Source organism: Nocardioides ginsengisoli (assembly GCF_039537225.1).
GTDB lineage: Bacteria > Actinomycetota > Actinomycetes > Propionibacteriales > Nocardioidaceae > Nocardioides > Nocardioides ginsengisoli.
In genome coordinates, this window is the sequence record NZ_BAABAC010000033.1 from 1 (window position 1) to 40,967 (window position 40,967).

37 protein-coding genes are annotated in these 40,967 nt (G+C 72.7%); 5 read left to right on the forward strand and 32 right to left on the reverse strand.

The features are described 5' to 3' along the window. The 3 genes from AB4880_RS17460 to AB4880_RS17470 all read right to left on the reverse strand — a co-directional run. Nucleotides 1–618: alcohol dehydrogenase catalytic domain-containing protein (locus AB4880_RS17460; RefSeq protein ID WP_367920500.1), on the reverse strand; the 618-nt coding region annotated here is incomplete at its 3' end. 43 nt (nucleotides 619–661) lie between these two features. Next, a complete protein-coding gene (locus tag AB4880_RS17465) occupies nucleotides 662–1,606 on the reverse strand; it encodes a PDR/VanB family oxidoreductase (protein ID WP_367920501.1) in 945 nt (314 codons plus the stop codon). Next, complete coding sequence (locus tag AB4880_RS17470; protein ID WP_367920502.1) at nucleotides 1,603–3,279, reverse strand: HAL/PAL/TAL family ammonia-lyase; 1,677 nt, start codon at nucleotides 3,277–3,279, stop codon at nucleotides 1,603–1,605. Before AB4880_RS17470 ends, AB4880_RS17465 begins: the two co-directional genes overlap by 4 nt. 101 nt (nucleotides 3,280–3,380) lie before the next feature. On the opposite strand from AB4880_RS17470, the gene AB4880_RS17475 reads away from it, so the two are divergent. Continuing rightward, entirely contained in the window at nucleotides 3,381–4,559 is a 1,179-nt protein-coding gene (locus AB4880_RS17475) for a cytochrome P450 (protein WP_367920503.1), read from the forward strand. Then, complete coding sequence (locus AB4880_RS17480; RefSeq protein WP_367920504.1) at nucleotides 4,556–5,941, forward strand: FAD-binding oxidoreductase; 1,386 nt, start codon at nucleotides 4,556–4,558, stop codon at nucleotides 5,939–5,941. The genes AB4880_RS17475 and AB4880_RS17480 overlap by 4 nt, the downstream gene beginning before the upstream one ends. A 242-nt stretch (nucleotides 5,942–6,183) precedes the next feature. On the opposite strand, the gene AB4880_RS17485 is transcribed toward AB4880_RS17480, so the two are convergent. The 22 genes from AB4880_RS17485 to AB4880_RS17590 all read right to left on the reverse strand — a co-directional run bounded on the left by AB4880_RS17485 (nucleotide 6,184) and on the right by AB4880_RS17590 (nucleotide 30,518). Continuing rightward, a complete protein-coding gene (locus AB4880_RS17485) occupies nucleotides 6,184–7,143 on the reverse strand; it encodes a type IV toxin-antitoxin system AbiEi family antitoxin domain-containing protein (RefSeq protein WP_367920505.1) in 960 nt (319 codons plus the stop codon). 291 nt (nucleotides 7,144–7,434) lie between these two features. After that, nucleotides 7,435–8,529: an aminotransferase class I/II-fold pyridoxal phosphate-dependent enzyme gene (locus tag AB4880_RS17490; RefSeq protein WP_367920506.1), complete on the reverse strand. Its 1,095-nt coding sequence runs from the start codon at nucleotides 8,527–8,529 to the stop codon at nucleotides 7,435–7,437. Then, complete coding sequence (locus AB4880_RS17495) at nucleotides 8,526–9,311, reverse strand: amino acid ABC transporter ATP-binding protein (RefSeq protein WP_367920507.1); 786 nt, start codon at nucleotides 9,309–9,311, stop codon at nucleotides 8,526–8,528. Before AB4880_RS17495 ends, AB4880_RS17490 begins: the two co-directional genes overlap by 4 nt. Continuing rightward, on the reverse strand, nucleotides 9,308–10,216 hold the full coding sequence (locus tag AB4880_RS17500) for an amino acid ABC transporter permease (protein ID WP_379228226.1): 909 nt from the start codon (nucleotides 10,214–10,216) through the stop codon (nucleotides 9,308–9,310). The genes AB4880_RS17495 and AB4880_RS17500 overlap by 4 nt, the downstream gene beginning before the upstream one ends. Nucleotides 10,217–10,218: 2 nt before the next feature. Further along, a complete protein-coding gene (locus AB4880_RS17505) occupies nucleotides 10,219–11,109 on the reverse strand; it encodes an ABC transporter substrate-binding protein (protein ID WP_367920509.1) in 891 nt (296 codons plus the stop codon). Nucleotides 11,110–11,216: 107 nt separating this feature from the next. Beyond that, nucleotides 11,217–11,948, reverse strand: coding sequence for an IclR family transcriptional regulator (locus tag AB4880_RS17510; protein ID WP_367920510.1), 732 nt, complete (start codon nucleotides 11,946–11,948; stop codon nucleotides 11,217–11,219). Nucleotides 11,949–11,958: 10 nt separating this feature from the next. Next, complete coding sequence (locus AB4880_RS17515) at nucleotides 11,959–13,077, reverse strand: YihY/virulence factor BrkB family protein (protein WP_367920511.1); 1,119 nt, start codon at nucleotides 13,075–13,077, stop codon at nucleotides 11,959–11,961. 30 nt (nucleotides 13,078–13,107) lie between these two features. Beyond that, a complete protein-coding gene (locus tag AB4880_RS17520) occupies nucleotides 13,108–14,028 on the reverse strand; it encodes an AEC family transporter (RefSeq protein ID WP_367920512.1) in 921 nt (306 codons plus the stop codon). A gap of 53 nt (nucleotides 14,029–14,081) precedes the next feature. Further along, entirely contained in the window at nucleotides 14,082–15,092 is a 1,011-nt protein-coding gene (locus AB4880_RS17525; protein ID WP_367920513.1) for an NAD-dependent epimerase/dehydratase family protein, read from the reverse strand. Beyond that, complete coding sequence (locus AB4880_RS17530; RefSeq protein ID WP_367920514.1) at nucleotides 15,089–15,571, reverse strand: hypothetical protein; 483 nt, start codon at nucleotides 15,569–15,571, stop codon at nucleotides 15,089–15,091. Before AB4880_RS17530 ends, AB4880_RS17525 begins: the two co-directional genes overlap by 4 nt. A 78-nt stretch (nucleotides 15,572–15,649) precedes the next feature. After that, a complete protein-coding gene (locus AB4880_RS17535; protein ID WP_367920515.1) occupies nucleotides 15,650–16,030 on the reverse strand; it encodes a PLD nuclease N-terminal domain-containing protein in 381 nt (126 codons plus the stop codon). Between the two features lie 92 nt (nucleotides 16,031–16,122). Next, entirely contained in the window at nucleotides 16,123–17,292 is a 1,170-nt protein-coding gene (locus AB4880_RS17540) for an acyl-CoA dehydrogenase family protein (RefSeq protein ID WP_367920516.1), read from the reverse strand. Next, entirely contained in the window at nucleotides 17,289–19,286 is a 1,998-nt protein-coding gene (locus AB4880_RS17545) for an acetyl/propionyl/methylcrotonyl-CoA carboxylase subunit alpha (RefSeq protein WP_367920517.1), read from the reverse strand. Before AB4880_RS17545 ends, AB4880_RS17540 begins: the two co-directional genes overlap by 4 nt. Before the next feature lie 160 nt (nucleotides 19,287–19,446). Then, entirely contained in the window at nucleotides 19,447–20,997 is a 1,551-nt protein-coding gene (locus AB4880_RS17550; protein WP_367920559.1) for an acyl-CoA carboxylase subunit beta, read from the reverse strand. 128 nt (nucleotides 20,998–21,125) lie between these two features. Next, nucleotides 21,126–21,596: an SRPBCC family protein gene (locus AB4880_RS17555; protein WP_367920518.1), complete on the reverse strand. Its 471-nt coding sequence runs from the start codon at nucleotides 21,594–21,596 to the stop codon at nucleotides 21,126–21,128. A 13-nt stretch (nucleotides 21,597–21,609) separates the two neighbouring features. Further along, nucleotides 21,610–22,746 (reverse strand): acyl-CoA dehydrogenase family protein, encoded by a 1,137-nt coding sequence (locus AB4880_RS17560; RefSeq protein ID WP_367920519.1) that lies wholly within the window; start codon nucleotides 22,744–22,746, stop codon nucleotides 21,610–21,612. A 3-nt stretch (nucleotides 22,747–22,749) separates the two neighbouring features. Continuing rightward, the gene (locus AB4880_RS17565) at nucleotides 22,750–24,465 is read right to left on the reverse strand and encodes an acyclic terpene utilization AtuA family protein (RefSeq protein ID WP_367920520.1); all 1,716 of its coding nucleotides are present in this window, start codon (nucleotides 24,463–24,465) and stop codon (nucleotides 22,750–22,752) included. Beyond that, entirely contained in the window at nucleotides 24,462–25,259 is a 798-nt protein-coding gene (locus tag AB4880_RS17570; RefSeq protein ID WP_367920521.1) for a TIGR03084 family metal-binding protein, read from the reverse strand. The genes AB4880_RS17565 and AB4880_RS17570 overlap by 4 nt, the downstream gene beginning before the upstream one ends. Next, nucleotides 25,256–25,873: a TetR/AcrR family transcriptional regulator gene (locus AB4880_RS17575; protein ID WP_367920522.1), complete on the reverse strand. Its 618-nt coding sequence runs from the start codon at nucleotides 25,871–25,873 to the stop codon at nucleotides 25,256–25,258. The genes AB4880_RS17570 and AB4880_RS17575 overlap by 4 nt, the downstream gene beginning before the upstream one ends. Before the next feature lie 642 nt (nucleotides 25,874–26,515). Then, nucleotides 26,516–29,155, reverse strand: coding sequence for an FtsX-like permease family protein (locus AB4880_RS17580; RefSeq protein WP_367920523.1), 2,640 nt, complete (start codon nucleotides 29,153–29,155; stop codon nucleotides 26,516–26,518). Next, nucleotides 29,152–29,871, reverse strand: coding sequence for an ABC transporter ATP-binding protein (locus AB4880_RS17585; RefSeq protein ID WP_367920524.1), 720 nt, complete (start codon nucleotides 29,869–29,871; stop codon nucleotides 29,152–29,154). The genes AB4880_RS17580 and AB4880_RS17585 overlap by 4 nt, the downstream gene beginning before the upstream one ends. Continuing rightward, a complete protein-coding gene (locus AB4880_RS17590; RefSeq protein WP_367920525.1) occupies nucleotides 29,868–30,518 on the reverse strand; it encodes a PadR family transcriptional regulator in 651 nt (216 codons plus the stop codon). The genes AB4880_RS17585 and AB4880_RS17590 overlap by 4 nt, the downstream gene beginning before the upstream one ends. 115 nt (nucleotides 30,519–30,633) lie before the next feature. On the opposite strand from AB4880_RS17590, the gene AB4880_RS17595 reads away from it, so the two are divergent. Then, a complete protein-coding gene (locus AB4880_RS17595; RefSeq protein WP_367920526.1) occupies nucleotides 30,634–31,404 on the forward strand; it encodes an SDR family oxidoreductase in 771 nt (256 codons plus the stop codon). On the opposite strand, the gene AB4880_RS17600 is transcribed toward AB4880_RS17595, so the two are convergent. From AB4880_RS17600 to rocD, 6 genes are all read right to left on the reverse strand, one after another. Beyond that, nucleotides 31,361–32,455, reverse strand: a complete 1,095-nt coding sequence (locus AB4880_RS17600) for a VanZ family protein (RefSeq protein WP_367920527.1) — start codon at nucleotides 32,453–32,455, stop codon at nucleotides 31,361–31,363. The two genes, AB4880_RS17595 and AB4880_RS17600, sit on opposite strands and share 44 nt — an antisense overlap. 15 nt (nucleotides 32,456–32,470) lie before the next feature. Continuing rightward, on the reverse strand, nucleotides 32,471–33,154 hold the full coding sequence (locus AB4880_RS17605; protein ID WP_367920528.1) for a histidine phosphatase family protein: 684 nt from the start codon (nucleotides 33,152–33,154) through the stop codon (nucleotides 32,471–32,473). 10 nt (nucleotides 33,155–33,164) lie between these two features. Further along, nucleotides 33,165–34,208, reverse strand: coding sequence for a phosphotransferase family protein (locus AB4880_RS17610; protein ID WP_367920529.1), 1,044 nt, complete (start codon nucleotides 34,206–34,208; stop codon nucleotides 33,165–33,167). Continuing rightward, the gene (locus tag AB4880_RS17615; RefSeq protein WP_367920530.1) at nucleotides 34,201–34,974 is read right to left on the reverse strand and encodes an SDR family NAD(P)-dependent oxidoreductase; all 774 of its coding nucleotides are present in this window, start codon (nucleotides 34,972–34,974) and stop codon (nucleotides 34,201–34,203) included. Before AB4880_RS17615 ends, AB4880_RS17610 begins: the two co-directional genes overlap by 8 nt. A gap of 78 nt (nucleotides 34,975–35,052) precedes the next feature. After that, entirely contained in the window at nucleotides 35,053–36,330 is a 1,278-nt protein-coding gene (locus AB4880_RS17620) for a Glu/Leu/Phe/Val family dehydrogenase (RefSeq protein ID WP_367920531.1), read from the reverse strand. Continuing rightward, nucleotides 36,327–37,553 carry an ornithine--oxo-acid transaminase gene (gene rocD / locus AB4880_RS17625; protein ID WP_367920532.1) on the reverse strand — a complete coding sequence of 409 codons (1,227 nt, stop codon included), beginning with the start codon at nucleotides 37,551–37,553 and terminating at the stop codon, nucleotides 36,327–36,329. Before rocD ends, AB4880_RS17620 begins: the two co-directional genes overlap by 4 nt. A gap of 76 nt (nucleotides 37,554–37,629) precedes the next feature. Here rocD and pruA point away from each other — a divergent pair, with 76 nt between their 5' ends. Together pruA and AB4880_RS17635 are read left to right on the forward strand one after the other, a co-directional pair. Further along, nucleotides 37,630–39,303 (forward strand): L-glutamate gamma-semialdehyde dehydrogenase, encoded by a 1,674-nt coding sequence (pruA, locus tag AB4880_RS17630; protein ID WP_367920533.1) that lies wholly within the window; start codon nucleotides 37,630–37,632, stop codon nucleotides 39,301–39,303. Nucleotides 39,304–39,345: 42 nt separating this feature from the next. Beyond that, nucleotides 39,346–40,197, forward strand: a complete 852-nt coding sequence (locus tag AB4880_RS17635) for a MurR/RpiR family transcriptional regulator (RefSeq protein ID WP_367920534.1) — start codon at nucleotides 39,346–39,348, stop codon at nucleotides 40,195–40,197. A gap of 11 nt (nucleotides 40,198–40,208) precedes the next feature. Here the strand turns inward: AB4880_RS17635 and AB4880_RS17640 are convergent. Beyond that, the coding region (locus AB4880_RS17640; protein WP_367920535.1) for a HEAT repeat domain-containing protein at nucleotides 40,209–40,967 on the reverse strand (759 nt) is incomplete at its 5' end.

Genomic DNA, 40,967 nt, shown 5'->3' on the forward strand with positions numbered 1-40,967 from the left:
CGCCAGTGCGGCGCCCGCGATCGCAGCAACCCCGACACCACCGCAGCCGATGACCGCGATCGAGCGACCGCGGGTGATCGCGCCGGTGTTGATCGCGGCACCGATACCGGCCATCACGCCGCAGCCCAGCAGACCCACCGCGGCGGGGCGGGCCTTCGGGTCGACCTTGGTGCACTGCCCGGCCGCGACCAGCGTCTTCTCCGCGAACGCCCCGATACCGAGCGCCGGGGACAGCTCGGTGCCGGCATCCGCACCGTCGGCCAGGGTCATCTTCTGGGTGGCGTTGTGGGTGTTGAAGCAGTACTGCGCCTCACCCCGCTTGCAGGCCCGGCACTCCCCACACACGGCCCGCCAGTTCAGCACCACGAAGTCACCCGGCGCCACACCGGTGACGTCGGGGCCGACGGCCTCCACGATGCCGGAGGCCTCGTGGCCCAGCAGGAACGGGAACTCGTCGTTGATCCCACCCTCGCGGTAGTGCAGGTCGGTGTGGCACACCCCGCACGACAACACCTTCACCACCGCCTCGCCCGGCCCCGGGTCCGGCACGTTGATCGTCACGACCTCCACCGGCGCACCCTTCGCACGCGCGATGACCGCCTTCACCTGCTGGCTCATGTCTCTCCTGCTCCCTCGTCGTTTCAGCCGTCTACAGCCGGGTCTACAGATCCAGAACGATCCGCGCGCCGCGACAACGCGACACGCAGGGCATCATCATCTCGCCACTCGCCCGCTCCTCTTCGCTCAGGACATGGTCGCGGTGGTCGGGCTCGCCCTCGATGACCGCGGTCTCGCAGGTCCCGCACACGCCCTCCTGGCACGAGCTGAGGACCCGGATCCCGGCGGCCGAGAGGGCCTCCAGCACGGTCTGGTCGGCGGCGACCTGCACCTCGGTGCCGTCGGCGATCTCAACCACGAACGCGTGGTCGCCCTCCCGTACGGCGTCGCCGTCGCCGGCGAACCGCTCCACCACCAGACGGGTGCCGGGCCGGCTCGCGGCGTACTCCTCGAGCGCGCCGAGCAACGGCGTCGGGCCGCACGCGTAGACGTCGGCGTCGGCCGCGCCGAGCCGGTCGAGGGTGGCGGCGAGGTCGATCGGGCCGCCGTCGGTGTCGACATGGCGGATCACCCGGTCGCCGTACGCCGCGAGCTCGTCGACGTAGGCCGCCGCCTCCTCGCTACGGGCGAGGTGCAGCATCCGCCAGTCGGCGCCGGCGGCGTCCGCCGCCGCGGCCATCGGAAGCAGCGGCGTGACGCCGATGCCTCCGGAGACCAGCAGCACCGGCCGGTCGCCGAGGACCAGCTCGAAGTTGTTGCGCGGCACCGAGGTCACCAGCTCGTCGCCGACGGCGACGGTGTGGTGCACGTGGCGCGAGCCGCCGCGGCCGTCGACCTCCTCGAGGACGGCGATCCGCCAGGTGTCGGCGCCGGGTGCGGAGCACAGCGAGTACGAGCGGACCAGGTCGTCGGCGAGGACGACGTCGACGTGGGCGCCGGGCGTCCAGCCGGGCAGCGGCGTGCCGTTGACGGGCGCGAGCACCAGCTCGCGGACCCGCTCGGCGACCTGACGGGCCGCGGTCACCCGCACCCGGACGTCGTCCGTCATGACAGCGCCCCCACGGTGTCGACGACGGCGCCGGAGTGGACGAGCTCGACCGCGCGGCGCAGCCACGGGTAGAGGACGCGGTCCTGGGTGAGGTGCGCGACCGGCTGGCCCTGGGTGTCGTCGGCCGAGCGGACGAGGGCGCGCACGGCGCGACTGGACGGCGCCAGGCCCTCCTCGGTCACCTCGTCCTGCAGGATCCGCAGGTCGAGCGCCTGCGCGGCCATGAGCAGCTCGATGGCGACGACGGCCTCGATGTTCGCGACGACCTGGCGGGCGTGGCGGCCCGCGTTGTTGGCCATCGAGACGTGGTCCTCCTGGTTGGCGCAGGTGGGGATCGAGTCGACGGAGTCAGGGTGGGCGAGGGTCTTGCAGTCGGAGACCAGCGCGGCGGCGAGGTACTGCGGCAGCATGTAGCCGCAGTCCATGCCGACCTGCTCGCTGTTGACGAGCATGTCAGGCAGCCCGCGGTTGAGCGTGCCGTCGTCCATCCGGAACAGCCGGCGCTCGGTGATGCTGCCGATCTCGGTGACCGCGATGCTGAGGAAGTCGGCGGCGAAGGCCATGTACTCGGCGTGGAAGTTGCCGCCCGAGACCGCCTTCAGCGAGCGCGGCAGCGCCGGGAAGATGAGCGGGTTGTCGGTCGCGGCGTTCATCTCGTTCTCGACCAGGCCGCGGACGAAGCGCATCGTGTCGATCACCGGGCCCAGCACCTGCGGCACGCAGCGCAGCGAGTAGGCGTCCTGCGGGGGCTGGCGGACCGGGTCGTTGTCACGGTCGCCGTCGGTGAGCGTGGCGCCCGCGAGCAGGCCGCGGATCCGGGCCGCGACCTCGATCTGGCCGGCCTGGCCGCGGGCCTGGTGCAGCTCGGCGATGAAAGCGTCGCCGAAGCCCTTGAGCGCCTCGATCGACATCGCGGCAGTGATGATGTTGGTGTCGAGCAGGGTCTGCGCGTCGTAGAGCGCGAGCGCGACCTGGGCGCACGAGAACGACGTCCCGTTGAGCAGCGCCAGGCCCTCCTTGGCGGCGAGCGCGACCCGCTCGAGGCCGGCGGCGGCCATCGCCTCCGCACCCGGGACGACGACGCCGCCGTCGCCGAGCACCTCGCCGGAGTTGCGCAGGTCCTCCTCCGCGCTCTCGCGGCCGTCGACGCCCTTGGTCATCACCAGCGCGAGGTGCGCGAGCGGGATCAGGTCGCCGGACGCGCCGAGCGAGCCGTACTCGGGGATCGCCGGGTGCACGCCCGCGTTGAGCATGTCGACGACGAGCCGGGCGACCTCGGGGCGGACGCCGGAGTAGCCGGACAGCAGGCTGACCGCGCGGATCAGCATGGTCGCGCGGACCAGCTCCGCGTCGACGTACCGGCCGATGCCGGAGGCGTTGGACAGCACCAGGCGCCGCGACAGCTCGGCCGCGTCGGCCGGGTCGGCGAAGGCCTGGCGACCGGCGAGCGAGCCGAAGCCGGTGTTGATCGAGTAGATCGGGCGCTCCAGGCCGGTCGCCTCGACCCACTCCTGACTCGGCTTCAGCCGCGCCTCGACGGCGGCGTCGAGCTCGACACGGGCGCCGTGCCGGGCGACGTCGACGAGGTCGGTGAGCGTGAGCCGGGCGTCGCCGAGGACGACGACGCGGCTGCCGGCGCCGGCGGCGTTCCCGGCGGTGGAGGTCTGCGTCATGGTCACATCGTCGGGATCCCCGCCGAACCGCGGCAATTCTCATTCTCATGGGGCGGGAACATCCGTTGTTGGCCGATCGCGCCGGTTCCTAACGTCTCGGCATGCACCTGACCGACGACCCGTACGACGACGCGAACCTCACCGATCCGTACCCGCTCTTCCAGCGGATGCGCGAGGCCGGTCCTGCCGTCTGGCTCGACAAGTACGACGTGCCGGCGTTCACGCGGTTCGCCGAGGTGCGCGAGATCCTCGTCGACCACGAGACGTTCATCTCCGGGGCGGGCGTCGGCCCGCGGAACTACCACCACCAGCCGCCGTGGCGGAAGCCCGGCATCCTCGACTCCGACCCGCCGATGCACACGCCGCTGCGCAACGCGATGGCCGACGTCATCAGCCCGCGCAACATGCGGCCCCTGCGGACGGGCTTCCAGGAGTTCGCGACGCCGCTGGTCGACAAGCTGCTCGACCTGCGCGAGTTCGACGCGATCACCGACCTCGCCGAGATCTTCCCGATCCGGGTGTTCGGCGACGCGGTCGGCATCCCGCGCGAGGGGCGCGCCGAGAACCTGCTGGCGCACGGCGCGATGAACTTCGCGCAGTTCGGCCCGGAGGACGCCCGCTACGACGCCTACATGGCGGCCGGCGAGCACACCATCGAGTGGACGATGCAGAACTGCGCCCGCGAGAACCTGACGCCCGGCGGCCTCGGCTCGATGATCTGGGCGCACGCCGACGCGGGGGCGATCGCGCCGGAGGAGGCCGCCGTCCTGGTGCGGGCGCTGCTGTCCGCCGGGCTCGACACCACCGTCATCGCCATCGGCAACACCCTCGGCTGCCTGGCCGCGAACCCGGGTCAGTGGGACCTGGTGCACGCGACGCCGCGGCTGGCGAAGTTCGCGATCGACGAGGCGCTGCGCTTCGAGTCGCCCTTCCAGTCCTTCTTCCGGACCACCTCGCGCGACGTCGAGATCGGCGGCGTGAAGATCCCCGAGGACAGCAAGCTCATCGTCTTCCCCGGCGCGGCCAACCGCGACGTGGACCGCTTCGGCCCGGACGCCGACCAGTACCTCATCGAGCGCGAGGCCGGCGGCCACCTGACCTTCGGCATGGGCATCCACCAGTGCGTGGGCCAGCCGGTGTCGCGGCTGGAGATGGAGGTGCTCTTCGGCGAGCTCTCGCAGCGGGTCCGCTCGATCGAGCTGGTCGGCGAGCCGGTCCCGTTCCTCCACAACACGCTGCGTGGCCTGAAGTCCCTGCCCGTGCGTATCGTCCCCGCGTGAGCACCCCGGACTTCGTCGCCGCCCTGACCGAGGAGCTCGGCGGTCGCTGCCGGGTCATCGCGGACGGCGACCTGCTGGCGTCGTACCGCCAGGACATGGCGACCGTCGTACCGGGCGGGCTGCCGGCGGCGGTGGTGCAGCCGCGCACGACCGCGGACGTCGCCGCGGCGCTGCGCCTCGCCTCGTCGTACGGCGTGGCGGTGGTGCCGCGGGGCGCCGGGACCAGCCTGGCCGGCGGCGCGAGCGCCGTCGACGGTTGCCTGGTGCTCTCGACCGAGGCGCTGACGACGATCCGGACGCTCGACCCGCTCGACCGGGTGGCCGTGGTCGAGGCGGGCGTCGTCAACGCCGACCTCGACCGGGCTGCGGCCGCACACGGGCTGATGTATGCGCCGGACCCGTCGAGCTGGGAGATCTCCACGATCGGCGGCAATGTCGCGACGAACGCCGGCGGCCTGCGCTGCGTGAAGTACGGCGTCACCCGGCAGTCGGTGCTCGGCCTGGAGGTCGTGCTGGCCGACGGGCGGATCATCGAGACCGGGACGCGGACCACGAAGAATGTCGCCGGCTACGACCTCACCGGCCTCCTCGTGGGGTCGGAGGGGACGCTCGGCGTGATCACCGCCGCGACCGTCAAGCTGCACCGGCGGCCGCTGACGCCGCCCGCGACCGTGGTCGCCGCCTTCGCGTCCTTGGAGGAGGCCGGGGCCGCCGTCGCGTCGATCGTCGCCTCGGGGCCGGACGTGTCGCTGCTGGAGCTGCTGGACGGCGTCACGCTGCGCGCGATCGACGACTGGAAGCGGATGGGCCTGGCCGGGATCGAGGCGATGCTCGTCGTCCAGGTCGACGGCCGCTTCCCCGACGACGCGGACCTCGTCGCCTCCCTGTGCGCGGCGGCGGGAGCGGTCGACGAGCCCGCCGTCTCCACCGACCCCGCCGAGTCGGACCAGCTCCTCGCGATCCGCCGCCTCGCCTACCCCGCCGCGGAGCGGATGGGCCAGTGCCTCGTCGAGGACGTCGGCGTCCCCGTCTCCCGCCTGCCGGAGATGATCCGCCGCATCGACCGGGCCGCCGCCACCCACGGCGTCACCGTCCTCACCGTCGCCCACGCCGGCGACGGCAACCTCCACCCGACCTTCATCTTCGACCACGCCGGCGACACCGCCACCGGCATCCCCCCGGAGGTCGCCGCCGCCGCGGACGACGTCTTCGCCGCCGCCCTCGACCTCGACGGGACCATCACGGGCGAGCACGGCGTCGGCGTACTGAAGGCACACTGGCTGGAGCGCCAGGTCGGCCCGGACGCGATGGCGCTGCAGCGCGCGGTGAAGGCGGCGTTCGACCCGTCGGGGATCCTGAACCCGGGGAAGATGCTGCCCTGATCGGGGCCTGAGCATGATCGGCGCGGATTGCGTGAACCTGGTTGATGCAATCCACGCCGATCACCCGCGCGGGGCAATCCCGGCGAGCCGAGCGAGCCAGGGGCGGCCGCGTCAGCGGCGGCGCGAGCGCAGCGAGGCTCCTTGACGGCGGGGGACGGCGGAGGACGGCGGAGGACGGCACGCTACCGCGCGGCCGCCCGACCAGCCCCGTGACACCAGCCCCGCAAGACCAAGCCAGAACCTCACCCAGGACACTCCGGACAGACCAGCGCCACGCCGTCCCAACCCCGCCGCCGGAACAGCTCGCCCAGCTTCGCCGCCGTGACGCAGGGCCGCCCGAGCACCTGCCCGTACCCCAGCCGCACCGTGTCGACGCCGCCGAGCGCGGTGTCGAGGTCCCGCTCGAGGTCGCGGTCGCGCGCGGCGGTCGAGTCGTGGAACAGCCGGCCGTCCAGCTCCACGACCTGCCGCCACCGGGGGCGACTGCCTCCGTGGACGACGTCGCGGAACGTCCTGCGACCGTCGGCTCCGACATCCGCGACCTGCCGCAGCCCGGGCGGCAGCCCGTGCGGCCGCTCGACCCGCGTGAGGTAGCCGTGTTCGAGCACGGAGCAGGTCCCCTCGGCGACGTCGGCGAGCACGGACGTCAGCCACTCCCGCCGCCGCAGCCGGCTCATCTGCTCGACCCGGTCAGCGAGGCGCGCGGCGGTGGTCCGGCGCCCGCCACAGGCGTCGGCGAGGATCCCGATGGCCCGCAGGTCGTCGCCGGCCCGGTCGGCGAGCTCGACGACCGCGTCGTCGTACCGCTGCCGGGGCGGGCCGAGCTGCAGCTGCACCGCCTCGTCGAAGCGACGCGTACTGCGGACGACGACGCCGGTCAGCGGGGCCGGATGCCGCCCGTGCCGTACGACGACCTCGATCGGATCGGCGTCGTCATGGTGGCGTCGCCCCGGCCCCTCGTGCGCCCGTACGGCGGACCACCCGCCGAGGGCCGCCGGCCAGCAGGCCAGGACGGCGGCCCACGCGCGTTGCTGCCACGTCAGCGGACCGGTGTGGCCGACGTAGACGCCCGGATGGACCTGCACCCACACGTGTCGGCGCAGCATCCGCGCCACCTCGACCGGCGACTGGCCGCAGGCGAGCACCTGGCGGCGTGCGATGACGCCGGCCTGCCGGTCGATGAGGTCCGCGATCTCGTTCATGGGGCAGGCCCGTCCCCGACGCACGGGGAGCGCACACATCGGCCGGGCGAGGCTGTGGATACGAGCGTGGATCGGGCGCACCAAGCGACATCGGCGCGGATCCGATGAACCAGGTTCACGCAATCCACGCCGATGACGCCGACCCGGCAGAAGTTTCTGCCGGGTCGGCGCGTCTTGCGAGCCAGTTTCTGCCGGGTCGGCGCGTCTTGCGAGCCAGTTTGTGCCGGGTCGGCAGGTGGGGACCAGGCAGCCGCCCGGTCCCCACCGATCACCACCCGCGGCCGGGGACCCTCACCCCCAGGCCGCGAGCACCTCCGCGAGCACCGCCCGCAGGTCCGGCTCACCCACCGTGATCCGGACGCCCTCACCCGCGAACGGCCGCACCAGCAGCCCGTGTTCGCGGCACAGCTCGGCGAACTCCAGCGACCGCTCGCCGAGCGGCAGCCACACGAAGTTCGCGTACGACGTCGGCCCGGCCAGGCCGCGGGCCGCCAGCAGGGCGACCACCCGCGAGCGCTCCTCGCAGGTCGCGGCGACCCGGTCCCCGAGCACCGACGGGTGCTCCAGGGACGCGCGGGCCGCGGCGACGGCCACCGACGAGACCGGGAACGGCGGCAGCACCGACCGCACGGTCGCGGCGACGGCGGGCGCGGCGACGAGGTAGCCGGCGCGCAGGCCCGCGAGGCCGTGGGCCTTGGAGAAGGTCCGCAGCACGATCACGTTGCCGCGGGCGACCAGCGCCGCCAAGGACGCGGCGTCGGGCCGCGCGCGGTCGTCGTACTCCGTGTAGGCCTCGTCCAGGACGACGAGCACGTCGCGCGGCAGCGCGTCCACGAAGTCGACCAGGTCGGGCCACGCGACGACCGTTCCCGTGGGGTTGTTCGGGTTGCAGACGATCACCATCCGGGTCGAGGGCCCGACGGCCGCCGCCATGGCCGCCAGGTCGTGGACGCCGGACTCCGTCAGCGGCACCTGCACCGACCGGCCGCCGGCGATCTGCACGCTCAGCGGGTACGCCTCGTAGGAGCGCCAGGCCATCACGACCTCGTCACCCGGGCGGACGTAGGCCATCAGCACCCGGTCGAGCAGCGGCAGCGCGCCGTCGGCCACCGCCACCGACGCCTCGGCGACCCCCAGGGAGGTCGCGAGGGCGGAGGCGAGCTCGGCTCCCCCGATCAGCGGATATCGGGAGCCCCCGGCGACCGCGGCGAGCGCGGCCTCGAGTACCGGCCCGACCAGTCCGCCGGGCGCCTCGTTCGAGGACGCCCGGACCCGGACCGGCACCGGCCCCGGCGCGACCGACGAGTACGCCGCCAGCCCCGCCAGCTCCGGCCGGGCCTCCGGCCGGGCCTCGGGCCGCGCCTCGGCAGCAGGCCCAGCGCTCACGCCAGCACCTTCGAGAGGAACGCCTGCGTCCGCGGCTCCCGCGGCCGCTCCAGCACCTCCGACGGGGGCCCGGACTCGACGACCACGCCGCCGTCCATGAAGTAGACGCGGTCGGCCACCTCGCGCGCGAAGCCCAGCTCGTGGGTCACCACGATCATGGTCATCCCGTCTTCGGCCAGCTGCCGCATGACGGCGAGCACGTCGCCGACCAGCTCGGGGTCGAGCGCGGACGTCGGCTCGTCGAAGAGCATCACCTCGGGCTGCATCGCCAGGGCCCGCGCGATCGCGACCCGCTGCTGCTGGCCGCCGGAGAGCTGCGAGGGGTAGTTGTCGACCCGGTCGGCGAGACCGACCCGACCGAGCAGGTCCCGCGCCCGCTTCTCGGCGACGGCGCGCTTCTCCTTGCGGACGACCATCGGGCCCTCCATGACGTTCTCCAGCGCGGTCCGGTGGCCGAAGAGGTTGAACCCCTGGAACACCATCCCGATCCCGGAGCGCCGGACGGCGACCTCCCGCTCGTTGAGCTCCTTGAGCTTGTCGCCGTGGGGCCGGTAGCCGACCCGGTGGCCGCCCACCCACATCTCGCCCCGGTCGAACTTCTCCAGGTGGTTGATGCACCGCAGGAAGGTGCTCTTGCCGGACCCGGACGGTCCGAGCAGGCACACCACCTCGCCCTTGGCGACGGTCATGTCGATGCCCTTGAGCACCTCCACGCTGCCGAACGACTTGTGGACGTCCCAGGCCTGGAACATCGGCTCCTCGGTCTCGGGCTGAGCGCTCATGCGACTGCCTCCCCCTTCTTGCGTGCGGCGCGGCTGCCCTTGCGGCTGACCCGGTGGTTCGAGAAGCCGCGGCCGAAGTGCCGCTCGATGAAGAACTGCCCGACGGAGAGCACCGCCGAGATCGCGAGGTACCAGAGCGCGGCCACGATGAGCAGCGGGATGGTCTGGTAGGTCCGCGAGTAGATGAGGGACGCCGACGTCATCAGCTCGGTGTAGCCGATGACGAGCACCAGCGCCGTGTGCTTGAGCATGCCGATCGTCTCGTTGCCGGTCGGCGGGATGATCACCCGCATCGCCTGCGGCAGGACGACGCGCCGCATCACCTGCGAGCGCCGCATGCCGACCGCGCTCGCGGCCTCGGCCTGGCCCGGCGGCACCGACATGATGCCGCCGCGCACGATCTCGCTCATGTACGCCGCCTCGTTGAGGCCGAGGCCCAGCAGCGCGGCGGAGAGGGGCGAGATGAGGTCGTTGGCGCTCCACGACAGGCTGCCGATGCCGATGTGCGGGTAGAGGGCGCCGAGGAAGTACCAGAACAGCAGCTGCACGAGCAGCGGCGTGCCGCGGAAGAACCACGAGTAGGCCCAGGCGGCCGAGGACAGGATCGGGTTCGGCGAGAGCCGCAGCACCGCTATCACGACGCCGAGGGTGACGCCGATCGTCATCGCCGCGACGGTCAGCATCAGGGTCTTGCCGACGCCCTGGAGGATCGGCTGGGCGAAGAGGTAGTCGCCGACGACGTCCCACTGGAAGCGCTCGTTGCCGACGATCTGGAAGATCGCGCCCGCCACCAGCAGCAGGATCACGCCGGCCATCGCCCAGCGGGCCGGGTGCCGCGTCGGGACGACCACCCGCGCGTCCCGCGCGAAGGCGGGACGCGCGGGCGACTCGGTCACGGGAGTCATGGTCACTTCGTGCCGCCGTTGATCGGGAACTCCTCGACCGCGCCGCTCTCGAGGCCGAACTTCTCCAGCGCCTTCTGGTAGCTGCCGTCCTTCAGCATCGCCTGCAGCGCCTGCTGCACGGCCTTCTCCAGCTCGGTGCTGCCCTTGGCGAAGACGATGCCGAACGGCTGCGCCTCGTACGGCTTGCTCATCACCAGGCCCTTGGCCTGCGAGGCGGCATAGGCGCCGGGCGCGCTGTCCATGAGGATGGCGTCGACGCGGTTGTTCTGCAGGGCGAGGATGACCTGGTTCTGGCCCGGGAAGACGACCGACTCGATCGGGTCCTTGCCCTCGGCCTCGCACTTCTTCGACTGCTCCTCGGCCTGCGGGACCTCGGTCGTGCCCTTGACCACGGCGACCGTGGTGCCGCACATGTCGGCGATCGTGGAGTACTTCTCGGCGTCCGCCTCCTTGGCCATGACACCGGCGCCGGCGGCGAAGTAGTCGACGAAGTCGACCTCCTTCTGGCGCTCGAGGTTGTCGGTCATCGCCGACATCGCCATCTGGTAGCGCCCCGACGCGAGGCCGGGGATGATCGCGTCGAAGGCGATGTTCTCGAACTCGATGTCGATGCCGAGCTGCTTCTCGAGCCCGTCGGCGATCTCGCGGTCGATGCCGAGGACGGTCTTGTTGTCGGTGTCGTAGAACTCGAACGGCGGGTACTCGACGTTGCTCGCGATGGTGATCGACTTCTTGCCCTGCAGGTCCTTGGGCAGGGCGCTGTGCAGCGGCGCCGACGTGTCGAAAGACGGCTTGTCGTTCGCATCGCTGCTCCCCCCGCAGGCGGACAGCAGGCCCGGGAGGACCAGGGCGAGGGCGGCGGCCGAGAGGGTGATGTGGCGGGGTCGCGTCATGATGCGTGCGCTCCTTGAGGTGTCGTGGATCACAGGAGGATCCGGCCCCGGAGGCATCGGCAACAATCGCCGTTCCCACGGTGTGGGAACCGCTCGTTGCGCGGTGGTTACTTCTCGATCTCCGCCGACATCTCGGTCGCCGCGACGCGCAGCAGCCGGGTCGCGCGGCGGATCCAGCCCTCGTTGTCGCAGCGGTCCGTCGGGCCCGCGATGGTCAGCGAGGCGGCGCACTCGCCGTCCTTGAAGACGGGGACGGCGACCGCGATCGCGCCCTCCTTGAACTCGCCGCGCGACACCGCGAGGCGGTCGCGGCGCACCTGGGCGAGGACGGCAGGCAGCTCGTCGGCGGCGATCGTCGCCTTCGAGTAGGAGACCAGGTTGGCGAGCGCCACCTCGAGGATCGGCCGCGGCGCGTAGGCGAGCAGCAGCCGCTGGCCGGCGCCGGCGTAGAGCGGGAGCAGCTCGTTGATCCGGAAGGCGTAGTGGTCGGGCGCGGGCGAGACCGACTGGCGCAGGCAGATCGCGTGCGACCCCGCCCGTACGGCGAGCACCGCGGTCTCGCCGGTCTGATAGGTCAGCGTGCGCAGGAACTCCCCCGAGACCTCCGCGAGGCGGGTGTGGGTGAGGTGCTCGCCGGAGATCTCCATCAGCCGCCAGCCGGGCACGTAGACGCCCTGCGACTCCTCGATCAGGCCGTAGTCGCGCAGCGAGCGGACGTAGCGGTAGGCCGTGCTGGTGGCGAGGCCGAGCTCGTCGGCGACCTCGGCGACGGTCACCTGGCCGTTGCGGGCGATCGCGATGAGGACGTCGAGTCCCCGGGTGAAGGAGTTCTGCGCCATGGCGTCCCGCTCAGATCGTGGGCGGCAGGTTGAACGGCTGCGTCGGCTCCTCGGCCGCCTCCGGTCGCGGCGGCCGGCCCGGGATGAACTGCTTGTGGACCTTCTCGGTCCGCGGGTCGAGCACGATCTCGTGGGAGTCGCCGTTGCGCTCGTCGAAGCGCACCGCGACCGTCTCGAACCCCTTGTGGCGCTGCATCTGGGCGTACATGGAGTACGCGCGGCGGTCGGCGTCGGTGAGGTCGACCGCGTCGGTGAACGGGGTGAGCAGGGCCCGGGGCCACAGCCGGCGGGCCAGGACGACGTTGACCTCGATGCCGATCATCCCCATGATCGCGCCGATGTAGAGCAGGCCCATCAGGCCGAGGACGATGCCGAAGACCTGGGCCATGCTGTTGCGGTCGGCGCTGGCGATGACGTTGGTGACGTAGATGGTGCCGATCCACTGCAGGAACTGCCACAGCACGGCGATGGTGAACCCGCCGGGCGCGGCGCGGATGGAGTGCTGCTTGATCGCCCGGGCCGTCGCCATCCGCAGCAGGACGGTCAGCCCGCCGCCGAGGATCCCGACGGTGAGCAGGCGCACGAGCCAGTGGAACCAGCCGTGCCGCGACAGGTCGCCGACCAGGCGGGTCTCGGTGAGCACGACCGAGCCGATCGAGATCGCGAAGATCGCGGTGCCCGCCACGGCGAGGATGAACAGGCTGTTGACCCGGGTCATCACCGGGTGGGGGCGGCTGTTGCGCGGGACGGCCCAGGCGGCCGACTGGACGTTCTGCAACGCCAGGCCGAGCCCGAGCGCACCGTACAGCGCGGTGAGCGAGCCGACGATGATGCCACCCGTCGAGCCCTTGATCCCGTTGGGGCGGCCGAGGGCGTCGCCGATGATCGGGAACTGCCCGAGCGCCGAGTCGAGCACCTGGTCCTGCAGGCGTGGGTTGCCGTCGAGGATGAAGCCGAGGATCGACGTGCCGAGCAGTAGGAGCGGGAAGATCGACAGGAAGGCATAGAAGGTCAGGATCGCCGCGAGATAGTTGCCCTGGTCGTCGAAGAACTTGTAGATCACCGCCAACGGGAAGCCGACGGCGGATCTCCGCCGCTGCGCCCGGTCGATGTCTCCTACAACTCCCACGGCCAGAACCTACGACATCCGGTACGTCGTTCAGGCGAGCAGGGCCGAGATGACGACCGCCACCGGCGCCGAGGCGAGGGTGGACACGAAGATGGCGTCGCGCGCCAGCAGGATCCCGCGGTCGTAGCGCATGGCGACGACGAAGACGTTCTGCGCGGTCGGCAGCGCCGAGAGCAGGGTGACCGCGAACAGCTCGTGGCCCTCCAGGCCGACGGCGAACCGCCCGACGACGTACGCCGCGACCGGCTGGACCACCATCTTCAGCGAGGTGACCGTGGCCAGCGCCCGCGGCGTGACGCCGCGTCCGGGGAGCGGGCCGAGGCGCAGCGCGACGCCGTACGCGATGAGCATGGCGGGCACCGCCATCCCGCCGACCAGCTCCAGCGGCGCCTGCACCGGCTGCGGGAGCGTGGTGTCGGTCGTGGCGAGCAGCAGACCGGCGACGGAGGCGATGGTCAGCGGGTTGGTGACCGGCCGCGACAGGATCTTCGCGACCGTCGGCCGCTCCGGGCTGGTGACGACGTCGAGGACCGTCAGCGCGAGCGGCTGCAGGACGAGCAGCTGCATCAGGAGCGCCGGTACGACGAGCGCCGCGTCGCCGAGGGCGTAGGCGGCGATCGGGATGCCGAGGTTGCCCGCGTTGACGTACGCCGAGCACAGGCTCGCCACCACCGCCGTACCGCGGTCGAGGTGGCGGGCGCGGGCGATGGCGACCATGGTCCCCGCGCTCACGATCACGCCCGCGGCGGTCGCGACGAGCGGTCCGGAGAGCACCCGGGACGGGTCCGACTTCTCCAGCACGGTCACCAGGAGCGCCGGGCTGGCGAGGTAGAAGGACGCCAGCGAGAGACTGCGCTGGCCGTGGGCGTCGACGATCCCGCGGTCGGCCAGCAGCGCGCCGAGGGCGATGACGACGGCGATCGTCGCGAACCCCTCGAGCACCCCCGTCACGGGTCGATCCCATCACCGCGCCGCGCGGCGTCGCGCGCCGGGGCGGGTGAGGGTCAGGGACGCAGCGGCGGGAGCGACGAGCCGGCCGAGTGCCGGGCGCCGTCGACGAAGGCGGCGAGCGCCTCCTCCGCGGTGTGCTGCGGACGCCAGTCGAGCTCGTCGTGGGCGCGCGCGGCGTCCATCAGCGGCAGCACGAGCAGCGCGTCGGCGAGCGATCCAGGGACCCGCACCACCCGCGCCAGCCAGCCCGTGTTGACCGCCGCGCTGACCAGCCGGCCGGGGACCTCGACGGTCGGCACGCCGAGCAGCTCGCCCAGCTCGCGCCGCCGTACGACGCCGGGGCCGGCGAGGTTGAACGCACCGGTGACCGGCCGCTCGACCGCGGCGACCAGCGCGCGGGCGACGTCCTCGGCATGGACCGCCTGCAGCCGCAGCCCCTGCGGCAGCGGCACGCCCGGAAGGAACCGGCTGTCGAGCATCCACGGACGCAGCAGCGCGCCGCCGAAGATCCGCCGCTGCTCGGTGGCCGCCGAGCGCTGGAAGACGAACGCCGGCCGGATCCGCACCAGCCGGGTCTCGGTCTGCGCCGCCTCGAACGCGTCGAGCACCCGCTCGACGTACGCCTTCTCCCGGCAGTACGCCGCCGAGGACGCGCCGTCGGTCGGCCACGACTCGTCGACCGCGCGGTCGGGGTCGGCCGGGTCGAACGGCGAGTAGGACGCGACGGAGCAGACGCAGACGACCTTCGGGACCCGCAGCCGCCGTACCGCATCGAGGACGCGGCGGGTCCCGACCGCATTGGTCTGCCAGGTCTCCTCGGGCCGGTGGGTCGGCTGGAACTTCCACGCCAGGTGGACGACGGCGTCGGCGCCCTCGAGGACCGCGTCGAGGTCGTCGTGCCCGACGTCCGCGGAGCGCCACCGCACCGACGTCGGCACGTCGACCGCGGGCAGCTCCGGCAGCCGCCGCGCCACCGCGACCACGTCGTGCCGCCCCTCGCTGGTCAGCTCGCGGAGCGTCGCGCTGCCGACGTTCCCGGAGGCGCCGGTGACGACGACCCTCATGTGAGGATCCGCTTCCGCGCGACCGCGAGGTGCAGCCCTTTCAGCCGGACCAGCTGCTCCCCCGCCCGGTCGATCAGGTCGTCGAGCAGCCCCGCGTCGAGGCGGGGGTCGTCGTTCGCCAGCTCGCGCAGCAGCTCCCAGCCGGCGCGCTTGCCGTAGACCGCGTCGCGCAGCGCCTCGAGCTCCAGGACGTCGGTCAGCGGCGAGCGTCTCAGCAGTCGGCCGTTCGGCTTGAGCCGGCCGACCCGCTCCGCCACGCGGCCAGTCAGCGCGCCGACCAGGCTCGGCGTGCCGCCGACCCGCCGGATCAGGGCGCGCAGCGTCTCCCGCTCGGCCGTGATCTCCCTCGACATCTCGCGTACGGCGGTCGCGGTGACCGGGTCGCCGTGCGTCCCGGCCACCCGCCGGAAGAGCTCCATGCCGAGGGTCGAGGCGGTCCAGTGGTGCTGCAGGTAACCCCGCAGTACGTCATCGTCCATCCTCTCGGCGTACCCGGGCGGAGCCCGCGCAGACTGATCAGTCGCGGGTCAGTCGGTCAGTCGCGGGTCAGTCGCGGGTCAGCCGACGTCGCCCTGCTCGTCGCGGCGCTGCTCCTCGCGCCGCTGCTGCTCGTAGCGCCGCCGCTGCTCCTCGGCGCGCTCGCGCACCTTGCGCAGGAAGTCCTCGTCCTTCTCCGGGTCGGCCGCCGCGAACCGGCCGCGGCGCTCGTACTCCGGAAAGCCCGGCGCCGCGCCCTGGTCGCGGGTCATCGGCCGGTCGGGGAGCGGGCGGCCGGCGACGATCCAGACGATCGAGCCGGCGAGCGGGAAGAAGAAGACGATGAGCAGCCACCAGGTCTTGCCCAGGTTGCGGACGCTGTCGTCGCGCGCGGTGATCACGTCGACCAGGCAGTAGATCCAGAGGATGAGGACCAGGACGGGCGGCAGCAGGCGCAGCATCCCGGCATTCTGCCCCGGCTCGCCCGTCGTACCGGACGTTTTGGTCGCTTCTCGGGCGAAAACGCGACCAGAACGTCCGGTACGACCGGACATCAGTAGGACTTGGGGAGCCCCAGCGAGTGCATCGCCACGAAGTTGAGGATCATCTCCCGGCTGACGGGGGCGATCCGGCCGAGGCGGGCGGCGACGAGCATGTTGCCGAGGCCGTACTCCTGGGTGAGGCCGTTGCCGCCGTGGGTGTGGACGGCGACGTCGGTGGCGTTGCAGGCGACCTCGCCGCCGGCGTACTTGGCCATGTTGGCGTACTCGCCCGCGGTGAAGTCGTCGCCCGCGTCGTAGAGCGCGGCGGCCTTCTGCCAGAGCAGGCGGGCCTGCTCGAGCTCGATCTTCACCTTCGCCAGCGGGTGCGCGATGCCCTGGTGGGCGCCGATCGGCTGGTCCTTCCAGACCGAGCGCTCCTTGGCGTAGGCGACCGCCTTGTCGAGCGCGTAGCGGGCGATGCCGCAGGAGAACGCGCCGCCCATGATCCGCTCGGGGTTGAGGCCGGCGAAGAGCTGCCAGAGGCCGCCGTCCTCGTCGCCGACGAGCGCGTCGACCGGCACCCGGACGTCGTCGAGGAAGAGGGTGAACTGCTTCTCCGGCGCCTGCCACGACATCGGGATGGGCTGCTTGGTGAAGCCCGCCGCGTCGGTCGGTACGACGAACAGCGCGGGCTTGAGCTTGCCCGTCTTGGCGTCCTCGGTGCGGGACACGATGAGCACCGACTGCGCCTCGTCGACGCCGGAGATGAAGGTCTTCTGCCCGTTGAGCACCCAGTGGTCGCCGTCGCGCGTGGCGGTCGTGGTGATCTGGTGGGAGTTGGAGCCGGCGTCGGCCTCGGTGATGCCGAACGCCATCAGGTGGGTGCCGTCGGCGATCGACGGCAGCCAGCGCTGCTTCTGCTCCTCGGTGCCGCAGCGGCTGATGATCGAGCCGCAGATCGCCGGCGAGACGACCATCATCAGCAGCGGGGCGCCGGCCGCGGCCGACTCCTCGAGGACGGCCGCGAGGTCGGCCATGCCGCCGCCCCCGCCGCCGTACTGCTCGGCGATGTTGACGCCCAGGAAGCCGTTGCGGCCCATCTCGAGCCACATGTCCGTCATCTTGCCGCCCTCGCGGGCCTGCTTCTCGACGTACTCGCGGCCGTACTTGCTCGCCAGCTTCTTGACCGCCTCGCGCAGGGCGACGCGCTCCTCCGGCTCGGTGAACATGGTCTGGGTCATGCGCTCTCCTCCTCGGAGCCGACAGGCTCAACGACGGCGAGCACGACGCCCGCCTCGACCTGCTGACCGGCGGTCGCCGACAGCTCGGTGACGGTGCCCGCATAGGGCGCCGCGATGGTGTGCTGCATCTTCATGGCCTCCATCACGAGGATGGGCTGACCCTCCTCGACGACGTCGCCCACCGCCGCGCGGACGGCGATCACGCTGCCCGGCATCGGCGCGAGCAGCGAGCCGGCCGCGACCTGGCTGGACGGGTCGACGAAGCGCGGCTTGCGGCGCAGCGCGACGTGGCCCAGCGAGGACTCGACGTCGACCCGGTCGGTGTCGACGGGGTCGGTGAAGACCGTGAACGTCCGCGCGACCCCGTCGACCTCGATCTCGACCGTCGCGGGGCCGGCCTTCGTGACGACGACACACTCGAGGTCGGCGGAGCGGAAGGTGCGGCCGCCGTACCAGCGGACGGGCAGCTCGTCGTCGCCCGACGTCCCGCGCAGGAAGGTCGTCACCTGCGGCTCGGCGATGACATTGCGCCAGCCGGCCGGGATCCGGCTCTGCACCGGGCGGTCGAGGCGGGCCTGCTCGGCGAGCGCGACCGCGGCCGCGAACCCCGAGATCTCGACGGTGCCCTCGCCGCCGGGCGACGCGGCCAGTGCGGCCAGGTCGGCGCCGTCGAGCCAGGTCGTGTGCATCGCGCCGGAGGTGAACACCGGGTCGCGGAGCAGGTTGACCAGCAGGTCGCGGTTGGTGACCAGGCCGTGCAGCTCGGCGTTCGCCAGCGCACCGGCCAGCCGGCGCAGCGCCTGCTCGCGGGTGGGCGCGTGCACGATCACCTTGGCGATCATCGCGTCGTAGAAGGTCCCGACCTCGTCGCCGGAGCCGACGCCCGAGTCGAGCCGGACGCCGTGGGACGCCGGGCCCTCGAAGGCACTCACCACGCCGGGGATCTCGAACCGGGCGATCCGGCCGCTCTGCGGCTGGTAGCCGTGGGCGGGGTCCTCGGCGTAGAGCCGCACCTCGACCGCGTGGCCGCTCGGCGCGCCCACCTCGACGGCCGGCGAGTGACCCTCGGCGACGGCGATCTGCAGCGCGACCAGGTCGACGCCGTAGACCGCCTCGGTGACGGGGTGCTCGACCTGGAGGCGGGTGTTCATCTCCAGGAAGTAGAAGCGGTCCTTGGCCGGGTCGTAGAGGAACTCCACGGTGCCCGCGCCGCGGTAGTCGATCGCGTCGGCCGCCGCCTTGGCCGCCGCGTGCAGCGCCGCGCGGGTGGCGTCGGGCAGCCCGGGGGCGGGCGCCTCCTCGATGACCTTCTGGTGCCTGCGCTGCACCGAGCAGTCGCGCTCACCGAGGACGATCGCGCCGTCGGCGGTGCCGAGCACCTGGACCTCGATGTGGCGCCCGTTCTCGACGTACGGCTCGACGAAGACGGTGCCGTCGCCGAACGCCGACTCGGCCTCCGACTGCGCGGTCTCGATCTCGGCCGCGAGCCGGTCGAGCGCGCGGACGATCCGCATGCCGCGCCCACCGCCGCCGGCACTGGCCTTCACCAGCAGGGGCAGGTCGTCGGCGGTCGCCGTGTCGGCCGTGACGGCGCCGAGGACCGGCACGCCGGCGGCCTCCATCAGCTTCTTGGACTCGATCTTCGAGCCCATCCGCTCGATGGACGACGGGTCGGGGCCGACCCACGTCAGCCCGGCCTCGACGACCTGGCGGGCGAAGTCGGCGTTCTCGGACAGGAAGCCGTAGCCGGGGTGGATCGCGTCGGCGCCGGCCTTCCGGGCGGCCGCGATCACGAGGTCGCCCCGCAGGTAGGTCTCGGCGGGCGTGTTGCCCGGCAGCCGTACGGCGGCGTCGGCGTCGCGCACGAACGGCATCGCGGCGTCGGCGTCGGAGTGGACGGCGACGGTCTCGATGCCGAGGTCGCGGCAGGTGCGGAACACGCGGCGGGCGATCTCGCCGCGGTTGGCCACCAGGATCCTTCGAATCAAAGGCACCAGGTGCCCCCTTTCATCAGCCCGCTGCAAACACGAGCTTGCGAGTGTTTGCCCGACCAACCGCGAGCAGAGCGAGCCTGGTTGGTCGGAATATCAAGTCAGTGCGGCGAAGCCGCTCCTCGCCTTTCCGGTGTGTTCCGCATGTGCGCGGCGAAGCGGCTCACATGCGGAACACACCGAAGTTCATGGCGCCCTCGATCGGCTGGTTGTCGATGACGGACAGGCAGATGCCGAGGACCGTCCGGGTGTCGCGGGGGTCGATGACGCCGTCGTCGTAGACCATCCCGGAGAGGACGTACGGCAGCGACTGCTCCTCGATCTGCGCCTCGACCATCTCCTTGATCGCGACGAAGCCCTCGGCGTCGAAGGGCTGGCCCTTCTTCTCCGCCGACTCGCGGGCGACGATCTCCAGCACGCCGGCCAGCTGCGCCGGACCCATCACCGACGACTTCGCCGAGGGCCAGGTGAACAGGAAGCGCGGGTCGTAGGCACGGCCGTTCATGCCGTAGTTGCCGGCGCCGTAGGACGCGCCCATGATCACCGTCAGGTGCGGGACCTTCGAGTTGGAGACCGCGTTGATCATCATCGCGCCGTGCTTGATGATGCCGCCCTGCTCGTACTCCGCGCCGACCATGTAGCCGGTGGTGTTGTGCAGGAACAGCAGCGGCGTGTCCTTCTGGTTGGCCAGCTGGATGAACTGCGCCGCCTTCTGCGCCTCCTCGCTCATCAGTACCCCGCGCGCGTTGGCGAGGATGCCGATCGGGTGGCCGTGCAGCTGCGCCCAGCCGACGCAGAGGGCCGAGCCGTAGAGCGGCTTGAACTCGTCGAACGCCACCTCGTTGTGGGCGCTGGTGCCGTCGACGATGCGCAGGATCGCCTCGCGCGGGTCGAAGGGCTCCTTGAGGTCGGTGGGGATCAGGTCGAGCAGGTCCTCGGGGTCGAGGTCGGGCTCGGCGTAGTCGACGGTCGGCGGCGTGCCGGCCTTGCGCCAGTTGAGGCGGGCGACGGTACGGCGGGCCAGGCGGATCGCGTCGTACTCGTCGACGGCGAGGAAGTCGGAGGAGCCGGAGATCCGCGAGTGCATCTCGGCGCCGCCGAGCGTCTCGTCGTCGGACTCCTCGCCGGTCGCCATCTTCACCAGCGGCGGGCCGGCCAGGAACACCTTGGCCTGCTCCTTGACCATGATCACGTAGTCGCTCATGCCGGGGACGTAGGCGCCGCCCGCGGTGGAGTTGCCGAAGACGACCGAGATGGTCGGCTGCTTGCGGGCGCTCGACCGGGTGAGGTCGCGGAAGCCGCGGCCGCCGGGGATGAAGATCTCCTTCTGGGTGGGGAGATCCGCGCCGCCGGACTCGGTGAGGTTGATCGTCGGAAGGAAGTTCTTCTCGGCGATCTCGGCCGCCCGGAAGGACTTCTTCAGCGACCACGGGTTGAGGGCGCCGCCCTTGACCGTGGGGTCGTTGGCGACGATCAGGCACTCCACGCCCTCGACGACGCCGATGCCGGTCACCAGCGAGGCGCCGACCGCGAAGTCGCTGCCCCAGCCGGCCAGCGGCATCAGCTCGAGGAAGGCGGAGCCCTCGTCGACGAGCAGATCGATGCGCTCGCGGGCCGTGAGCTTGCCGCGGGCGCGATGCCGCTCGATGTACTTGCCGCCGGCCTCGACCGCCTTGGCCTGCTCGGCGTGCAGGTCGGCGATCTTGGCGCTCATCGCCGTCCGGCGGAGCTGCTCGGGGGTCTGCTCGGGGGTCTGCTCGGGGGTCTGCTCGGGGGTCTGCTCGGGGGTCTGCTCGGGGGTCTGCTCGGGGGTCTGCTCGGGGGTCTCGGCCTCCGTCGTGGTCATGCCTCCACCACCGCCTTCATCCGCTCCAGGGTCGTGCGCATGCCGCGCTCGTTGGTCTTGCCGCGCAGGCGGCCGAGGACCAGCCAGTAGCCGCGGAGGTACCAGGCCGGCGTGAGCCGGAAGTACTCGGTGACCCGGGTGCCGCCGTCCTCGGGGGCCATCCGGTAGCCCCACGTGTTGAGGTGCTTGTCGTCGAGCCCGACGCCGAACTCGAACACCTCGCCGGGCTCGCACGCGGTGACCGTGCACGGCGTCCAGTAGACGGGGCCGACGCCGTTGCGCTTCACGTGGCCGCGGAAGCGGGCGCCGACCTCGGGGCCGGTGGCGCCGTGGGTCCACTCCGCCTCGAAGGTCTCCGGCGAGAACTCGCCGATCCGGGTGACGTCGCTGACCAGGTCCCAGACCTCGGTCACCGGCGCCGCCATGTGGACGCTCACCTCGCCGCCGAGCGGCTTCATCAGGCTCATTCGGGCCTTCTCCTTATGCGTAGCCGAGGAGGCGGGCGGCGAGGTCGGTGAGGACCTCCGTCGCACCGCCACCGATGGGGAGCAGTCGGGCGTCGCGGTAGTGACGCTCGACCTCGGTTCCGTGCATGTAGCCGGCGCCGCCGAACAGCTGGACGGCCAGGTCGGAGACGGCGACCGCGGTGTCGACTGCCGTCTGCTTGGCCAGACAGGCCTCGGCGATGACGGTCTCGCCGGCGACATGGCGGGCCGCGACGTCGAGGGTGTAGGTGCGCGCGACCTCGACCTGGCGGTGCATCTCGACCAGCTGGGCGCGGACGACCTGGTTCTTGTTGAGCGGCTTGCCGAAGGTCTCGCGGTCGCGGGTGTACTGCGCGGCGAGATCGAGGCAGCGCTGCGCGTGGCCGTAGCCCATCAGCGCGAGGAAGATCCGCTCGACGACGAACTGCTGGGCGATGTAAGAGAAGCCCTGGTTCTCCTGGCCGACGAGGTTCTCGACGGGCACCCGGACGTCGACGTACGACAGCTCGGCGGTGTCGGAGCAGTGCCAGCCCATCTTCTTCAGCGAGCGCTGGACGGTGAAGCCCGGCGTTCCCTTGTCGACGACGATGAGCGAGATGCCGGCATGGCCGGCCTCACCGGTGCGGCAGGCGGTGACCACATAGTCGCCGCGGACCGCGGAGGTGATGAACGTCTTGGCGCCGTTGATGACGTAGTGGTCGCCGTCGCGGACGGCCTTGGTGGTGATGCCCGCGACGTCGGACCCGCCGCCGGGCTCCGTGATGCCGAGGCTGCCGATCTTCTCGCCCGCGAGGGTGGGGCGGACGTAGTGGTCGATGAGGTACGGCGAGCCGTTCTCGACCATGTGCGGGACCGCGATGCCGTGCGTGAACAGCGACGCCATCAGCCCGCCGGACGCACCGGCCGCCATCAGCCCCTCCTGCAGCGCGCACGCGTCGAGCAGGTCGCCGCCCTCGCCGCCGACCGCCTCCGGGTAGCCGATGCTGAGCAGGCCCGCCTTCGCGGCGGCCTGGGTGAGGCTGCGCGGCAGCTCGCCGGCGTCCTCCCACTCCTGCAGACCGGGCATGATCTCGCGGCGCGCGAACTCGGTCGCCGACTCCTTGAGCGCCTGGCGCTCCTCGCTCCACCGCATGGGCTACACCAAGTCTTCCTGGATGTGGACGACCCGGCTGCGGACCCACTCGCCGAGGCCCTTGGCCTGCGGGTCGAACCGGGTGGACGCGGCGACGCCGTCGCCGAGCAGGCCGTGGATGACGACATTGACCGCGCCGAGGTTGGGCAGCACGTAGACGTCGATGTCGAGGTCCTTCGCCTCGGGCACCAGCTCGCGGACCTTGCGGTCCTTGAGGATCTTGGCGAGCCACTGCACCCGCGCCTCGTACTTCGGCGAGCCGTCGTTCTTGACCCACAGGCCGAGGTTGGCGTTGCCGCCCTTGTCGCCGGAGCGGGCGTGGACGAAGGTGCCGAGCGGCATCCGGCGGGTGATCGTGTCGGCCGGCGCCGGGTACGGCGACGGGCGCTTGCCCAGCTCGGGATCGCTCTCCGCCGGGTCGACGAACACGGTCGGGTCGGCGATCACCTCGCGGGTGCCGTCGTGGTGGACGACGGTGTGCTCGACGACGCCGCGGTCGACGTACTCGGGGGTGTAGATGCCGAACGGACTGGGCTTCTGTGGCGGCGTGGTCATGGTGAAGCCCGGGTAGCTGGCGAGCGCGAGCTCGACCGCGGGGCCCGTGAACGGCTTGCCGAGCGGGCCGGCGTCCTGGTCCTTGCCGATGCACCGCAGGATCACCGAGGCGCCCTCCTCGGTGTCGGCGTCGACGGTGCGGGCGGAGGTCTGCGTCCAGGTGATGTCGGCGGCGGTGAGCTGCGGCTCGAGCTGGCTGCGCAGCCACTCGGCCTTGGCGTCGATGTCGAGGCCGGTGAGGACGAACTCGACCTGGTTGCGGTAGCCGCCCAGCCTGTTGACCGCGACCTTCAGCCGCTCCGCGGGCGGGGCTCCGGTGACGCCGGTGATTCCGACCCGGTCGGGCCCCTCCTGGTGGAGGCGGATCGAGTCGAGGCGGGTGGTGACGTCAGGGTTGAGGTAGCGCGTCGTCTGGATCTCGTAGAGCAGCTGCGCGGTGACCGTGTCGACGGTGACCGCGCCGCCGGTGCCGTCGTGCTTGGTGATCACGCTGCTGCCGTCGGCGGCGATCTCGGCGATGGGGAAGCCGAGCGGCTGCGTCATCGGCGCGCCGGCGCGGAAGAGGTCGGTGAAGCCGGAGAAGTTGCCGCCCGTGGCCTGGGTGCCGCACTCGATGACGTGGCCGGCCACGACGGCACCTGCGAGCGCGTCGTAGTCGGTCGGATCCCAGCCGTGGTGGGCGATCGCGGGACCCACGACGACGCTCGCATCGGTGACCCGGCCGGTGACGACGACGTCGGCGCCGTTGCGCAGCGCGGAGGCGATGCCGAAGGCGCCGAGGTAGGCGTTGGCGGTGAGCGCGCCGTCGAACAGGTGGGCTCCGCGCAGGTCGTCGCCCTCGACGTACGCGACCTTGGCGCCGGTGCCGAGCGCCTCGATCCTGGCCGCGAGGCCCGCCGGGTTGAGTCCGCCGGCGTTGCTGACGATCGTGACGCCCTTGTCGAGCGCGAGGCCGAGGGTGTCCTCGAGCTGCTTGAGGAAGGTGCGCGCATAGCCGAGGTCGGCGTCGCGGAGCGTGTCCATGCCGAGGATGAGCATGGTCAGCTCGGCGAGGTAGTCGCCGGTGACGACGTCGACGTCACCCCCTTCGAGCTGCTCGCGCAGCGCGGACAGGCGGTCGCCGTAGAAGCCGCTGCAGTTGGCGATCCGGATCGGTTGCGTCATCGGGGATCCCTTCCGCCGCCGGCCGGACCGGCGAAGGCCTGCGCGATGGTCAGCCACTGCTCGGCGTCGTCGCCGACGGCCTTGAGGTCGGTGTCGTCGCGGTGGACGCGCTGGGTGACGAGCTGGCAGAAGTCGTACGCCGAACCCGTCACCCGCTGCCCGGCGTCCTCCGGCCCCCACGTCCAGACCTCGCCGCTGGGCGCGGTGAGCTCGACGCGGAACTCCTCGGCCGGCGCCTCGAGGCCGTTGTTGGCGTAGGAGAAGTTGCGGGTGCGCACGCCGATGTGGGCGACGTGCCGGATCCGGTCGGTGACCTCGGGGCGGACGCCGATCGCGTCGTAGACGTCGAGGGCGTGGGCCCAGGTCTCCATGAACCGCGCGGTCGCCATCGACGTCGGCGACATCGGCGGGCCGAACCACGGCAGCTGGTGGCCCTCCGGGTAGGCCCGCAGCGCGGCCATGAGCCCGGGCCGGGCGGCGTCCCAGCGGGCGAGGAGCGCGTCGGGGGCGTCGGCGCCGATCCGCAGCGCCTCCTTGTCGACGAAGCCGGTCGGGTCCTCGATCGCGGTGAGGACGACGGCGTCCCACGCCTCCTTGCCCTCGTGGGTGAGCGTGCCGGCGGCGAGGACCGCGACCTCGTCGGTCCAGAGCAGGTGGGCGATCGTCGTCGCGACGTCCCAGCCGTCGGCCGGGGTCGGCGTACGCCAGGCGTCGGCGTCGAGCGCGGCGACCGCCGTACGGAGCTGGTCGCCCTCGGCGCTCAGGTCGGCCAGGACGTCGTCGAGGACACTCATGCCTCGTCTCCTTCGGGGGTTCGGAGCGCCGCGTCGAGGGTGCGGGCCCACTCGGTGAGGATCCGGCGGCGCCGACGGGCGTCGTCGCCGAGCGTGTTGGCGAGGCCCAGGCCCCGGACCAGGTCGAGCGTCGCCTGGACCAGCTCGCGGACGCCGGGCTGCGACTCGTCGACCCCGAGCAGCTCGATCGTCAGCCGGTGCGTCTCGCGGCCGACCCGCTGCTCCAGCGGCCCGACCGCCTCGTGCAGGCTCGGATCGGTCCGCGCCGCGACCCACAGCTCGAGCGCCGCGGTGAACACCGGCGAGGCGAAGTGCTCGCCCAACATCTGCACGACCGCCTCGGTGCGCCCCTGGCCCTGCGGCAGCCGCGCGACCGCCGCCTCGAGATCGGAGCCGCGGATCGCGGTCAGGTGACTCACCGCCGCGACGACCAGGTCGTTCTTGGTCGGGAAGTGGTGCAGCTGCGCACCGCGGCTCACGCCCGCGCGCTCGGAGACCAGCGTGGTCGTCGTCCCGCCGAAGCCGCGCTCGACGAGGAGCTCGACGGTCGCGTCCATCAGGCGCTGGCGCATGACCCGCGTCCGCTCCTCCTGGGGCACCCGCGTCGTGGTCACGGAGTCAGCATGGCGCGGCACAAACAAACAGTCAAGCCTGACTTTAAGTGGGGACTAGGCTCGGCCCCTGGCCGACGGGAACCCGCTGACGGCACGGATCTCCGTGCTGGTCGCCGGCCTCGCCGGGATGCCCGCACCCGGCCCAGAGCAGGTGCTTCCTCATGCCGGAGGTTCGGAGCGGACCCCCGGGCCGGATGGGGTGCAGGAATCCCCGCTTCAGCGGGGATTCCTGCGCTTCCTGACGGTTGCAACGGCCAGGAAGCGCAAGTTTCCGTCAGGAAGTCACCGGCGATGCGATGTGCACGAGCGCGTCGCCCGCGGTGACGATCGGCGCGCGGGTCAGCCCGATCACGATGCCCTGCTCGTCGCCCTCACGGCGACCCCTCACCGCTGCCACCGCGGCCCCCGGCGCCGATGCTCCGACCGCGGTGGCGCTGGCCGTCCTGGCGCTCGCGGTCGCGGCGCTCGTCCGCCTCACCGCCACAGGTGTGCGCGCGCTGCGGCCACGACGGGGGTGTCGAGAAGGACCTTCATGCGCTCAGCGGGTCGCCGGGACCGCCGTCCTCCCCCACCGCCAGCTCTTCGGGCGATGCCACCAACGGCAGGCGGCGCGGGCCACGTGACCAGGTCGGTCTGGTCGACCTAGTCGATCCGCGCGACCAGCGGCAGCCGGCTCCGCGCGCACGCCCCCACCACGAGCGCCGTCAGCAGCGGCAGGCCGAGGACGACCGCGCCGAGCAGGGTCCACGGGATGACGAGGCTGGTGGCGCCGGTCTGGAAGTCGTGGGTCAGCGGGCCGCTGATCGCGACGCCGGGGATGAACCCGATCGGCGCGCCCAGCAGTGCGCCGACCAGGCCGACGACCAGGGCGTAGGCCGCTGCGACCCCGCGCCGGGTCCGGGGGCGGGCGCCGACGGCGGCCATGGTGGCGAGGTCGGGACGCGCGTCGGAGAGGGCGAGGAAGGTGGCGGTGAGCGTGCCGCCGAGCATCAGGATCGCACCGAGGACGGCGAGCACCAGCTTGATGATCCGGGTCTCGGCCGAGGGCTGGAAGCCGCGCTCGACGGACAGCGAGGCGTGCGACGCGGTGGCGGCGAGCTCCTCGTCGACGCGCTGCGCGGCAGCCCCGTCGATCGTCGGCAGGACGGCGATCGCGGTCGTCGCGGTCGGCAGGTGCAGGCGCTTCGCGGCGACCGGGGAGAGTACGGCGGCGGCGGGCTGCGCGCGGCCGGGGATCTCGGCCGCGACCATCGAGAACGCCGCGGTGGCGCGGGTCTTCACCTCGCCGCCGCCCGGCGGGGTCTCGCCCACGGTGACGGTGACCTGGCCACCGCTCGGCACGGCGCTCGAGACCTGACTGTGCAGCAGCACGATGCCGCCGCCCGCGAGCGCCCGATCGGCCACGACCCGGCTGTCGTCGCCGACGCCGAGGTAGGCGGGCAGGGCGTCGGCCACGACGTAGCCGGTGCCGAGCACGCCCCAGTAGCTGGTCTGGATCTCGGCGCCATCCTGCGCGAAGCTCACCATCAGCGAGTAGTCGTCGGTGTCGGTGACCACGCCGGTGACCCGCTGGCGCGGCGCGTCGGGCAGGCCCTTGGTCAGGATCTGCTCGATCTGCGCGACGTCGGCAGGCGTCGCGTCGGTCGGCACGTCGACCACGCCGTAGCCGAGCTGCAGCATCGGCTGGTAGGTCTTCTCGTCGTGGTCGGCCTGGCTGCTCACCGCGATGCCGAGCGCGACGACTCCGGCGACGGTGGCGCCGACGGCGGCGATCGCGGGCACGGTGCGGGTGCGGTGGCGGGCCGCGTCGCGCGCGGCGAACCGCAGCGGCAGCGGCAGCCGCGCGGACAGCCGGGCGACGGTCGCGATCGCGACCGGGACCAGGAAGATCATGCCGACCACGGAGATGATCGCCGCGCTGCCCACCAGCAGCGGCGAGCTGCCGCCACCGGGGCGCGAGCCGGCGAACGAGCCGGCGATGCCGACGCCGATCAGCGCCAGACCGACCACCGGCGAGCGCCGCGACGGGCGCCCCTCGCCGCGCCGTCCGGCGAGCACCGCGACGGCGTCCTGCCGCGAGGCGGCAAAGGCCGGGACGACGGCCGCGAGCACCGCCGACGCGAAGCCGAAGGCGGCCACCACGGCCACCATCGCCCACGGCACCTCGAACGGGCCGAACCAGCTCGCGTCGACCGTCTGCGCGATCGGCACGGCGAGCACCGCGACGACGATGCCCCAGGCGACGCCGAACAGGCCGCCGAGGGCGCCGACGACCACCCCCGACGCGAGGACGGTACGGCGTGCCTGGGCCGGCGTCCCGCCGCTGGCCGCGACCAGGGCGAGCGTGTGGGCCTGCGCCCGCGCCCGGACCGCGAACGCCGGGCCGGCGAGCAGCACCACCTCGAGCAGCACCATCGCGACGACCAGGGCGAGCACGGTGATCGTCTCCTGGCTGACCGGCTGCACCTGCCCGCGCAGGTCCGGTGAGAGCGCGGACTCGGGCGGCGGGTCGGAGATCACCTGCCGCGACGCGACGAGTGCGCCGATGCCGTTGAGCTTGCGGACGTCGCCCCAGGTGACCGGGCCGCCGCCGACGAGCCATTCGGCCGGGCCGTCGTCGGGCGTGACCGGCAGCGCCCCGGGCAGGACGCCCGCCCACTCGAAGGACCGGCTGCCGGCATAGTCGGCGACGCCGACGATGCGCAGCGCGCGCGGCTGCGGACCGTCGGCCGTCTTGCGGCCGAGGACGAGCAGGTCGCCGATCCCGGGGCCACGCTCGACGAGGGCGGGATTGACCACGACCTCGTCGCTCGTGCGTGGGAGGTGCCCCGCCTCGAGCCGGAACAGCCCGGCCGCGAGCGGGTCGTGGAGGTCGACCTCGAGCAGGCCGGTGTCGGCCACGCCGTGGGCGGTCTGGAAGTCGGAGGAGGTGGTGCGCAACGGGATCATCGGCCGGTCGCCGATCACCGCGCGGATCCGGCCCGCGGTCAGCGCCCGGGCCTCACCGCCCCAGCTGCTGCCGTCGTCGGGGTCGAACTGCTGGTCGACATCGGTGCCGACCGGCGAGATCAGCGCGGCAGCGGCGCCCATCCGCCGCTCGACGCTCTCGGGCCCACTGAGGTCGGCGGTGCGCCACACGATGGCCGCGGCGGTCACCGCGACGACCGGCATGCAGATCAGGAAGAGCATGAGGAGGGTCTGGCTGCGCCGTCGCCAGGCCTCGCGCCGGGCCAGCCGCAGCGCGACCCGCCAGCCGCCGAGTCGGCTGCCCGTCGTGGTCATCGGCCCGCGGCCTCGGTGAGGACCTCGGCGCGGTCGGCACCGGTCTCGTCGACCACCACGCCGTCGCGCAGGAAGACGACCCGGTCGGCCCAGGCGGCGTGCCGCGCCTCGTGGGTGACCAGGACGCCGGCCGCGCCCGCGTCGCAGCGCGCCCGGAGCAGGCGCAGGATCTCCTCGCCGGTCTCGGTGTCGAGCGCGCCGGTCGGCTCGTCGGCGAGGATCAGCCGCCGCTCACCGATCACCGCCCGGGCGATGGCGACCCGCTGCTGCTGCCCGCCGGACATGTCGTCGGGGAAGCGGTCGGCGAGGTCGAGGATGCCGACCTCCTCGAGCGCGGCCCGGGCCTCGGCGCGGGCCTGGCGCGGGGCGACGCCGTCGAGCTCACGCGGGAGCGCGACGTTCTCGGCGGCGGTGAGCGCGGGGATCAGGTTGAAGCCCTGGAAGACGTAGCCGATCGAGGTACGCCGCATCCGGGCGCGCCCCTGCTGGCCGAGCCGGGCCAGGTCGACGCCCTCGACGGTGACCGCGCCGCTGGTCGGGCTGTCGAGCCCGCCGGCGATGGTGAGCAGGGTCGACTTGCCGGACCCGGACGGCCCCATCACCGCGACCAGCTCGCCGGGGTGGGCGGCGAAGGAGACGCCGCGCAGCGCCTGGACCTGGTGCGGCGCCTCGCCGTGGACCCGGACCACGTCGGTGAGCTGCAGGACGGCGCTCATCGGGCACTCCGCTCGCTGGCCGGGGTGGTCGGGGTGGTCGGGGTGGTCGGGGTGGTCGGGGTGGTCGGGGCGGTCGGGGCCGTGGCCGAGGGGGCGGGCGCCGGAGCCGCCGCGGCCCGCTCGACCGCCGCCCGCCGCAGCCGCGCCTCGCCGTGGTCGAGCCAGCGGATCTCGGCCTCCGCGGCGAAGACCAGCGAGTCGAGCACCAGGCTCCATGCCAGGTCGGACGGCGCGTCGCCGGACCCCGCCTGCCGCTTGAGCCGGGTGTAGTCCTGCAGCGCGGCCATGGTGGCGCTGCGCTGCTGCTGGATGACGGACCCGACGTCGACGCCGGGCACGGTCACCGCGAGCGCGAGCTTGATCGCGAGCTCGTCACGCGGCGGCTGGGTGCGCGCGACCGGGGTGGTGAACCAGCTCGCGACCTCGGTGCGGCCGGCGGCGGTGATCCGGTAGATGACGTGCCCCTCGGCGTCCTCGCCGTCGGCGCCGACGAGGCCGTCGCGCTCGAGACGGGTCAGGGTCGTGTAGACCTGCCCGACGTTGAGCGGCCAGGTGGTGCCGGTGCGCTGCTCGAACTCCGCGCGCAGCTGGTAGCCGTACATCGGCTCCTGCTCGAGCAGGGCGAGCAGTGCGTGCTTGACGGACATCGGGCCTCCACGGGTCGGGTGCGCACCCCTGCATACTGGGTATGGTCCATGTATACCCGGTATAGCCCCGGCCTGTCGAGCCGCCGCGGCAGCGCGGTGCGCGAGACTCGGGCGCATGGGGCAGCACGCGAAGACGATCCTGATCACCGGCGCGTCCAGCGGCCTGGGCGCCGAGATGGCCCGCCAGTTCGCCGCCAAGGGGTACGACGTCGGGCTCGCCGCCCGCCGTACCGAACGGCTCGCGGAGCTCGCCGCCGAGATCACGACGGCCCACCCCGAGCGCCGGGTCGCCCACCGCGCGCTCGACGTCACCGACCACGCGGCCGTGTTCGGTGTCTTCGGCGAGCTGCGCGAGGAGCTCGGCCATGTCGACCGGGTCGTCGTCAACGCCGGCCTGGGCAAGGGCGCCAAGCTGGGCACCGGCCGCTTCGACGCCAATCTCGAGACCGCGATGACCAACTTCGTCGGCGCGCTGGCCCAGACCGAGGCCGCGATGGAGATCTTCCGCGCCCAGGAGGCCGGCCACCTGGTGACGGTGTCGTCGATGTCGGCCGTGCGCGGGATGCCGTCGTCGATGACGACCTATGCCGCCACCAAGGCCGGCGTCGCCCACCTCGCCGAGGGCCTGCGCACGGAGCTGCACGGCACCCGCCTGCAGAAGCGGATCAAGGTGAGCGTGCTCTACCCCGGCTACATCCGCTCGGAGATGAACGACAAGGTCGACCAGTCGACGCCGCTCATGTCCTCGACCGAGAAGGGCGTCCGGGCGATGGTCGCGGCGATCGAGAAGGAGGTCGCCGACGCCTACGTCCCGCCGCTGCCGTGGGCCGCGATGGCGCCGGTCATGCGCCACGCCCCGCTCGGGGTGCTGAAGAGGCTGATCTGACCGGCGGCAGCACGATCTCGAGGTCCAGGCCCGACAGGACATGCGCGAGGCCACGGTGCTCGCGCGTGCGGACCGCGGCCACCACGCTGAGCAGCGCGAACCCCGCCAGCACCGGGCCCGTCCAGGCCCCTGGCGTCGCGAGCAGCGCGAGCATCGCCCCCACCCCGGTGACCAGCTTGACCACCCGCGCGAGCAGCACCGGGCGGCGCCGCGCGACCGCCCGCACCGACACCACCCACTCGCCGATGGTCCGTCCGGCCAGCAGCACCGCGGCGGCCTCGATCACCGCGGGCACGCCCCACTGGAGCAGCCGCTGCGGGTGAGTCGGGAGGTCGTCGTACGGCACCTCGTCGAGGTAGATCTGGACCGCCCGATAGGCCACCACCAGCGCCGCCCCGGTGAGCATGACGAACAGGACGTCGCACGTCATCCCGATCAGCCGCCGCCCCAGCGTGATCGCGGTCGGCCACACGATCTCGGGCCGCTCGCGCCGGACGACGATCGCCGAGGCGAGCGAGCCGAGGGTCGCGCCGAGCGTGTTGATCATCAGGTCGTCGACGTCGAAGAGCCGGTAGGCGCAGGAGTAGAGGTGCCACACGCCCGTGGCCTGGGTGGTCTCGATGAGCAGCGACGTCCCGAACCCGAGGATCGTCGCGACCACCACGCCGCGGCGCAGCACCTTGCGCACGAAGTAGCCGAGCGGCACGAACAGCAGCACGTTGAGCGCCACCTGCAAGAACGCCGGGTCGTGCACGAGCGCCGACACGCCCGCCCGCGACCCGAGACCGCCCCAGTCGATCGCCTTGACCGTGTCGAAGGGCACCGTCTGCCTGCCCACGCAGCGGTAGTCGCCGTTCTCGGGCATCGGGAGCAGCGTGTAGGTCCACAGCGCGAGCCCGTAGACCGCCGCGGACAGCAGGATCGCCAGGTCGCGCGGGCCGAGCCGGCCGTCGCGGCGGTACTCGACGGCGGCGACCGGGATCAGCAGCAGCACGGCCGCCACGGAGCCGAGGGCGGTGGCGAGGAGGCCGTTGACGAGCTGGTCGGACACGGGCCCACCGTAGGGCTAGCGGTAGGTCAGCAGCTCCCGCGGCACGTGCGGGTGCTCGTTGAACGTCAGCAGCCGGGCTCCGGTGGCGCCCACGATCACCCGCGTCACCGAGGTGTTCGCGATGACCGTGTTGAACCGCGCCCACACCGGCCCGAGCGCCGCGGCGTCCCCCACCGCCGCCGGTACGACGAGCAGCGCGGCCAGCGCCGCGATCACTCCGCCCGAGGTGACGACGAGCGTCGGACCGGGGCGGGCCGCGGCGGCGTCGAGGGCCGCGCGGGCGCGGGCGAGGAAGGCGTCGTACGGCTCGGGGTAGCCGTCGGCCGCGCCGGCGGCGGCCCAGTGGGCGGTGGAGATCTCGAACTGCTCCTGGAAGGCGCGGCGGTCGAGGCCGTGGTCGACGACGCCGCCGGTGATCTCGGCGAAGCGGGCGAGGACGGCGGTGTGGTCGAACTCCGCCCAGTCCTCGTCGACCTCGGCGTCGAGGACCCCGGCGTCGGGCAGGGTGGACGCTATCGCCTCCCACGTCTCCCGGTGCCGGCGCATCCCGCCGTGCACCACGGACGTCGGCAGCGGTCCGTGCGCGGCGAGCCAGCGGCCGAGCGTTCGCCCCTGCTCCCACCCGGTCTCGGAGAGGACGTCGTAGTCGTCGGCGCCGAACGACGCCTGGCCGTGGCGGACCAGCAGCAGCACACCCATGAGCAGCCCCTCAGCCGAACAGGATCCGGCGGCAGCGCGCCTCGAGATAGCCGACGGCCGGCCCGAAGACGGCGTACGCCCGGTTGGTGGTCTGGCCGGTCGCGTAGCGGTACCAGATCTGCTGCGCGATCACCGCGAGCCGGAACAGCCCGTAGACCTCGTAGAACCGCAGCTCGTCGGCGCTCAGGGTGAGCCCGCGCCGGTCGAGGTAGGCGTCGACGAGCTGCTGCCGCGTCCACATCCCCGGCTCGGTCGTGGGCTGGCGGCGGAAGGCGAGGAAGAACTCGTCGTCGTCGGCCTGCACCCAGTAGGCGAGCGCGCAGCCGAGGTCCATCAGCGGGTCGCCGACGGTGGCGAGCTCCCAGTCCAGGACGCCGATCACGCGGGTCGGGTCGTCGGGCGCGAGCACCAGGTTGTCGAAGCGGAAGTCGTTGTGGATCATCGCCGACCCGGCGTCCGCCGGCTGGTTCTGGTCGAGCCAGCCGGTGATGTCGGACCAGTCGCCGGTGTCGTCGGTGCGCGCGTTGGCGAGACGGGTGGTCCAGCCGCCGATCTGGCGGGCGACGTAGCCCTGGCCCTTGTCGAGCGCCGCGAGCCCCGCTACGGCGGACACGTCGATCGCGTGCAGCGCGACCAGCGTGTCGACGGCCGCGTCGCACAGCGCCGACGTCTGCTCCGGCGTCATCGCGAAGCCGAAGTCGCGGCGCGGGATGCTGCCGTCGAGCCGCTCCATGACGTACAGCTCGCTGCCGACCGGGCTCTCCTCGGCGCTCGCGTAGGCGACCATCGTCGGCACCTGCGGGAAGACCGGCTTGAGCGCATCCTGGATCCGGAACTCCCGGCCCATGTCGTGCGCGCCGCGCGCCTTGGTGCCGGCCGGCGGCCGCCTGAGGATCAGGTCGGGGCCGTCGGCCATGACCAGCAGATAGGTCAGGTTCGACGCGCCGCCGGGGAACTGGCGCACCTCGGCGATCGGGCCGCGGCTCAGCCACGCCTCGACCGCCGGTACGTCGAAGGCATCCTCGTCGCGGACCGGGCGGGACTCGTCAGTCATCCGCCAGTGCCTCCAGCTTGCGGGCCTGCGCGCGCATCACCGCGTCGTACGACGTCCGGTCGGCCAGCTTGAGCTCGTACGCCGACCGCGCGGCCGGGTCGGGCAGGATCACCTCGACGCCGGCGTCGATCGCGTCGAGCACGGCCGCCGCGATCTCGTCGGGGCCGAGCGGCGCGTCCTCGACGAGCCGGCTCATCACCGTCTGCAGCGCGGCGTCGCGGCCCTCGACCCCGGCCATCAGGTTGGTCCGGAAGTAGGACGGGCAGACCACGTGCGCCGTCACGCCGTACGACGCCAGCTCGTGGCCGGTCGTCTCGGTCAGCGCCACGACCGCCGCCTTGGTCGCGTTGTAGCCGGCCATCCCGGCCGGGTGGACCAGCCCGGCGAGCGACGCGACGTTGACGATCCGCCCGCCGCGCTGGCGCTTGAGCATCGGCGTGAACGTCGCCGTCCCCCGCACCGCGCCGAGCAGGTTGATGTCGACCAGCCGCTGCCACTCGTCGATGCCGGCCACGTCGAGCCGGCCGCCACCGGCGATCCCGGCGTTGTTGACGAGGACGTCGAGCCCGCCCCACGTCGTCTCGACGTGGTCGCGGACCGCGGCCCAGTCGGCGTCGCTGGTGATGTCGAGCGGGTGGATGCCCGCACCGGAGGCGCGATCGGTGCGCAGCACCTGCGCGCCGCGCGCCTCCCAGGCGGCGGCGAGGGCCGCACCCAGGCCGGAGGCGGCGCCGGTGACGAGGACTCGGAGTGGGGCGTCGGTCACCCGGCCGACCCTACCGAGGCCCTCGTCCCGGCGACGCGGGCAACCGCCCAGCGACCACCCGTTCGGCGGATGCGCGACCTACGGGTAGAGCCCCCGCGCAAGGTGCGCGTTGGCGACCGTCTCGACGGCGAGCGTCGTCGCGGCGCGGCGCAGCGAGATGTCGCGGCGGGCGGCGTAGCCGACGACGCCCTCCCAGGCGGCCTGCATCCGCTCGGCGAGGCGGGCGTTGACGTCGTCCTCGCTCCACCAGTAGGCCTGGTTGGCCTGGACCCATTCGAAGTACGACACGATCACGCCGCCCGCGTTGGCCAGGATGTCCGGGACGACGAGCACGCCCGCCGCCTCCAGCACCGCGTCGGCCGCCGGGGTGGTCGGCCCGTTCGCGCCCTCCGTGATAACCGAGGCCCGCACCCGGTGGGCGTTGTCGGCGTTGAGGACCGCCTCGACGGCGGCCGGGACCAGCAGGTCGACGTCGAGGTGGAGCAGCTCCTCGCCGTCGTCCAGCGGCTCGGACGCCGCGAAGCCCACGACGCTGCCGGTCTCGTCGACGTGCCGCATCAGGGCCGGGACGCCGAGGCCCGCGGGGTCGTGCACTGCGCCGTACTGGTCGCTGACGGCGACCACCCGCACGCCCGCCTCGGCCAGCAGCCGCGCCGCGTCGCGGCCGACCTTGCCGAAGCCCTGGACGGCGGCGGTCGCGCCGGCGGCGACGATGCCCCGGTGGGCGAGCGCGGCGAGCGCCACGTGGACGACGCCGCGCGAGGTGGCGCTGGCCCGGCCGAGCGAGCCGCCGAGGGCGACCGGCTTGCCGGTGACGACGCCGAGGACGGTGTGGCCGCGGTTGACGGAGTAGGTGTCCATCATCCACGACATCACCTGCTCGTCGGTGCCGATGTCGGGCGCGGGGATGTCGGTGGTCGGGCCGAGGATCGGCATGATCTCGCTGGTGTAGCGGCGGGTGACGCGCTGGATCTCGCCGCGCGAGTAGCCGCGCGGGTCGAAGGCGACGCCGCCCTTCGCGCCGCCGTACGGGATGTTCACGAGGGCGCACTTCCAGGTCATCCACATCGCCAGCGCGCGGACCTCGTCGAGCGTCACGTCGGGGCTGAACCGGACGCCGCCCTTGGCCGGACCGCGTGACAGGTTGTGCTGGACCCGGTGGCCGACGAGCACCTCGACGCTGCCGTCGTCGCGGCGCAGCGGGACCGACACGGTCACCTCGCGGCGCGGAGTGGCGAGCATGTCGAGCATGCCGGGGCCGTAGTCGAGCGCCGCGATCGCGTCGGCGAGCTGGCTGCGGGCGGCGACGAGCGGGTTGCGGTCGTGCGTGGGCGCCGCCGCGAGCGTGCCGGTCATCGCCGCGCCTCCTCCAGCACGGTGCGCAGGGTGACGACGAGCAGGTCGATGTCGGACTCCGACGCGACCAGCGGCGGCGCGAAGCGGACCGTGGAGCCGTGGGTGTCCTTGGCCAGGATCCCGTGCCTCATCAGGCCCTCGCAGACCTCGCGGCCGGTGAGCAGCGCCGGGTCGACGTCGACGCCGGCCCACAGCCCCCGCACCCGTACGGCGACCAGCCCGGCGCCGACCAGCTCCTGCAGGCCCGCCTCGAGCCGCGCGCCCAGCGCCTGCGCCCGCTGCTGGAACTCGCCGGTCGCCAGCAGCCGCACCACCTCGTGGCCGATGGCCGCGGCGAGCGGGTTGCCGCCGAAGGTCGAGCCGTGGGTGCCGGGGCGGACCACGTCGAGCACCTCGTGGTCGGCCGCGATCGCGGACACCGGGTAGAGCCCACCGCCGAGAGCCTTGCCGAGGATGTAGACGTCCGGGACGACGTCCTCGTGGTCGCACGCGAAGGTGCGGCCGGTGCGGGCCAGGCCGGACTGGATCTCGTCGGCGACCATCAGCACGTTGCGCTCGGTGCACAGCTCGCGCAGCGCGCGCAGGAAGCCCTCGGGCGGGACGACGACCCCGCCCTCGCCCTGGATCGGCTCGAAGAGCACCGCCACGGTGGACTCTTCGATCGCCGCGGCGACCGCGTCGATGTCGCCGTACGGGACGCCGACGAAGCCGGGCGTGAACGGCCCGAAGTCGGCGGTCGCGACGTCGTCGTCGGAGAAGCTGACGATGGTCGTCGTCCGGCCGTGGAAGTTGCCGTGCATCGTGATGATGCGCGCCGTGCCGGGCGCGACGCCCTTGACCTGGTAGCCCCACTTCCGGCTGACCTTGATCGCGGTCTCGACGGCCTCGGCGCCGGAGTTCATCGGCAGCACGGCGTCCTTGCCGGTGAGCTCGGCGAGCGCCTGCGCGAACGGCCCGAGCTGGTCGTTGAAGAAGGCCCGGCTGGTGAGGGTGAGCCGCTGCAGCTGCTCGGCCGCGCGGGCGACCAGCGCCGGGTGGCCGTGGCCGAAGTTGAGGGCGGAGTAGCCGGCGAGACAGTCGAGGTAGCGGCGACCCTCCACGTCGGTCACCCACGCGCCGTCACCGGACGCGAGCACCACCGGCAGCGGGTGGTAGTTGTGCGCGGCGTGCGCCTCGGTGAGCGCGATGTGGGACGAGGTGAGCTCGGTGGTGGTCGTCGTCATGTCCATAGAATGATTCATTCCACTTTGCTTCGCAAGGGGCTATTCTGAAATCTCTATTACGAAGGAGGAGACCCCCGTGGACTCGATCACCCGTGTGCCGGCGCCCATCAACGAGCCGGTGCTCGACTACGCCCCCGGCAGCCCCGAGCGGGACGCGCTCAACGCCGCTCTCGCCGAGCTCGCCAACCACCCGACCGCGCTTCCCCACGTCATCGGCGGCCGGCCCGTCGTGGGCGAGGGCGCCGAGATCGACGTCCGCTCGCCGCACGACCACAAGCTGCGACTCGGCTCGCTCCGCAACGCCACCACGGACGACGCCCACGCCGCCGTCGCCGCCGCCCGGGCGGCCGCGCCCGCCTGGCGCGCCCTGCCGTACGACGAGCGCGCCGCCGTCTTCCTGCGCGCGGCCGACCTGCTCGCCGGCCCGTGGCGGGCCCGCCTGGTGGCGGCCACCATGCTCGGGCAGTCGAAGACGTCGTACCAGGCGGAGATCGACGCAGCCTGCGAGCTCATCGACTTCTGGCGCTTCAACGCCCACTTCGGTCGCGAGATCCTCGCCGAGCAGCCGGTCGCCAACAGCCGCGGCGTCTGGAACCGCACCGACCACCGCCCGCTCGAGGGCTTCGTCTACGCGATCACCCCGTTCAACTTCACCGCCATCGCCGGCAACCTGCCCACCGCGCCCGCGCTGATGGGCAACACCGTCGTGTGGAAGCCGTCGCCCACCCAGCAGCTCGCCGCGTCGCTGACCATGCAGCTGCTGCAGGAGGCGGGACTCCCGCCGGGCGTCATCAACATGGTGACCGGCGACGGCCTCGCCGTGTCGGAGGTCGTGCTCGCGCAGCCCGACCTGGCCGGCATCCACTTCACCGGCTCCACCGCGACCTTCCGCCATCTCTGGCGCGAGACGGCGCAGCGGGTGGACTCCTATGCGGCGTACCCCCGTCTGGTCGGCGAGACCGGCGGCAAGGACTTCGTGCTCGCCGCGCCGTGCGCCGACCCGGTCGCGCTGCGGACCGCGCTGATCCGCGGCGCCTTCGAGTACCAGGGCCAGAAGTGCTCGGCCGCCTCGCGCGCCTACGTCCCCACCAGCGTGTGGGAGCAGATCCGCGAGGACCTCGCCGAGATCGTCGACGCGCTGCCGATGGGCGACGTCCGCGACCACCGCAACTTCATCGGCGCCGTCATCGACGAGCGCGCGTTCGCCAAGCACCGCGCGGTGCTCGACGAGGCGCAGGCCGACCCGAAGGTCGAGGTCGTCGCCGGCGGCACGTACGACGACAGCAAGGGCTGGTTCGTCCGGCCCACCGTGCTGCGCATCGACGACCCGGAGCACCCGGCGTTCGCGACCGAGTACTTCGGGCCCATCCTCGCCGTCCACGTCTACGACGACAGCGTGCCCGGCGCGCTCGACGCGATCGTCGACCTGGTGGACGCCACCTCGCCGTACGCGCTGACGGGGGCGGTCTTCGCGACCGACCGGACCGTCGTCCACCACCTGTCGGAGCGGCTGCGCTTCGCGGCCGGCAACTTCTACGTCAACGACAAGCCGACCGGCGCCGTCGTCGGCCAGCAGCCCTTCGGCGGCGGCCGCGCGTCGGGCACCAACGACAAGGCCGGCGCGGCGACCAACCTGCTGCGCTGGACCAGCCCGCGCTCGATCAAGGAGACCTTCGTCCCCGCCGTCGCGTACGCGTACCCGCACATGCAGGACCCGCGCGAGGTCGACCTCACCGACCGGGTCTGGTGATGGCTCCCCTGACGGCGGTCGCCGCGTTGGTAGGTTGCGACCGTGAGTGAGATCCCCGGTGGGCATGCGTCGGTGCGCAAGCTCCTCATGTCCACCCTCGACGAGCTCAGCAACAGCGAGCGCAAGGTCGGGCGGGCGCTCCTCGCCCAGTACCCCACCGCCGGTCTGACCACCGTCGTCGACCTCGCCACGGCTGCCTCGGTCAGCCCGCCCACCGTGGTCCGCTTCGTGACCCGGCTGGGCTTCCCGGGCTTCCCGGCGTTCCAGCGCGCGCTGGTCCACGAGCTCAACGGCGAGCTGGGCTCGCCGCTGAAGCAATACCCCGAGAAGGGCGGCCCGTCCGAGGCGGGCGTGCTGACCGAGACCCATCAGGCGTTCGCGGCCATGCTGTCGGCGTCGTACGACGAGCTCCCGGAGTCGGAGTTCGCCAAGCTGGTCAAGCTGCTGTGCGACCCGGCCCGCGAGGTCCGGGTCGCCGGCGGCCGGTTCAGCAGCTCGGTCTCGGAGTACCTCGTCGCCCACCTCCGCCTGCTCCGCTCCGGCGTCCACCACGTCAGCAACGACGACCTCGATCGCCGTACGACGATGGCGGACGCGTCGGCCAGCACGGTCTTCGTCATCTACGACTACCGCCGCTACACCGAGCAGAACCTGGTCTTCGCGGAGCGGATGGCCGCCCGCGGCGCGACCGTCTGCCTGATGACCGACAACTGGCTCTCGCCGATCGCGAAGATCGCCCGCGTGGTGCTGCCCACCCGCGTCGACTCGGCCTCCCCCTTCGACTCCCTGGTGGCGTCGATGGCGGTCACCGAGAGCATCGTCGCGGCGGTCGCGGCCGAGCTGGGTGACGCGGGCGTGAAGCGGCTGGAGCTGCTGGAGGAGTCGCCGGAGTAGCGGCGGCGCGACTAGTCGAAGTTGGCCGCGAGCTGGGCGAGCGCGGATCGCTCGCGCAGCTCGCGCTCGGCGGCCTCGTCGTCGGCCAGCCGCTCCAGCACGAGGCCGAGGAACTCCGGCGCGCGGTGCGGCGCGATGTCGAGCATCTCGTCCATCAGCCGCCACCGGGCGAACGCGTCGCCGTCCGGCCGGCCGTGCGCGCGCCGCCGGTAGAGCCGGGCGACGCCGTCGATCACGTCGCCCCCGGGCCCGGCCGGGTCGGTCAGCCGACAAGCCACCTCGGCGGTGCGGTCGTCCTCTTCGTCCCAGCCGTCGCGGTGCTCCAGCACGAGCTCGTGCAGCTGGGGATCCCCGAGCGCCGCCGCGGCCACCAGCTCGAGCCGCCAGAGGTCGCCGCTCGGTCGGGACAGGGCGGCGCGAACCCGTGGCAGGGCCCGCGGATCGCGCCGGTAGGCCAGGCCGAGCAGCGCTTCCGAGCGGGTATCGCGGTCGATGTCGTCCAGCCGCGCCGCGAGTGCCTCCCGCAGCTCGGGGGTGTCGATCTCCCGCCACTGCTCGCCGAGAGCGAAGCACGCGGCATCGCGCACGCGTGGGTCGGCGTCGACGGTGAGCCCCGAAAACGGAGTCGCCGCGCCAGAACCATCCACCGTTCGACGCGGATTCGGTCCCGTAGCGCCGAATCGGGCCGAACCGTGGATGGTTGCGATCACCTCCGCCGCGAGCCGGCCCCCAAAAGCCGAGTCGTGTGCCTGAGAACCCGCCCAGACGAG

Bases quoted from the DNA above. Each gene is read 5' to 3' on its own strand.
- AB4880_RS17465 (WP_367920501.1), bottom strand. From the start codon at position 1,606: ATGACGGACGACGTCCGGGTGCGGGTGACCGCGGCCCGTCAGGTCGCC.
- AB4880_RS17470 (WP_367920502.1), bottom strand. From the start codon at position 3,279: ATGACGCAGACCTCCACCGCCGGGAACGCCGCCGGCGCCGGCAGCCGC.
- AB4880_RS17475 (WP_367920503.1), top strand. From the start codon at position 3,381: ATGCACCTGACCGACGACCCGTACGACGACGCGAACCTCACCGATCCG.
- AB4880_RS17485 (WP_367920505.1), bottom strand. From the start codon at position 7,143: ATGAACGAGATCGCGGACCTCATCGACCGGCAGGCCGGCGTCATCGCA.
- AB4880_RS17495 (WP_367920507.1), bottom strand. From the start codon at position 9,311: ATGAGCGCTCAGCCCGAGACCGAGGAGCCGATGTTCCAGGCCTGGGAC.
- AB4880_RS17500 (WP_379228226.1), bottom strand. From the start codon at position 10,216: ATGACTCCCGTGACCGAGTCGCCCGCGCGTCCCGCCTTCGCGCGGGAC.
- AB4880_RS17505 (WP_367920509.1), bottom strand. From the start codon at position 11,109: ATGACGCGACCCCGCCACATCACCCTCTCGGCCGCCGCCCTCGCCCTG.
- AB4880_RS17510 (WP_367920510.1), bottom strand. From the start codon at position 11,948: ATGGCGCAGAACTCCTTCACCCGGGGACTCGACGTCCTCATCGCGATC.
- AB4880_RS17525 (WP_367920513.1), bottom strand. From the start codon at position 15,092: ATGAGGGTCGTCGTCACCGGCGCCTCCGGGAACGTCGGCAGCGCGACG.
- AB4880_RS17530 (WP_367920514.1), bottom strand. From the start codon at position 15,571: ATGGACGATGACGTACTGCGGGGTTACCTGCAGCACCACTGGACCGCC.
- AB4880_RS17535 (WP_367920515.1), bottom strand. From the start codon at position 16,030: ATGCTGCGCCTGCTGCCGCCCGTCCTGGTCCTCATCCTCTGGATCTAC.
- AB4880_RS17540 (WP_367920516.1), bottom strand. From the start codon at position 17,292: ATGACCCAGACCATGTTCACCGAGCCGGAGGAGCGCGTCGCCCTGCGC.
- AB4880_RS17550 (WP_367920559.1), bottom strand. From the start codon at position 20,997: ATGAGCGCCAAGATCGCCGACCTGCACGCCGAGCAGGCCAAGGCGGTC.
- AB4880_RS17555 (WP_367920518.1), bottom strand. From the start codon at position 21,596: ATGAGCCTGATGAAGCCGCTCGGCGGCGAGGTGAGCGTCCACATGGCG.
- AB4880_RS17560 (WP_367920519.1), bottom strand. From the start codon at position 22,746: ATGCGGTGGAGCGAGGAGCGCCAGGCGCTCAAGGAGTCGGCGACCGAG.
- AB4880_RS17565 (WP_367920520.1), bottom strand. From the start codon at position 24,465: ATGACGCAACCGATCCGGATCGCCAACTGCAGCGGCTTCTACGGCGAC.
- AB4880_RS17570 (WP_367920521.1), bottom strand. From the start codon at position 25,259: ATGAGTGTCCTCGACGACGTCCTGGCCGACCTGAGCGCCGAGGGCGAC.
- AB4880_RS17580 (WP_367920523.1), bottom strand. From the start codon at position 29,155: ATGACCACGACGGGCAGCCGACTCGGCGGCTGGCGGGTCGCGCTGCGG.
- AB4880_RS17585 (WP_367920524.1), bottom strand. From the start codon at position 29,871: ATGAGCGCCGTCCTGCAGCTCACCGACGTGGTCCGGGTCCACGGCGAG.
- AB4880_RS17590 (WP_367920525.1), bottom strand. From the start codon at position 30,518: ATGTCCGTCAAGCACGCACTGCTCGCCCTGCTCGAGCAGGAGCCGATG.
- AB4880_RS17595 (WP_367920526.1), top strand. From the start codon at position 30,634: ATGGGGCAGCACGCGAAGACGATCCTGATCACCGGCGCGTCCAGCGGC.
- AB4880_RS17605 (WP_367920528.1), bottom strand. From the start codon at position 33,154: ATGGGTGTGCTGCTGCTGGTCCGCCACGGCCAGGCGTCGTTCGGCGCC.
- AB4880_RS17610 (WP_367920529.1), bottom strand. From the start codon at position 34,208: ATGACTGACGAGTCCCGCCCGGTCCGCGACGAGGATGCCTTCGACGTA.
- AB4880_RS17620 (WP_367920531.1), bottom strand. From the start codon at position 36,330: ATGACCGGCACGCTCGCGGCGGCGCCCACGCACGACCGCAACCCGCTC.
- rocD (WP_367920532.1), bottom strand. From the start codon at position 37,553: ATGACGACGACCACCACCGAGCTCACCTCGTCCCACATCGCGCTCACC.